The 48,547-nt window shown below is 63.8% G+C and carries 38 protein-coding genes and 3 pseudogenes; 22 read left to right on the top strand and 19 right to left on the bottom strand.

Annotation, left to right across the window (positions count from 1 at the left end):
- Positions 1-348: hypothetical protein (locus F0Q45_RS04790; protein ID WP_306439421.1), on the top strand; the 348-nt coding region annotated here is incomplete at its 5' end.
- Between the two features lie 23 nt (positions 349-371).
- Here the strand turns inward: F0Q45_RS04790 and F0Q45_RS04785 are convergent.
- The gene (locus tag F0Q45_RS04785; protein ID WP_149652841.1) at positions 372-1,538 is read right to left on the bottom strand and encodes an FAD-binding domain; all 1,167 of its coding nucleotides are present in this window, start codon (positions 1,536-1,538) and stop codon (positions 372-374) included.
- Between the two features lie 59 nt (positions 1,539-1,597).
- Here F0Q45_RS04785 and galT point away from each other — a divergent pair, with 59 nt between their 5' ends.
- The 8 genes from galT (at position 1,598) to F0Q45_RS04745 (ending at position 9,586) form a co-directional block, all read left to right on the top strand.
- Positions 1,598-2,668, top strand: coding sequence for a galactose-1-phosphate uridylyltransferase (galT, locus tag F0Q45_RS04780; protein WP_188112789.1), 1,071 nt, complete (start codon positions 1,598-1,600; stop codon positions 2,666-2,668).
- On the top strand, positions 2,665-3,747 hold the full coding sequence (locus tag F0Q45_RS04775) for a galactokinase (protein WP_149652839.1): 1,083 nt from the start codon (positions 2,665-2,667) through the stop codon (positions 3,745-3,747). The genes galT and F0Q45_RS04775 overlap by 4 nt, the downstream gene beginning before the upstream one ends.
- 58 nt (positions 3,748-3,805) lie before the next feature.
- The gene (locus tag F0Q45_RS04770) at positions 3,806-5,110 is read left to right on the top strand and encodes a TIGR03086 family metal-binding protein (protein WP_149652847.1); all 1,305 of its coding nucleotides are present in this window, start codon (positions 3,806-3,808) and stop codon (positions 5,108-5,110) included.
- 14 nt (positions 5,111-5,124) lie between these two features.
- Complete coding sequence (locus F0Q45_RS04765) at positions 5,125-5,910, top strand: VOC family protein (protein ID WP_149652838.1); 786 nt, start codon at positions 5,125-5,127, stop codon at positions 5,908-5,910.
- A 71-nt stretch (positions 5,911-5,981) separates the two neighbouring features.
- On the top strand, positions 5,982-6,203 hold the full coding sequence (locus F0Q45_RS04760) for a hypothetical protein (RefSeq protein WP_149652837.1): 222 nt from the start codon (positions 5,982-5,984) through the stop codon (positions 6,201-6,203).
- Positions 6,204-6,329: 126 nt separating this feature from the next.
- Positions 6,330-6,596 carry a DUF1918 domain-containing protein gene (locus F0Q45_RS04755; protein WP_149652836.1) on the top strand — a complete coding sequence of 89 codons (267 nt, stop codon included), beginning with the start codon at positions 6,330-6,332 and terminating at the stop codon, positions 6,594-6,596.
- A gap of 18 nt (positions 6,597-6,614) precedes the next feature.
- Positions 6,615-8,705 (top strand): adenosylcobalamin-dependent ribonucleoside-diphosphate reductase, encoded by a 2,091-nt coding sequence (locus tag F0Q45_RS04750; RefSeq protein WP_149652835.1) that lies wholly within the window; start codon positions 6,615-6,617, stop codon positions 8,703-8,705.
- A gap of 77 nt (positions 8,706-8,782) precedes the next feature.
- On the top strand, positions 8,783-9,586 hold the full coding sequence (locus F0Q45_RS04745; RefSeq protein WP_149652834.1) for a ribosome hibernation promotion factor: 804 nt from the start codon (positions 8,783-8,785) through the stop codon (positions 9,584-9,586).
- A gap of 175 nt (positions 9,587-9,761) precedes the next feature.
- Here the strand turns inward: F0Q45_RS04745 and F0Q45_RS04740 are convergent, their stop codons facing one another.
- From F0Q45_RS04740 to F0Q45_RS04730, 3 genes are read right to left on the bottom strand one after another with little or no spacing between them, the layout of a single operon-like run.
- Positions 9,762-11,183: an RtcB family protein gene (locus F0Q45_RS04740; protein ID WP_188112788.1), complete on the bottom strand. Its 1,422-nt coding sequence runs from the start codon at positions 11,181-11,183 to the stop codon at positions 9,762-9,764.
- Between the two features lie 12 nt (positions 11,184-11,195).
- Positions 11,196-11,627 carry an archease gene (locus tag F0Q45_RS04735; protein WP_149652833.1) on the bottom strand — a complete coding sequence of 144 codons (432 nt, stop codon included), beginning with the start codon at positions 11,625-11,627 and terminating at the stop codon, positions 11,196-11,198.
- 6 nt (positions 11,628-11,633) lie between these two features.
- On the bottom strand, positions 11,634-12,974 hold the full coding sequence (locus tag F0Q45_RS04730; protein ID WP_149652832.1) for a phosphoribosyltransferase family protein: 1,341 nt from the start codon (positions 12,972-12,974) through the stop codon (positions 11,634-11,636).
- A 211-nt stretch (positions 12,975-13,185) separates the two neighbouring features.
- On the opposite strand from F0Q45_RS04730, the gene F0Q45_RS04725 reads away from it, so the two are divergent.
- Both F0Q45_RS04725 and F0Q45_RS04720 read left to right on the top strand, forming a co-directional pair.
- Entirely contained in the window at positions 13,186-14,106 is a 921-nt protein-coding gene (locus F0Q45_RS04725) for a ribose-phosphate diphosphokinase (protein ID WP_149652831.1), read from the top strand.
- 178 nt (positions 14,107-14,284) lie between these two features.
- Positions 14,285-14,716, top strand: coding sequence for a DUF2267 domain-containing protein (locus F0Q45_RS04720; protein ID WP_149652830.1), 432 nt, complete (start codon positions 14,285-14,287; stop codon positions 14,714-14,716).
- Between the two features lie 68 nt (positions 14,717-14,784).
- Here the strand turns inward: F0Q45_RS04720 and F0Q45_RS04715 are convergent, their stop codons facing one another.
- The 3 genes from F0Q45_RS04715 to F0Q45_RS04705 all read right to left on the bottom strand — a co-directional run bounded on the left by F0Q45_RS04715 (position 14,785) and on the right by F0Q45_RS04705 (position 17,486).
- Positions 14,785-15,153, bottom strand: a complete 369-nt coding sequence (locus tag F0Q45_RS04715; RefSeq protein WP_373424920.1) for a hypothetical protein — start codon at positions 15,151-15,153, stop codon at positions 14,785-14,787.
- 273 nt (positions 15,154-15,426) lie between these two features.
- Entirely contained in the window at positions 15,427-15,879 is a 453-nt protein-coding gene (locus F0Q45_RS04710) for a DUF5709 domain-containing protein (RefSeq protein ID WP_149652829.1), read from the bottom strand.
- Positions 15,880-16,148: 269 nt separating this feature from the next.
- On the bottom strand, positions 16,149-17,486 hold the full coding sequence (locus F0Q45_RS04705; RefSeq protein WP_149652828.1) for a nicotinate phosphoribosyltransferase: 1,338 nt from the start codon (positions 17,484-17,486) through the stop codon (positions 16,149-16,151).
- A 101-nt stretch (positions 17,487-17,587) separates the two neighbouring features.
- Here F0Q45_RS04705 and F0Q45_RS04700 point away from each other — a divergent pair, with 101 nt between their 5' ends.
- The 3 genes from F0Q45_RS04700 (at position 17,588) to F0Q45_RS04690 (ending at position 21,881) form a co-directional block, all read left to right on the top strand.
- Positions 17,588-18,346 (top strand): Mut7-C RNAse domain-containing protein, encoded by a 759-nt coding sequence (locus F0Q45_RS04700; RefSeq protein WP_149652827.1) that lies wholly within the window; start codon positions 17,588-17,590, stop codon positions 18,344-18,346.
- A gap of 423 nt (positions 18,347-18,769) precedes the next feature.
- The gene (locus F0Q45_RS04695) at positions 18,770-19,702 is read left to right on the top strand and encodes a LysR family transcriptional regulator (protein ID WP_149652826.1); all 933 of its coding nucleotides are present in this window, start codon (positions 18,770-18,772) and stop codon (positions 19,700-19,702) included.
- Between the two features lie 196 nt (positions 19,703-19,898).
- Complete coding sequence (locus F0Q45_RS04690) at positions 19,899-21,881, top strand: DUF4387 family protein (RefSeq protein ID WP_223163871.1); 1,983 nt, start codon at positions 19,899-19,901, stop codon at positions 21,879-21,881.
- Positions 21,882-21,996: 115 nt separating this feature from the next.
- Here the strand turns inward: F0Q45_RS04690 and F0Q45_RS04685 are convergent, their stop codons facing one another.
- Positions 21,997-23,562 (bottom strand): alpha/beta hydrolase, encoded by a 1,566-nt coding sequence (locus tag F0Q45_RS04685; protein WP_262490869.1) that lies wholly within the window; start codon positions 23,560-23,562, stop codon positions 21,997-21,999.
- A gap of 11 nt (positions 23,563-23,573) precedes the next feature.
- A complete protein-coding gene (locus tag F0Q45_RS04680; protein ID WP_149652824.1) occupies positions 23,574-24,059 on the bottom strand; it encodes a hypothetical protein in 486 nt (161 codons plus the stop codon).
- A gap of 98 nt (positions 24,060-24,157) precedes the next feature.
- Between F0Q45_RS04680 and F0Q45_RS04675 the strand changes: the two genes are divergently transcribed.
- The gene (locus tag F0Q45_RS04675; RefSeq protein WP_149652823.1) at positions 24,158-25,102 is read left to right on the top strand and encodes an SAM-dependent methyltransferase; all 945 of its coding nucleotides are present in this window, start codon (positions 24,158-24,160) and stop codon (positions 25,100-25,102) included.
- A 3-nt stretch (positions 25,103-25,105) separates the two neighbouring features.
- On the opposite strand, the gene F0Q45_RS04670 is transcribed toward F0Q45_RS04675, so the two are convergent.
- Positions 25,106-25,786, bottom strand: a complete 681-nt coding sequence (locus F0Q45_RS04670; protein WP_149652843.1) for an LpqN/LpqT family lipoprotein — start codon at positions 25,784-25,786, stop codon at positions 25,106-25,108.
- Between the two features lie 178 nt (positions 25,787-25,964).
- Here F0Q45_RS04670 and F0Q45_RS04665 point away from each other — a divergent pair, with 178 nt between their 5' ends.
- Positions 25,965-28,601, top strand: a complete 2,637-nt coding sequence (locus tag F0Q45_RS04665) for a GH92 family glycosyl hydrolase (protein ID WP_149652822.1) — start codon at positions 25,965-25,967, stop codon at positions 28,599-28,601.
- A gap of 13 nt (positions 28,602-28,614) precedes the next feature.
- On the opposite strand, the gene F0Q45_RS04660 is transcribed toward F0Q45_RS04665, so the two are convergent.
- From F0Q45_RS04660 to F0Q45_RS04650, 4 genes and pseudogenes are all read right to left on the bottom strand, one after another.
- Positions 28,615-30,990, bottom strand: a complete 2,376-nt coding sequence (locus F0Q45_RS04660; RefSeq protein WP_149652821.1) for a lysylphosphatidylglycerol synthase transmembrane domain-containing protein — start codon at positions 30,988-30,990, stop codon at positions 28,615-28,617.
- A 390-nt stretch (positions 30,991-31,380) separates the two neighbouring features.
- A pseudogene (locus F0Q45_RS27515) lies at positions 31,381-31,551 on the bottom strand (hypothetical protein); the annotation flags it as partial.
- Positions 31,552-31,608: 57 nt separating this feature from the next.
- Positions 31,609-32,541 carry a hypothetical protein gene (locus tag F0Q45_RS04655; protein WP_149652820.1) on the bottom strand — a complete coding sequence of 311 codons (933 nt, stop codon included), beginning with the start codon at positions 32,539-32,541 and terminating at the stop codon, positions 31,609-31,611.
- Positions 32,542-32,543: 2 nt separating this feature from the next.
- A complete protein-coding gene (locus tag F0Q45_RS04650; RefSeq protein ID WP_149652819.1) occupies positions 32,544-33,056 on the bottom strand; it encodes a hypothetical protein in 513 nt (170 codons plus the stop codon).
- A 117-nt stretch (positions 33,057-33,173) separates the two neighbouring features.
- Between F0Q45_RS04650 and drmD the strand changes: the two genes are divergently transcribed.
- On the top strand, positions 33,174-36,308 hold the full coding sequence (gene drmD / locus F0Q45_RS04645; RefSeq protein WP_149652818.1) for a DISARM system SNF2-like helicase DrmD: 3,135 nt from the start codon (positions 33,174-33,176) through the stop codon (positions 36,306-36,308).
- Positions 36,308-40,378, top strand: a complete 4,071-nt coding sequence (locus F0Q45_RS04640; RefSeq protein WP_149652817.1) for a DNA methyltransferase — start codon at positions 36,308-36,310, stop codon at positions 40,376-40,378. The genes drmD and F0Q45_RS04640 overlap by 1 nt, the downstream gene beginning before the upstream one ends.
- A gap of 285 nt (positions 40,379-40,663) precedes the next feature.
- On the opposite strand, the gene F0Q45_RS04630 is transcribed toward F0Q45_RS04640, so the two are convergent.
- The 5 genes and pseudogenes from F0Q45_RS04630 to F0Q45_RS29020 all read right to left on the bottom strand — a co-directional run.
- The gene (locus F0Q45_RS04630) at positions 40,664-41,674 is read right to left on the bottom strand and encodes a hypothetical protein (protein ID WP_149652815.1); all 1,011 of its coding nucleotides are present in this window, start codon (positions 41,672-41,674) and stop codon (positions 40,664-40,666) included.
- Positions 41,593-43,584, bottom strand: coding sequence for a hypothetical protein (locus tag F0Q45_RS04625; RefSeq protein WP_149652814.1), 1,992 nt, complete (start codon positions 43,582-43,584; stop codon positions 41,593-41,595). Before F0Q45_RS04625 ends, F0Q45_RS04630 begins: the two co-directional genes overlap by 82 nt.
- A 319-nt stretch (positions 43,585-43,903) precedes the next feature.
- On the bottom strand, positions 43,904-44,533 hold the full coding sequence (locus F0Q45_RS04620; RefSeq protein ID WP_149652813.1) for an RES family NAD+ phosphorylase: 630 nt from the start codon (positions 44,531-44,533) through the stop codon (positions 43,904-43,906).
- Positions 44,530-44,877, bottom strand: a complete 348-nt coding sequence (locus tag F0Q45_RS04615; RefSeq protein ID WP_149652812.1) for an antitoxin Xre/MbcA/ParS toxin-binding domain-containing protein — start codon at positions 44,875-44,877, stop codon at positions 44,530-44,532. The genes F0Q45_RS04620 and F0Q45_RS04615 overlap by 4 nt, the downstream gene beginning before the upstream one ends.
- Before the next feature lie 263 nt (positions 44,878-45,140).
- Positions 45,141-45,430: pseudogene (locus tag F0Q45_RS29020) on the bottom strand (hypothetical protein); the annotation flags it as partial.
- A 70-nt stretch (positions 45,431-45,500) separates the two neighbouring features.
- Between F0Q45_RS29020 and F0Q45_RS04610 the strand changes: the two are divergent.
- The 4 genes and pseudogenes from F0Q45_RS04610 to F0Q45_RS04595 all read left to right on the top strand — a co-directional run.
- A complete protein-coding gene (locus F0Q45_RS04610) occupies positions 45,501-47,744 on the top strand; it encodes an AAA family ATPase (protein WP_306439422.1) in 2,244 nt (747 codons plus the stop codon).
- A complete protein-coding gene (locus F0Q45_RS04605) occupies positions 47,710-47,961 on the top strand; it encodes a hypothetical protein (RefSeq protein WP_262490868.1) in 252 nt (83 codons plus the stop codon). The genes F0Q45_RS04610 and F0Q45_RS04605 overlap by 35 nt, the downstream gene beginning before the upstream one ends.
- A complete protein-coding gene (locus tag F0Q45_RS04600; RefSeq protein WP_149652810.1) occupies positions 47,958-48,260 on the top strand; it encodes a type II toxin-antitoxin system PemK/MazF family toxin in 303 nt (100 codons plus the stop codon). Before F0Q45_RS04605 ends, F0Q45_RS04600 begins: the two co-directional genes overlap by 4 nt.
- A 65-nt stretch (positions 48,261-48,325) precedes the next feature.
- A pseudogene (locus F0Q45_RS04595) lies at positions 48,326-48,547 on the top strand (hypothetical protein); the annotation flags it as partial.

Here is a 48,547-nt window from a genome sequence, read left to right as displayed (position 1 = left end):
GCGATACAGACGTCGACCTACCCCCGCGGTGGAGGTAAGGTAAGCCGACTTGCGACCTGGGTGAGGGGAGATTGCGGCTTGGCGACCTTGCGGCGCTACGTCGTCATTCAGCTGATGATGCTCGTGTTCGGCATTGTCGGCCCCATTTTTCTGGTCATGTTCTTTGTTTCGCAACCGGATCCGACCCTGAAGTGGGCGTACTGGATTGGGCTCTTGGTGACCTACGCCGACGTGATGATTGCGCTCGCGCTCACGGCCGCAGGTGATGACAAGTCCCGCAACCACATCCACGCCGCATCGGCGGCAGGCCAGCGCCCGCGAGCCAAGCGCAGGAGTGGGCGCGACTGAACGCGGCGTTGCACCCACGCATGCTAAATGCCGTAGTCAGGCAGCTCGAAGTCGTCGCGGATGCTACCGGCGAACAGGGTTGCGAGCGGCCGGAAATTCATCCTGCGCATAGCTAGGTTGCGAAACCACAGGCCGAATCGGGTCCGGGTGGCGAAGAATCCGATAAGCCTCGCGGCGTTGGCTTGCCGGCTCGCAATCAAGGGCCGCAGCAGTGCCTCGTAGGCTTGAAAGGCGCGCTGGTGCTCGCCGCCGGCGCTCGCGAGTTCCCCGGCCAGTACGTACGCCTCGGTCATCGCCAGGCCGGTGCCCTCGCCGCCAAGTAGGGAGATGCACCCGGCAGCGTCACCGATGAGCAGCACCCGATCGTGAGACCAGTGGTCCATCCGGATCTGGCTGACCACATCGAAGTAGAGATCGTCGACATCGTCGAGCGTCGCCAGGATGTCATGACATTCCCAGCCGGCGTCGCTGAACTGATTGTGCAACTGATCTATTGGTGAGGCAGCAGGGCTGTCGTGCTCGGCGCGAAAGACGAACAAGAACATGGTGCGGTCACCGCGCAGCGCGACACGTCCCACCTGTTTGCCCGGCGTGTTGTAGAGGACATAGCTCAACTCGTCGCGTGGCCGGTATCCGTGGACCACGCACGCCGCGACCTTGCAGCCTAAGTAATGCTCGCAGTCGTCCTCCTGGCCGAAGACCAGTCGACGCACGTTGGAGTGCAATCCGTCGGCGCCGATGACCAGATCGAAATCGCTTGGCGCATTGTTGTGGAAGGTCAGGCGGACACCGTCGCTGTGCTGGTCGATGGTGTTGATGCTGTCACCGAAAACCGTTTCGACCTTGTCGGCGATCGTGTCGTAGATCGCGGCGGCCAGGTCGCCGCGGGGCAGGCTGGTGAAATCGTCGCCGATCATGCGGCGAAAGACATCGACGTTGAGGTCGGCTTTCACTTCGCCGCACTGACCGACAGAGCGCACACGTTCAATCTGGTACCCGGCGGCGCGAACCGGGCCCTCGATGCCCATCAGTTTGGCAACGTGGTAGCCGACACCCCAAAAATCGATCATGTACCCGCCGGTGCGGAATTGCGGCGCCTGTTCGATCAGGGTCGGTGTATGACCGGTGCGGTGCAGCCAGTAGGCGAGTGCCGCTCCCGCGACTCCGGCGCCGCTGATCGCTATTCGCATGCTTCGATTCTGCCTGCTCGCACGATTCGGGAGACTGGGGTCGGTTACTGTTCGAGATCGTGACGGCGCCGACGCGGGCACAGCTGGCCGATGGACGCGATGTGCTGTTTTTCGCGTTGCCCGGTCACCTTCCGGCACCGGTTCCCGATCGCCGGCCACTGCCGCCGCAGGACCCGCACCAGTCGGAGTTGCGCTTCGACCGGTCCACCGGGCAGTGGGTGATCATCGCCGCGTTGCGGCAAGATCGCACCTACAAGCCGCCGCCCGATCAGTGCCCGCTGTGTCCGGGCCCGACCGGGCTGATCAGCGAGGTGCCCGCGCCCGACTACGACGTCGTCGTCTTCGAGAATCGGTTCCCGAGCCTGGCGGGGGCCGGTGGGCTGCGGCCCACCGGCGACGGCTTCTTGGCCGCGCCCGGCCATGGCCGGTGTGAGGTGATCTGCTTCTCCAGCAACCACACCGGCTCGTTCGCGGATCTACCAGCGCCGCATGCCCGCCTGGTGGTCGAGGCGTGGCGGCATCGCACGGCCGAGCTGTTGAGTCAGCCGGGCATCGAGCAGGTCTTCTGTTTCGAGAATCGCGGCGAGGAGATCGGTGTCACGCTAACCCACCCGCACGGTCAGATATACGGTTACCCGTATTTGACCCCGCGGACGGCCGTCATGCTGCATCAGGCAGGTGAGCACCGAATAAACCACGGCAGCAACCTTTTTGATGATCTGCTTGCACGCGAGGTCGCCGACGGCAATCGTGTCGTCACCCGCACTGACCTGTTCACCGCTTTCGTGCCGTTTGCCGCGCGCTGGCCGGTGGAGGTGCATATCTATCCAAACCGGTTCGTGCACAACCTCATCGACCTTGACGCCACCGAGCTGGACGAGTTCGCGCAGCTCTACCTCGACGTGTTGCGGCGCTTCGACCGTATGTATTCTCGCCCACTGCCGTATATTTCAGCGCTGCACCAGTACACCGACGCCCAACCCGAGGGCTACTTGCACGTCGAGCTGATGTCGATCCGCCGCAGCGCCACCGCGCTGAAATACCTGGCCGCCTCCGAGTCGGCGATGGACGCGTTCATCAGCGACGTGACACCGGAAAGCGTGGCCAAGCGGTTGCGAGAACTGCAATGACGATCCGCTACGCCGCGCCGGGACGGATCAACCTGATCGGAGAGCACACCGATTACAACCTTGGCTGGGCGCTGCCGATCGCGCTACCGCAGCGCACGGTGGCGGCATTCATGCCCGAGCGCAGCGATGCGATCACGGTGGCCAGCGACCGCATGGACGGCTCGGTGCGCATACCGCTGGACACCGTGCCCGGTGGGGTGAGCGGCTGGGCCGGCTATGTGGCCGGAGTGATCTGGGCGCTGCGCGGCGCAGGTTATTCCGTGCCCGGCGGCGCGATGTCGATCACTAGCGACGTGGAGATGGGTTCCGGGCTCTCGTCCTCGGCGGCGTTGGAGTGCGCCGTCCTAGGCGCGATCACATCCGCTACCGGCATGCGCATCGAGCGCGTCGAGCAGGCCCGCCTCGCCCAGCGGGCGGAAAACGAATACGTCGGTGCCCCAACGGGTTTGCTAGATCAGTTGGCAGCACTGTTCGGGGCGCCGGTGACGGCGCTGCTGATTGACTTTCAGGATCTCACGGTGCGGCCGGTGCCGTTCGATCCTGACGCTCATGGGATCGCGCTGGTGCTGATAAACTCGCGGGCCCGGCATCGTCACGCCGGTGGTGAATACGCAGCACGCCGCTCATCGTGTGAGCGGGCAGCAGCCGACCTGCGTGTTTCGTCGTTGCGCGCCATCGACGATCTGGCGTCGCTGGCTGCGGTCGGCGACCTGGTTGCTGCCCGTCGCGCCCGTCACGTGCTCACCGAGAACCGCAGGGTGCTGGACTTCGTTGCCGTGCTGGGTGAATCGGACTATGCCGAAGCCGGTCGTATCCTCACCGCTTCGCACGCATCCATGCGCGACGATTTCGACATCACCACCGCACACATTGACCTCATCGCCGACACCGCGGTGCGCGCCGGCGCGCTGGGGGCCCGGATGACCGGCGGCGGATTCGGCGGCTGTGTCATCGCCTTGGTGCCGGGCAGCAAGGTGGCGGCGGTCGGACAGGCGGTGCAAAGCGCGGTGCACGCCGCAGGCTACCCGGCCCCGGTGCTGACGCGGACCCATGCCGCTGCGGGTGCTGGTCCGGGCTGAGGCCTGGAAGCATTGATCAATAGGTTAGCAGCGGCTAACGTATTGGCGTGTGCTCGACTTGCTGGAAGTCGCGGCAGAGCCAACTCGGCGTCGGTTGCTCCAATTGTTGGCGCCCGGCGAGCGCACCGTCACACAACTCGCGTCGCAGTTTCCGGTCACCCGATCGGCGATATCACAACATCTGGCGATCCTCGCTCAGGTGGGTTTGGTTGCTTCCCGAAAGCAGGGCCGGGAACGCTACTACCGGCTCGATGAGCGGGGGTTGCGGCGGCTTCGCTCGTTATTCGAGTCGTTTTGGAGCGCCGAGCTTGACCGTCTGGTCTTCGATGCCAACGACTACGCGTCAGGACAAGGAGAGTTCGCCATGCCGTACGAAAAATCGGTGATTGTGCCGTTGGATCCAAACGAGACCTTCGCGTTGATCACTCGGCCAGACCGGCTGCGGCGGTGGATGACGGTGGCCGCGCGCGTCGAGCTGCGTTCCGGTGGCGCCTACCGATGGACGGTGACCCCCGGCCATACGGCGGCTGGTGCGGTCATCGAGGTAGACCCGGGCCGGCGGGTGGTCTTCTCCTGGGGGTGGGAGGGCCATGGTGATCCCGCGCCAGGCGAATCGACGGTGACCGTTACGCTGACCCAGATCGAAGGCGGCACCGAAGTGCGGCTGGTGCACGACGTGCTTACCGAAGAGCAGGCTGCCCGGCATGCCGAAGGCTGGAATCATTACCTGGCCCGGCTGGTGGCCGCGGGCCGAGACGGTGACGCCGGTCCGGACGATTGGGCGGCAACGCCCGACCCTTTCGACGAATTGTCCTGCGCTGAGGCCACATTGGCGATAGCTCAGCATGTGCTGCGCGGGATGGACCCCGCCGACCTGGCTAGGCGCACACCGTGCCAGGAATTTGACGTAGCGCAATTGGCGGATCATCTGATGCGGTCGCTCGCGATTGTTGGCAGCGCTGCCGGGGCGCAGCTGCCACCCCGGGATTCGACTGCGCCGCTGGAGACTCAAGTAGCCGACGCTGCGTTGGCCGTGTTGGAGGCCTGGCGGCAACGGGGCGTGGACGGCATGGTCGAGCTACACACCAACCAGGTGCCGGCGACCGTGCCCCTCGCCATCTTATGCCTCGAATTCCTGGTTCATGCTTGGGATTTCGCGATTGCCACCGGTCGTGACGTTAACGTTTCCCAGGCGTTGGCAGAGTATGTGCTGGGAATGGCGGCCAAGGTGATCACCCCAGATTCTCGTCACTACGGCCGCTTCGCCCAACCGGTGGCGATCGACGCCTTTGCCCCGGTACTTGATCGACTGATTGCGTTCACCGGCCGTGACCCGGCCCGCGCCCACGTATCCGCCAAGTAACGAAAGGTCACATCATGCCCAAGAAAACCGAATACGCGCAGGGCACCCCGAACTGGGTCGACCTGCAGACTACCGACCAGTCGGCGGCTAAGCAGTTTTACTCGTCTCTGTTCGGGTGGGGCTACGACGACAATCCGATGCCCGGCGGCGGCGGGGTCTACTCCATGGCCACGTTGAACGGCGAAACGGTGGCCGCCATCGCGCCGATGCCGCCAGGTGCGCCCGAGGGCAGGCCATCGATGTGGAACACCTATATCGCGGTGGACGATGTTGACGCGGCGGTTGACAGGGTATCCCCGGCGGGCGGACAGGTGCTGATGCCGGCCTTTGACGTCGGCGACGCCGGGCGGATGGCCTTCGTTGCTGATCCGACCGGTGCCGTGGTCGGGTTCTGGCAGGCCAATCGGCATATCGGCGCGACGCTCGTCAACGAGGCGGGTGCGGTGATGTGGAACGAATTGATCACGGACAAGCCGGATTTGGCGCTGGCATTTTACCAAGCCGTGTTGGGCCTGGATCACATCACGATGGAGATGGCTGCCGGCCAGAACTACCGCGTGCTCAAGGCCGGCGGAGCAGATGTCGGCGGCTGTATGGAACCGCCGATGCCCGGGGTGCCGAACCACTGGCTGGTGTACTTCGACGTCGACGATGTCGACGCTGTCGCCAAGAAGGTTGCGGCCGAAGGCGGTCAGGTGATCGCAGCGCCGTTTGACATTCCGTCGGTGGGACGGTCTGCCGTCTTGTCCGACCCGCAGGGTGCCGTATTCAGTGTGTTGAGGCCCGCGGAGCAACTCTAGAGCGGGGCGTTTGGCTGCTACCGCTATGGCATGGCCGCTTAAACTTTCGCCATGCAGGAACTGCTCCGACTATGAAAATCTGGATACAGATTCGAGACCGCGACGAGGATGCCGAGTTCCCCGACGGCGTCACGTATGAAGTGCTCGACGGCGGTGTGCTAAAGGTCGTCAGCGGCAAAGATATTCATCTCTACAGCCCGTCGTATTGGCAGGAGGTCACGATTGACACCCGCGCGGCGGCTGAGCGCGACGACCATGTCGAACCAGTCGACGATGATCTGAAATGGCAATGATGCCGCAGCCCCATCGCAACTGTGCGTCCCAGGGACCTTTGGCCACCGGAGCTGATGGCCTACTGCCCTGGCGCCAACGCGACGGAAGTGGTCAGGATTGAGTCGCCCAGGAGGAAGGGGATGCAAATGAAGGCAAAGGTCGGAGATTGGCTGGTGGTCAAAGGGGGTGCCGTAGACCGGCCGGATCATCGGGGGCTGATCATTGAGGTGCATTCAACCGACGGCTCGCCGCCGTATGTCGTGCGCTGGCTGGACAGCGACCACGAGGCCACGGTGGTTCCAGGTCCAGACGCGATGGTCGTCACCGCAGCAGAGCAGAAGGCAGCCGACGAGCGCGCACAACACCGGTTCGGCGCGGTGCAGTCGGCGATTCTTCATGGCAACAGCACCTAGGCGGTTTCAGCTCGGGCAATGAAGCCGGCGGCAAAAACCGGGTGGCCGGCCCAAGTCCGGCGGCGCGATGGAACGGTGGCGCCTTTCGACATCACGCGCATCGAGAACGCGGTGGCCCGGGCCGCCCGTGAGGTTGCAAACGACGATCCCGATGTGCCGAGTACGGTGGCCAGGGCCGTCGCCGACGCACTGGGCACCTCAATTGCGCCAGTTGAGCGCATTCAGGATTTCGTCGAGGCGCGGCTGGGGGAAGCCGGTCTCGACGACGTTGCTCGGGCATACATCATCTACCGGCAGCGGCATGCCGAACTGCGCACGGCCAAGGCGTTGCTGGGTGTGCGTGACGAATTGAAGCTGAACCTGGCGGCGGTGACGGTACTACGGGAACGCTATCTGCTGCGCGACGAGCAGGGCCGGCCCACCGAGTCGACCGGCGAGATGATGGACCGGGCGGCGCGGCATGTTGCGGCAGCTGAGGACCAGTACCGGTCCGGGTCGTCGGCGCAGTGGGTTGAACGGTTCGGGACATTGCTGCGCAAGCTCGAATTCCTGCCGAATTCCCCCACCCTAATGAACTCCGGCACCGACCTCGGCCTGCTCGCCGGGTGTTTTGTGCTGCCGGTTGAGGATTCGCTGCGGTCGATCTTCACCACGCTTGGCCAGGCCGCCGAGATCCAACGGGCCGGCGGCGGCACCGGATATGCGTTCAGCCACCTGCGACCCGCCGGGGACCGGGTGGCCACCACGAGCGGCACAGCCAGCGGACCGGTGTCGTTTCTGCGGCTGTACGACACCGCCGCCGGCGTCGTCTCAATGGGCGGTCGGCGACGCGGCGCCTGCATGGCCGTGCTGGACGCCTCCCACCCGGATATCTACGACTTCATCACTGCGAAACCAGAATCACCAAGCGCCTTAACACAATTCAACCTATCAGTAGGAGTCAACGACACGTTCCTGCGCGCCGTCGAACACAACGGAACACATCGCCTGGTCAATCCGCGCACCGGCCGGGCGGTCGCGCGGATGCCGGCCGTCGAACTGTTCGACGCCATCTGCGAAGCCGCGCATGGCTGCGGCGATCCCGGACTGGTGTTTCTCGACACCATCAATCGAGCCAATCCGGTGCCGGGACGAGGCCGAATCGAGGCGACCAACCCGTGCGGTGAGGTTCCGCTGCGGCCGTACGAGTCATGCAACCTCGGCTCCATCAATCTCGCCCGGATGATCACCGATCGTCGGGTCGACTGGGACCGGCTCAGTGAAGTCACCGAAGTGGCCGTGCGCTTCCTCGACGACGTCATCGATGTCAGCCGCTATCCCTTTGCCGAGCTGGCCGACGCCGCCCGCGCCACCCGCAAGATCGGGCTGGGAGTGATGGGTTTGGCGGAGCTGCTTGCCGCACTGAGTATTCCGTACGACAGCGACGAAGCCGTGCAGTTGGCCGGCCGCATCGTGCGCCGCATCCAGCAGCAGGCGCGCAAGGCGTCCACCCGGCTCGCCGAAGAACGCGGCTCATTCCCGGCGTTCCCCGATAGCCGATTGGCGCAGTCGGGGCCCCAGCGCAACGCACAGCTCATCTCCGTCGCCCCGACCGGCACCATCTCGCTGATCGCCGGTACCACCGCCGGGATCGAGCCGATGTTCGCCATCGCCTTTACCCGCGCCATCGTCGGCAGGCACCTGCTGGAGGTCAACCCCTGCTTCGACCGGCTGGCCCGCGATCGGGGCTTCTACAGCGACGAGCTGATCGCCGAGATCGCACAGCGTGGGGGAGTGCGCGGCTATCTGCAGCTGCCCGCGGAGGTGCGTGCGGCTTTCCCGACCGCAGCGGAGATCGCGCCGCAGTGGCACTTGCGCATGCAGGCCGCGGTGCAGCGCCACGTCGACGCCGCGGTGTCCAAGACAGTGAACCTGCCCGCAGCCGCCACGGTGGACGACGTCCGCGCCATCTATCTGGCTGCCTGGAAGGCCAAAGTCAAGGGCATCACTGTCTACCGCTACGGCAGCCGGCAAGGACAGGTCTTGTCCTACGCCGCGCCGGAACCGGTACTGGCCCAGGCCGACACGGAGTTCAGCGGCGGCTGCGTGGGGCGAACCTGCGAGTTCTGAGGCGGGGGACTTTCCGTCTGGTCCGCGATGACTTTTGGCCCTGCCCGCATCCAGAAGCGCGGCGTAGTAAGGAGTCCATGCGCCACGAAACAGATTTGCCATCAATCGTCGATGTCGACGTCACCACCCGCGGTGAGTTTCCCGGCGCAGCCGATTATGCGCGCACCAAGATCGGCCAGCTCGGGCGCCTTACCCACCGTCCAGTGCTGCATGCCCGGATCAGGCTCACCCAGCATCGCGATCCGGCGGTGCAGCGCCCCGTGGTCGCTCAGGCCAATCTCGACGTCGATGGTCGGCTAGTCCGTGCCCAAGTGGAGGGTGAGACCGCACACGAAGCGATCGATCGGCTCGAGGCGCGGTTGCGGCACCGGCTGGAACGAGTGGCCCAACACTGGGAATCGCGACGAGGCGGTCAACCCGAGGCGGTTTCGCATGAGTGGCGCCACGAATCCGAGCCCACCCACCGACCCGGATACTTTCCGCGTCCGGCGGATGAACGCAGCATTATCCGGCGCAAGTCGTTCACCATGGCGCCCTGCACGGTAGACGAGGCCGCCCTGGAGATGAATCTGCTCGACTACGACTTTCACCTGTTCACCGAGCAAGGCACCGGCAGCGCAGGTGTGCTCTACCGGGGTGGTCCGAGCGAATATCGCCTGGCTCTAGTCGCGCCTGCGCCAGCCGATCAGCTGAGCCCGTTCGAGCTGCCCGTGACCATCAGCCCACAACCAGCGCCCTGTCTGACCGTCGAGGAAGCCACCGACCGGCTGGGCTTGCTGGGCCTGCCGTTCCTGTTCTTCATCGATGCCGCCGAGGGCCGCGCCGGCGTGCTCTACCACCGCTACGACGGGAATTATGGGTTGCTGACGCCCGCGGGCTAGCTGGTCTCGCCCGCAAGTTCGTCGGGGGTGGGATCACGGTCCTAGCGCCGAGATCGACGTTAGCGTCACACCTTCTCGCACTTTCCCGCGCTGGCGTCGATCTCGATGGGTGTTGGGTAAACGCTGGCCTCATGACAGACCGACTCCCGACGAACCTACGAGTGCGACCACTAAGTCAGCCCTTGACGACTCCGAGCGGTATGAGGCGCGCGACCTTGCGCGCCAGCCCGGCGCGGTGGCTGGTCTCGATGACGGCGTCAATGTCCTTGTATGCTTCGGGTTTTTCTTCGGCCAGTCCGCGCCGAGAGCTGCCGCGAACGAGGATGCCGGCCTGTTCCAGACCTTTGCGTAGCATGTCCGCGTTGGTGTGACGGGCGGCCTGGTGGCGACTTTGCACTCGTCCGGCGCCGTGCGCCGTCGAGAAGAACGCCGGGTTGTCCGGCACTCCCGCCAGCACGTAGGAGGCAGTCCCCATCGTGCCAGGTATCAGCACCGGCTGGCCGACCTCCGACAAGTCGGCGGGTAGTTCGGGGTGGTGCGGCGGCAGCGAGCGGGTCGCGCCCTTGCGGTGCACGCAGACGGTGCGCAGCTGGCCGTCGATCAGGTGCTTTTCGAGCTTGGCCAGGTTGTGTGACACGTCGTACAGGACGTCCAACGCCGTCGAGGCTTGCCGTTGGAACACGCGGCGGGTTGCCTCGGTAAGCAGTTGACGATTGGCGCGTCCGTAGTTGGCCGCGGCGGCCATCGCTGCCAGGTATGCCTGTCCCTCGGTGGACTGGACTGGTACACATGCCAGCTGGCGATCGGGCACCTCGATGCCGAAGCGGCGCATGGCATGTTCCATCTGGTGCACATGATCGGTACAAATCTGATGCCCCAGGCCCCGGGATCCGGTATGGATCATCACGCACACGGTGCCCTCATTTAGTCCCATCCGTTCGGCGGCAGCGCGGTCGTAGATGCGATCGACGGCCTGTACCTCGAGGAAGTGGTTGCCAGAGCCGAGGCTGCCGATTTGCCCAAGCCCGCGTTCGATCGCCCGGTCACTGACCGTCGCCGCATCGGCCCCGGCGAGTACGCCGCCGTCTTCGCAGCGTTGCAAGTCCGGTGCGACGCCGTGCCCCTGCTCCACCGCGAACCGGGCGCCGCCGGTGAGGACCTGTTGTAGCACAGCGCGATTGGGCAACTGCCACACACCCTTGGTGCCGACTCCGCGCGGTATTTCCCGATCGAGGTCATCCATCAGGGCGCGCAGGCGTGGCTGCAGGTGGTCGCGGTGCAGTTCCCGGCTTGCCAGCAGCCGGACGCCGCACGATATGTCAAATCCCACGCCACCAGGCGAGACCACCCCGCCGTTGTCGACATCCGTTGCCGCGACACCGCCGATCGGAAAACCGTATCCCCAGTGCACGTCGGGCATCGCAAACGCGGCCCGGACGATGCCCGGCAGTGTCGCCACGTTGGCCACCTGGGTCAGAGCCATGTCTTCGGGGACGTCGGGGAGCAGTGCGCGGGATGCGAACACGATCCCAGGCACCCGCATCGCGCCCTCCTTTTCGATGCGGAACCGGTATGGTGTCTCCTCGATGAGTTTCATGCGGTCGCTCCGTCAGACGTCCAGAGTTACCGAGCACCGCCAGCCAGGATCGCCATGTGCTAGCTGAAGATCGTTGAGTGACACCGCCTTTGGCACCGCACCTAGCTGAGCGACGGTGCTGGCATCCACCATCGCCAATGTCATTTCGACACTGCCGTCAGCCGCGCTCAGCCTGACGTCGGCCGGAGCCTCACCCGTCGTGTCCAACAGGTAGATGACTTCCTCCAAGGCGGCGACCAGCAGGTCGGCGTCGGTGTCTGCGGTGATCCGGCGTCGGCGAGTCTGAGGTGCCTCGGTCGACTTAGCCGATCCGGTATCCAGGAAGCTTTCCACCGCGCCCAGCACCGCTTGGCGAATGCACCCTTCGCGGGTGGGCGCCCATGCTTCGATCCGCAGATCTGCGGTGTGCGGGACGCTTCGATGTCCCGCTGCGTTGTCCGCCATGGCCTGCTAGCGCGATCTGTCGCTTGAGACGGTGCGGCTCAAGTGATCGATGAACCAATCGCGGGCCAACGTCGCGACCTGTTCCAGCGTGCCCGGTTCTTCGAACAGGTGCGTGGCGCCGGGGACCACCGTGAGCTCGCACCGCCCCGGGATCATCGCCTGCGCCCGCCGGTTCAGCTCGAGGACCAGCTCGTCGCGCCCACCCACGATCAGCAGCGTCGGCGCCTTGACGTTCACCAGCGAACGGCCGGCGAGATCAGGCCGACCGCCGCGGGACACCACCGCCCGCACCGTCACTCGTGGATCGGCGGCCGCGACCAGCGCTGCGCCCGCCCCGGTGCTTGCGCCGAAGTATCCGACCGGCAGCGATACGGTGTCGGGTTGGGCGCCCAGCCAGGCGGTGACGTCGACGAGTCGGGACGCGAGCAGCTCGATGTCGAAGACGTTGGCTCGGTTGCGTTCTTCCTCGGGCGTGAGCAAGTCGAACAGCAGCGTGGCAAGCCCGGCCCCGTTCAAGACCTGTGCGACGTAGCGATTGCGCGGACTGTGCCGGCTGCTTCCGCTGCCGTGCGCGAAAACTACGATTCCCCTGGGGTTTTCGGGGATAGTGAGATGCCCGGCCACCGACACGGGACCGGCCCGCACCCGCACTTCCTCGTCGCGCAGGGCAGGATCAGCGGCCGCGTCGATTGCCGCGTCCTGGGCAAAGTCGGTCCCGGCTTGATCGAGCAGCGCGACCACCTCGTCGTCGGAGGTCTGGGTGAAGTTGCGGTAACCCTGTCCGACGGCGAAGAAAAACGCCGGCGTGTGTAGGCACACGACATCGTCAGCATAACCGGCGAAGCGCGCGACGATGTCGTCGGGGCCAATCGGAACGGCCAGGATCACGGTGTTTGCCCCGTGCGCGCGGGCGACCTGGCAACCTGCCTTGGCCGTCGCGCCGGTCGCGATGCCATCATCGACGATCACGGCAATCCGCCCCGCCGGCGAGATCCGGTCACGCCCGCCGCGGAAGCGTTCCGCGCGGCGTCGCAGTTCCGTCCGCTGCTCGCGTTCGACCACCTCCATGTCGTCGCCGTCGAGGTGTGCCTCGCGCACCACACCCTCGTTGAGCACCCGCACGCCGTCCTCGCCGATGGCGCCAAAGGCCAATTCCGGCTGAAAAGGTACGCCGAGCTTGCGCACGACGAGTACGTCGAGTGGTGCCTGCAGCGCTTGTGCGACCTCGTAGGCCACCGGCATACCGCCGCGCGGCAGGCCGAGGACGACAACGTCCTGGCCGCGTAGATACGATAAACGCTGAGCCAACTGGCGACCCGCGTCGCGACGATCGTCAAAGAGCCTCATCTGCCGAGTGTGTCGCGATATGGTGCTCACCGGAATGGGATTAGGTCCCTTGGCGAATTGACTACGGTCCCTCGTTACGGCGGTTCAGGGCCGTGCGCCGGCTGCCGGCTTGGTCCCCTTGGGACCAATGACTCTCAGATCGGTGACTTGTTGACCTAATGCCGGTGGGCCGGCGGTGGTGACTCTGGATCCATCTGGTGAGGAGGTTGTGATGAACGCTGTGCTGCGCATCATCGGCGGTAGCGCGAATCCCGGGTTTGCTTCTGCGGTGGCAAACCAACTTGGCGTCGAATCCGACGGTTGCGATTTAGCACGTTATCCCGACGGGGAATTGCACCCGACGGTCGAAAATGCCTGTGGCAAAGATGTTTACGTCATACAACCAACAGCACCTCCAGTCAACGAACACGTCGTCGAGTTACTCCTGCTGCTCGACGCCTGCCGCCGCTCGCGTGCCGCACGGGTAACCGCGGTCGTACCGTACTTCGGTTATGCGCGCCAGGACCGTCGCGCCGCGACCGGGCAGTCCATCGGCTCTGCGGTTGTCGCCGATGCGATCGCCGCTGCCGGAGCTGATCGACTCGTCGTCGTCGATCCACACACTGCGGCCCTGGAGGCGCAGTGCCGGATCCCCGTCGAAATTCTTACCGCCGTTCCCGCCCTCTCCGGTGAGCTGGCTCCGGCGCTGCCGGACGGCGCGGTGGTCGTCGCCCCGGATTTGGGAGCGGTGAAGCTGGCCGAACGGTACGCGGGAATCTTGGGCGGCCCAGTTGCGGTTGTGCGCAAGCACCGCGAAAGCGGTGCAACAGTCGCTGCGTTGGATGTGGCAGGCGACGTTTGCGGACGGTCGGCGGTGATCATCGATGACATGATCACCACGGGCGCCACTATCGAGGCCGCAGTCGGGCTGCTGCGGTCGCGTGGCGCGGTGCCAGACATCGCGGTCGCTGCGACGCACGGGCTGCTGGTACATGCCGCCGTCACCCGACTACGTGATCTCGACCTGAGGCGGGTGCTGGTCACCGACACGGTGGCGCCCAAAGATACGGGCACTGTGATCGAGGTATGTTCGGTTGCGCCGACACTGGCTATGGCCATCGCGCATCTGCATGCCGACCAGCCTGTAGACTAATCAGGTTCGGCCGCAGGGTGATTGGCCAACTACCGGCAACGGCGAGCAAACGGGTATGGGTGCCGGCGGCGACTTCGCAACGCAGCGCAGATCGCTGGCACGGTTAATGGTGACTTTCGGCCCCTGGTGAGTGTAACGGTAGCCGGTGTGTGCTGGAGGCGGACTCAAGGAGGTAGTCATGTCCGCCAATACAAAGGTTTCGGCGCTAGACCACGCGATACATGTTGCCCATACGTGGGTTAACGAGGTAGCCAAAGAATTCGACACCGACGATCGCGAGTTCGCCTACGGAGTGCTGCGGGCATGGCTGCATACACTTCGGGATCGGCTCCCAGTGGAGGCAGCCGCGCATTTTTCGGCCCAGCTGCCGGACCTGATCAGGGGTGTCTACTACGCAGGCTGGGATCCGAGCGCCGTCCCGGTGAAGTACCACGCCGAGGCCTACACCGCCCGGTTTGCCCATGAGGCGAACATCTCCCTGCGCGACGTCGACAAGGCCGCTGCGGCCGTCACCACCGCCCTGCTGCACTTCCTGCCACCGGCCCAGCTGGCCAAGGCCCTGGATCAGCTCCCCAACGAGATCCGGGCGCTGCTACAACCCCAGGCGTAGCCCTGGCCTAGCCCGGGACTGAACACGTCCGATGCGAGTTCAACCAGTGCCCATGGGCCTGGGTCGGTTCAGTCGGAAGATAAGTCAGCCGTGTGCTTTCCGTCGGTGAGCTGCACAACGTAGGTGCGATCGGCGGGGTGATACTCAACCGTGCCGCCCTCGACAATCATCCCGACCAACGCATTGCCGTCCTGGAAGAAGTACGTATTGTCTTCTTGGTGCAGGGTATCGAGGTGGCAGCCGGGCACGATGACGACGCGTCTACGGGGATCGCCGGTCAGGACCAGAATCCGCGCACCGCGTTCGTCGAATGGGTGCGCCACCACGTTGTCCAGCGCCTTCTTGGCCGCCGGGTGCCTTACGGTCTTTTTCGCTGCGGTCTTTTTCGCCGCGGCCTTGTGCTGCGGCTTCTGTCCATCAGCGGCGTGCTCAGCCATGGGTGTTGCCCTCTCTACGGATCGCCGCCTGCGCTGCAGTGACACTGGTCTCAGCTAGCTTCGCGGAACGTGCTCCCCGGGCCGCGGGCATTCACCGGGCACGTGCATAACTACTGCGCCGTCGTCGGATGTTTCGGCTTGGCCGCGGCGATAGGCAGTGAGGTAGAGCCAACCTGCTTCGATCGGCTGTTTGCAGCGAGCGCAGTGCGGGTGGGCGACCATATGCTCCTCACTTCCCTGGCCTGCTGTCTGGGCGATCGGGCGACGGGCGGGTTACTCTCCGTCTTCGATGATGTGAACGGCTGCTTCCTCGGCGGACGCTGCGCCTCCGCTGATACCGACGTCCTCAGCGACTAGTTCTGCCTCTGCATCTTCGCCAAAGCCCCCGTCCGGCGCGACAAGTCGGCCCGCGCGCGACCGCCCGACTTCCCGTCGCTGGGGGAATTCGGCTTCGCGCTCGGCTTCATCGGAGCGTTGCTGCTCCTCTTGGTCCAGCAATACATCGATGCGTGCTGCCGGATCTGGCTCTTCCTCTGCAAGCAGCTGGTCCATGCTTTCGGCGGGTCCGAAGGCGCCGCGCCCATACGGTCGTTCGGGCGGCGAATACCCTTCATCGAGGATGTCATCGACGCCGCGCTCGACGAGGGTGTCCGCAGGCTGAAGCTGGTTGTCGTCATCGGTGCTGTATTCGCCTGCGGCCGGTCCGGTCCCGTAGGGAGAATTCATGGCTTATTGTCCATCTGCTGGTGATAGTTTCGGTTAGTCCGGAATCTAGGGGTGACGGTCGCATTGTTCTAGGGCCATTGGGCCTTCGCGGCGACGACGTTGGGCCCGGTCGGAAGACTTCGCTGTCAGTGTTCGTGCATGTCCGGCAGACTCGTTAGGCCTCGCTCGTGTTCAGGTCCTGCGGCCGGGCCCGGAGTCGGAAGTCCCGAAGAAGTGATCAACAGTTGGCCGCTGGACCGGCTCTAAGGATTTCTTGCGAAGGGGCGCCACTAGCCAGCCTGCTGTATTCGCTTGAGTTCGTTAGCTATCCGGTCGCTGAAAGCCACCGGATACGCGAAGTTAGCGTCCTCGAGCGCGCGAAGCTCGGTCGGGAGCGCATCGATCTGCTGGCGCGCCCGTACCCGGGCGGCCTCCAGGGCGGGCACGTGCTGCGAGATGCGCCGGCCGTTGGTCATGACCGGCACCAGCAACGGCTCGCCGGGCAGCGTTTCGTCGTGCTGGCCGATCGCGTCGCCGCTGAAGACTCCGTGTTCGAGGCTGCGGAACACTTGTTTGCGACCCGGATAGATCACCTTGCCGCTGGACAACTTGGTGCGCCCAACGCCGTCGTATTCCACCAGCTTGTAGGCCATGTCGAGGGCCGGCGCGTCGGCAGCGACGACCAGCTTGGTGCCCACGCCGAAGCCGTCGATCGGGCAGTCAGCATCCAAGAGGGCGGCGATCCGGTGTTCGTCGAGGCCTGACGAGGCGAAGATCTGGACCTGGTCAAGACCCGCGGCATCGAGCCGGGCGCGCGCCTCCTTCGACAGCGCACCCAGATCACCGGAATCCAGCCGGACAGCGCGCACGTCGAAGCGATCGCCGAGCCGCTTGGCCAGCTCGATGACGCGATCGACGCCGCGCAGCGTGTCGTAGGTGTCGACGAGCAGGGTGGTGCCCGGGTACAGCCGGGCGAATGCGTCGAATGCAACGATCTCCCTGTCGAAGGCTTGAACATAGCTGTGCGCCATGGTGCCGAACGCGGGCATGCCGTACTGGCGGGCGGCGAGAAGATTCGACGTGCCTGCAGCACCTGCCAGGTAGCTGGTGCGCGCCACCTTCAGGGCCGCGTCGGTGCCGTGCGCGCGCCGTGCGCCGAAGTCCACCACCAGCCGTCCGCGCGCGGCGCCGACCACCCGCGCGGCCTTACTCGCGAGCACGCTCTGCAGATGAACCTGGTTCAGGACAAAAGTCTCCATCAGTTGGGCTTCGATGATCGGCGCGATCACCTGGATCACGGGTTCGTTAGGAAAGACCACCGTTCCTTCCGGCACTGCCCAGACATCTCCGGTGAAGCGCACGCCGGCAAGCCACTGCAGGAACTCGTCGGAGAACCGGCCCAGGCCACGCAGGTACTCCAGATCTCGATTTTCGAAGTGAAACGATTCGAGAAACTCGACCACATCTGCCAAGCCGGCAGCCATGATGTATGACCGGCTCGGTGGAAGCTTGCGGAAGAACGTCTCGAAAACCGCCGTGCCCGACATGCCGTCAGCCCAGTAGGCCTGCGCCATCGTGACCTCGTACAGGTCGGTGAACAGCGCTCCGATGTCCTGACGGATCGCCATGGCTGCCCGGTCACTCCTTGCTCGTCAACAACTGACTCAAGCGTTTCATACCAAGGGGGCCTCGAGACGATGACGTCGTTGGACGCGGTAGAACGTGAGCAGTGGTTGGTTACGTGGATGTCCGGGCCTACGCCGAGCTCAACGACTTCGTCGAGCCGCAGGCGCGCGGCCTGACCGTGCGCCGTCCGTTCCGCAGCCATCAGACGGTCAAGGATGTCCTCGAGGCGATGGGCATTCCACATACCGAGATCGACTTGATCCTGGTGAACGGGGAACCCGCGGCGTTCGGCGACAGGCCGGCTGTCGGCGACCGCATCGCCGCTTACCCGATGTTCGAGGCGGTGGACATCGGGCCGACGGCCAGGCTGCGCCCAGGGGCGTTGCGTGATCCGCGGTTTGTCGTCGACGTCAATCTCGGCCGGCTCGCGCGGCTGCTTCGCATGCTTGGCCTCGACGTCTGGTGGTCGAGCGAAGCCGATGACCCGACGCTGGTTGACGTCAGTCTGGGTCAGCAGCGAATCCTGCTGACCCGCGATCGCGGCCTGTTGAAACGCCGCGCGATCACGCACGGTCTGTTCGTCCACTCACAACACCCCAAAGACCAGACGCTGGAAGTGATTCGTCGGCTGGACTTGCGGCAACGGCTGGCGCCATTCACTCGCTGCTTGCGGTGCAATGGCAGGTTGGTGACGGTGAGCAAAGCCGAGGTGATCGGACAGCTGCAACCGTTGACTAGCCGGTACTACCAGGAGTTCAGCCGCTGCGAAGAATGCGGGCAGATCTACTGGCCCGGCTCGCATCACGCCAAGATGGTCCGTCGCGTCCAAAGACTATGCGAACAACTTTCTCGACCGATCTAAGGGAGGCTGAAGGTCGGAAAGCTGGTGTGGGCGATGCAGGACTGATCGACGTCGAGACGTGGGTTGTCCAGAAACGCGGCCATGATCGACTGCGCGCAGCCAAAATTCCGCAATGCACCGGGGGCCGACTCCGGGAAAGCGCAGAGCCAGCGAGTTGCTAGCCCTCGGGTGAGCTCCGCAGTCGCCGTCTCCTAGCGTGTGATGTGTCAACGCCCTCCGCGTTGTGTACCGGTGTCGGGGATGCCCACGGACCTCCAGCTGCCCAATCGTGTTGCCTTTGAGCCGTTACCCGGTACTACGCCTTGGCGATGCCCCTATACAGCGCGCCAATATGGCCAGGGCTGCTCTTTGAAGGGGCCTTGACGATCTGCGACACTCTTAGCCATGACGGCGTTCGAACCGCCTGGTGTGCACAGCTGATCGATGCTGAACCTACGTCATCTGAGTTACTTCGTCGCCGTAGTCGAGGCGGGAAGCTTCTCGAGGGCCGCGCAACTGATTTATGTAGCTCAACCCTCGCTTAGCCAGCGGATCGCCTCGCTGGAGGCTGAACTGGGCACGGTTTTACTGCTACGAAGCGCCCGCGGTGTGCGGCCGACCGCCCAGGGAGAGGTGCTCTACCGAGAAGCCCTGGCCATTCTGCGGCGGGTCGAGGCGCTCCCCACGCTGATGCGAGATTCTTCGGCCGAGCCTGCCGGTATCGTCGTTTTGGGCATGTCGAGCACGATGGCGTCAATCTTTGCCACAAACATCCTTAAGGAGTGCGCAGCGGCGCTTCCGAAAGTGCGGATAGTGCTCAAAAGCTCAGACAGCGAAACGATTGCCACAGTGATCGCCGACCGTGACGTCGATCTGGGCCTCGTGTTTGAAACCGATCCACTGCCTCGGCTCGCTAGACGGCCGCTATATCGGCAGCGGCTCTACCTATTTGCTGCTCGTAGCGAAATGTTAGAGAGCCGAATCGACGTAATCCTGACCAAGAACGCTATCGTGCTCCCTCCGTCATCCAATGTCCTACGTCTAGCCCTAGACCGGGCTCTGGCTGCCCAGGGTCTGGCGATCCAGCCTCGGACTGAGGCGATGACCTATTCTGACATCCTTTCTGCGGTGCGAACCGGTACTCGCATCGCTTTGCTGCCTAAGGGTGAAATCGTCTGTGGTACAACCGATCTAGCAACGCCCGTACCGATGGAACCCCCCGTTTACCTAACTGGCTCGATGGTCTCATCCGACGAGTACCCCTTGTCGCGACCCGCTGACGCCGTTGCGGCAATAGTCGAGCGCGTCATCGTCGGCGGAGTCACCAGCGGCGCCTTGCGTGGAGCCGAGCTGATCGCACGTCCTGTGCAGTCATAGCTTTCCCCAATACTCCTACCCGAAATCGGTATTTCCGGTCGACGCGGTGGGCATGTTCTCTTGGGGTGTTGCACTAGACTCCGACCGCTCACAGGGGATGCGCATGGCTAGTTTGCTTTATCGCGTTGTATCCGCATGCGGCGCACTCGGGTACGGGTATCCGGCGGAGTCGCTTCGCCAGGCTACCGATGGTCGCGTGGACGCGATTGTCTGTGATGCCGGATCGATGGACGCTGGCCCGTTCTATCTAGGGACCGGTCAGCAATACTTTGAACGTGAGGCGGTGAAGGCGGACTATCGACACATGGTGCAGGCGGGAGTAGCCACCCAAGCCCCAGTCATCGTTGGGAGCTGCGGCATGGCAGGCGGCGCGCGCAACCTCGAGTGGATGCTCGATGTCGCAAAGGAGGTGTTCGCCGAGCTGGCTGTAGCCGCCGCGAAAGTTGCCGTCATTAGCTCCGACGTCGACCCGCAAGCCATTATCTCGGAGTATCGCGCCGGTACCTTGATTGAAGTTGGACCGGGGCTGGTGCCGGACGAGGCGGCGTTGGCTGAAAGCACACTTGTCGGGCAGATGGGAATTCACCCCATCATCACGGCTTTGGACGCGGGTGCGCAGTTCATTTTCGCGGGCCGGTCTTGCGACGTCGCATTGTTCGCGGCCGATATGATTCGCAAGGACATCGACGCAGGTCTTGCATATCACATCGGCCACGTCCTCGAATGCGGGGCGCTGGCATGCGACCCCGGTTCGCCTTCGGACTGCCTGGTGGCCGAGGTATTCGACGATGGGACAGCCTATTTCGTGGCCCCTAATCCCGAACGGTCGTGCACCCCATACTCGATCGCCGCGCATTCCCTCTATGAAGAAGAACATCCCCAACTGCAGTTCTACCCCGAGGGTGTGTTGGTGATGGAGCACACCGAGTTCCTCGCGCGCGACGCCACGGTGGCTGGGATTCGTGGTAGCCGCTTCGTACGCGCGACCAAATACTGGCCGCTGAGCATCAAACTCGAAGGTTCCCACCGGGTTGGGGCCCGCCGGGTGTCGCTGGTGCATCTTCAACCCGCCGACCTGCCAGCTGTACCCGACGACATCTTGGTGTACGGACGCAACGGCGTAGAGGCAGAACCGATCGCCGAGGGCGAGCGCGAACTGGGCCTGATCGTCGAGACAACGTCGCCGACTCGTGACAAGGCGGTGCTGCTGGCCAGCCTGGTGACTCACTACCTGATCCACTACGGCTACCCCAAACGGCGGTCGACAGCAGGCAACATTGCATACCCTCTCTCGCCCAACATCGTTGACTTCGACCGTGGGAATGGCACTTTTGGAGCCATCGCGCCCAGCGGCACCCGCGACCCGGTGTTTTTCGAGAACTACGAGATGATCAAAGCAGCGTTGCATGACCTTATCGAACGGCAATTTCCGGACGCGCTGGTCGGCGCGAGCTATCGCATCATCGAAGCCGACGCCAGTTCCCCGGTAGCGTTGTTGCGCACGGTCGACCAAGATCCGCGGCGCCTTGCCGAACGTCACGACGTCGAAATCGCCCGGCTACAAGCGTTGGCCCCTGCCCAACGCGGATCACTGCTGCGGCTCGACGCCCCTGATGCGTACCAATGGTCGCTGTTTCACCTGCTCCAGAATGCAACGCTGATCACCGAATCACTCTTCAAAATAACCTATTTCAAAGCAGACGGCGACAGCTGGGAAATCACCGGCGCCGAGAAGCCGCGCTACTGGGAGATCGGCGAGACGGATCATGCAGACCGTGCCGAATCACGCTCCCTGTCGGTAATTGCCGAAGCCCCACCATCAGGAGAGGTGATCGATACTAAGCCATTACTGGACATGGCCGTCGTAATTCGGAGCAAAGACGCGGGGATCAACGTGCAGACCTACGACATTCTCTTCGCCACCGACGAGGACTACGACGCTGCGTTGCGCTCTAACCTGTTCAATCGGTCCAATGTCGCCTCGATTCTCAACCGTCCCGTCGAGCACGTGATCGGCACCTACTTCGTCGGCTCCTGTAGGGCCATCAAGATCTCGGCACGACGCAACGTTATCTCCGGGTCCATTGATGACCGCGACGTTTTCGGAGCACAGCAGCAGCGTCGTCTTGAAGCCCTCTGGGTCCCGATCTACGCAGCGGGAAACGTGGACAGCAGTTAGTGCTTGAAAGCCCGCCCGACCCCACCACCGAGTTCGACACCATCGTTGAACGGGGAACCTGCAGCTTGCAGCGACCGGCCGGCTGTCGGCGACCGCATCGCCGCTTCCCGCTAGGCTAGGGGAGGCTAAAGGTCGGAAGGCTGGTGTGGGCGATGCAGGACTGATCGACGTCCAGACGTGGGTTGTCGAGAAACGCGGTCATGATCGACTGCGCGCAGCCGGAGTTCGGCAATACACCGTGGCCCACTCCGGGAAAGCGCAGAGCCAGCGAGTTGCTAAGCCCTCGGGTGACCTCCTGCACCCATTTCGGTGCTGTGCTGGAGTCGAACGTGCCGGACAAGATGAGTGAGGGAACCTTGCTGCGTACCGGAAGACGATCGGCAGTGTCCGACCTGCTGAGCCCCCAAGCACCGCACTCGCGAAAGATCCAGCTGCCGGTCGGAGTAATCCGCAGCACCGAATCGGTCAGCCCGGGCATCGCTGCCCGGGCCTGGGTCAGGGCCTGCTCGGGGGTGGTCCAGTTTGCCATCTCCTGGCAGTAGGCGCCCAGCCCCAGTCCAGCGCCCAGCAGCCCGCGTTGTTCCGGCGGTGGGGCGGTCGCGCTAATTCCGGCAGCGGCCAGACTGCCGTCGCCGTTGGCAAGGGCGAAGATCATCCGTGGAATGTCGGTCACTTTGCTGGGATCGGCGCTCCACTCGAGCACCAGCGGCACCACTTTGAACCCGTCGATGGTTACCTGTACCGGACTACCGTTCGGATCGGTGGTGGGGACCTTGAGCGGCGCCTGACTCAACTTGTTGACTGTATTGAGGAAAACCGTTGCCAGGTCGGGATAGGCTGCGGCGCACTTGGGTTGGTCGTTGCAGGCCTGAATGATCGCGGCGAGGCCGCTGGCGGGGGCCTCCCACCAGCGATCGACAATGTTGATCGCTGGCGGCACCACGGAATCCAAGACCACCGACCGGATGCCCTCGGGGTGGGCCCGCAGGAGTTGTTGGGCCAAATCGGTGCCGTAGGAGACGCCGTAGACGTTCCACTGGTCGATGCCCAACTTCATCCGCAGGTCGGCGAGGTCGGTCGCATTCTCCCGGGTGTTGTAGGACGCTAGATGAAAACCGAACGGCTCCAACCTCTTTCGGCAGGCCGCGACAGCGGCCGCGTCCAGGTCTGCCGTCGACTGATCCTGGAAGGCCAGATCGACGGCTCGGGCCGTGAAATTGTCCAGCTCTGGGCAGGCCAAGTGTGGATCACTATGTACGGTGCCGCGCTGGTTGACGAAAATGACGTCGCGGTCGGCGTTCATTCCGCCGGCGACCACCCCGGGCGCGCTCAATGTGCCGGCACCGCCGGGCCCGCCGGCCAAGAAAACGATGGGGTCGGGCTTGGGTTTGTCGCTGGCCGCCTTCACCCGGGCAACGAGGATCCGGATGGTGCGACTCCTTGGATCGTCGCGGTTCTCCGGCACGCTGAGATATCCGCAGCTGTAGTTTGCCCCCAAATCGGCTTGCGGCACGCCCGGAAAGTTCGGCGCCGGACACGGTGCTGACTCGTAGGAGTGCTGCCGGCCGGGTGACGCTCCGGCGCACGCAACGACCAGGCTCGCGGTCATCACAGCGGTCAGCATCCATGACACCGCCGCCGTGGGGCCGTTGCACATATTCGGGTACACCTTGTTCGGCACGACGATGGACACTACCCGGCAGTAGTCAACCTCACAGCGGCCAAGTTCATGCGGTCGATGGCCTCGGCGAACTCCGCACGCGTCGGAATGCGTTGGTCGCGGAACTTCAAACCCATCATTCGTTGTGCGCGCTTAGGGCCATAGGACTGGGCGCAGCGCAGGTAAAGATCCGGCAATGTTTTGCGGTCCTGGATGAGTTCGCCGCGCATCGCAGTCGTCTTGCCGTCGTAGCGCACGTGAGCGACGGCCCCGCCGCGGAAGTTCTGCTTCCATGGCGCACCGGTCAACGCGTAAAGATCGTTGTCGATGACGTGGGCGCTCAACGGAAGTGAAAATGACCGGCCGGTCTTTCGCCCGGTGAAGTTGAGCACCATCAACTGTTTACGTAGCGGGCCCGCGAGCGGAGTGCCCAGTAGCGCGCTAAGGAGCGGGTTGATCACGCGGAGTAGCGCCGACGGCGGGTGTCCGACATCCACCGCATACGACTGTTCTGTCATGACAACACCGTAGGGCAACTGGGCCGCTAGCGGGAGTGGTCGCTGAGGTGGTTAAGTTTTCAGCTGCGGCGCGTCAATCGGTGGAGAGGACTGTGGTCATGCCGAGAACAGACGACGATTCCTGGGATATCACCGAAAGTGTCGGGGCGACGGCGCTGGGGGTCGCGGCCGCGCGTGCCGCTGAAACCGAAAGCGAGCATCCGCTGATCAGCGACCCGTTCGCGCGGGTTTTCCTGGATGCGGCCGGCGATGGAATGTGGACGATGCTGGGGGGTTCCCAGCTGCCGCCGGAGCTCAGTTCGGCCGACCCGCAGCTGCAGCTGCGGATGCGGGGGATGGGCAATTACATGGCCTCGCGGACAGCGTTTTTCGACGATTTCTTCTTTGACGCGGCCAGCTCCGGTATCCGGCAGGTGGTGATTTTGGCCTCCGGCTTGGACTCTCGGGCCTGGCGGTTGCCCTGGCCGGCTGGCACCATCGTGTACGAGATTGACCAGCCCATGGTGCTGGAGTTCAAGTCGTCGACGCTGCGCGAGCGTGGCGCCGAGCCGATGTGCAATCAGGTTGCGGTCGCGGTAGACCTGCGCCAAGACTGGCCAGCAGCGTTGCGTCAGAATGGGTTTGACGATTCGGCCCCGAGCGTCTGGTCGGCTGAGGGGCTGTTGCCGTTTCTGCCGGCGGCGGCCCAGGATCTGTTGTTCGAGCGTGTCCAGTCGCTGAGCGTGGCCGGCAGTCGGATCGCCGTCGAGGCACCACGCCCGGATTTCAACGATCCGGAATTCGTGCAACGTCTGCGATCCCGCATGCAGCGCTACCGCGCGGCGGCGGGGGGAGCCGGCAAACGCGAGATCCCGAACTTCGAGGACCTGTGGTACTTCGAGGACCGTGCCGACGTCGCCGACTGGTTGCGGGGGCACGGCTGGGACGTTGCGGCAGCGCCGGCCGAGGAGCTGATGGCTCGCTACGGCCGCCCCGCCCCAGCGGGAATTGACGACGGAGCGCCGCGGACCGTGCTCATCTCCGCGGCACGATCCGGTTCCTAGTCTTTACGTGGTGATCGTGGTCTGATCATCGATGACGCTGGTGGCCTCCATCAGCGGGCCTTGTTCGCTCTCGAGCGCGTCGGCGTTGAGTTGAAGCACGTATACGGCGTCACCGCTGGGGATCACCACCGTCTTCTGCGCGACGGCTCGTTTCTTGCCATCGCGCATGTAGGTGCCGCCTAGCTGCCAGGCATTGAAGCCGCTGAGCGTGGATGAGCTCCCATCGCCCGAACCCTCGTATCCGGGCAGGTTCTGCAGCTCGCCGGGCGCGTACTGGATGATCTTTGCTGGATCCACGTTGCCGGTGAGCTTGGACACCAATGCGGAGATGGTGGGCGGGTCCTTGGGGTCTGCGGGCTGACTGAAGGCGATGGCGCCATATGACGTGCTGCTGTCGCTGGTCGTCTGCCAGCCTGCTGGCGTCGGGAGATTGATCGTCGGAGAGCCGGGATCGCCAAGGTGTACCGGAGTCTCGGTGATGTGAGCTTCGACCACGTAGTCCGCGATGGTCTTCTTGGCCTGCGCTCCCGGTGTCGCGCTGGTTGCAGACGTTGTTGACGTCGAGGTCGAAGTCGACGTAGACGCCGACGTGGAGGTCTTGGTTTCGGACTTGTTGTCAGAGCCGCAACCAGCCAGCGCCACGCTCAGCGCCATGGTCGCGATTACCACGGTGAGGTCCTTCATGTATTGCATCTCCCGAAATTTGGGTCCCGGCACCAGCACCGGCGACGTCGGCACTGAGATTAGCCGAACGCAGGCGACACGTAGCCGGTATCAGCGCGGTACTTTGATTTGCCGGCTATCCCTGCCGACTCGCCCCGAAATAGCCACGGATGCTCACCGCATGCAGTAAGAGACAGCTATGCGATCACGGAGGTTGCTCAGCGGGATTGCCGCCCTCGTAGCGGTGCTGGCCCTCTTTATCCCGTTGATCGCGGCCACGCCCACGGCCTATGACGGACCACCCCAGCTCGTCGCCAATCCGGTTGAACACGTTGACACCCTTATTGGCACCGGGTCGGGCGGCGACATTGTCGGGGAGATCAACGCCTTTCCCGGCGCTACCGTGCCCTTCGGCATGGTGCAGTATTCGCCGGACACCACCCACAACTACGCCGGCTACGACCACTACAACCCGCATGCCACCGGTTTCAGCATGACCCACGCCTCGGTGGGTTGCGCCGCCTTCGGCGACATCTCGATGCTGCCTACCACGTCCACCGCGTCCTGGCCCTGGAGCGCGTCGGAATTGATCGCCCACGACAACACCGAGCTGGGCGTGCCCGGGTACTACGCGGTGCGGTTTCCGCGCACCGGGGTGAAAGCGGAACTCACCGCTACCACCCGCACCGGCTTCGGCCGGTTCAGCTACCCGCACGACAATCGGCCAGCTCGATTCCTGGTGCATTCCGGCGGGTCGCTGGCGGGAAACTCGGCCGCGACCATCCAGATCGAAGACAACAACACCACCATCACGGGATCGGCGACCAGCGGCCGATTCTGCGGCAAGAACAACATCTACACGGTGTACTTCGCGATGACATTCAGCCAGCCATTCACCTCCTTCGGCACCTGGGACGGCTACACCGTGTATGCCGGTGGGCGCAGCGCCAATTCCCGCTACAGCGGCGGCTACGCGGAGTTCGCGGCCGGCTCGGTGCTCGAAGTGCGAACCGCGATCTCCTATGTGAGCGTCGACGGAGCACGAGCCAATCTGGCCGCCGAGGGTGGCGCGCGCTTCGACGACGTGCGGGTCGCCGCGTCGAAGGAGTGGAACACCGCGTTGGCGCGGATAGCGGTGGCTGGCCGGGATCCCGGCGACGTGAAGACGTTCTACACCTGCCTGTACCGGTCGCTGCTGCACCCCAACACCTTCAACGACGCGGACGGCCGCTACCTCGGGTTCGATGGCGCCATTCAGCGGGTGGCCGATGGACGGACCCAGTACGCCAACTTCTCGGACTGGGACACCTACCGAAGTTTGGCGGCCCTGCAGGGCCTGCTCTTCCCGGACCGGGCCAGCGACATGGCCCAATCGCTGGTCAACGATGCCGAGCAGAGCGGATCACTGCCACGTTGGGCCCTCGCCAATTCCGCCACCGGCATGATGACCGGGGACAACGTGGTGCCCCTCATCGTGAACCTATATATGTTCGGAGGCAAGAACTTCGACGTCAATTCGGCGCTGCGCTACATGGTGAATGCGGCGACTCAGGGCGGTGTCGGGCGCAACGGATACGTGGAGCGGCCGGGCATCTTCACCTACCTGCAGCTGGGCTACGGGCCGCAGACGTCGGAGTTCCGCGCCGACGGCCGGATCGCCGGCGCCTCGATCACGTTGGAGTGGTCCGTCGACGATTTCACCATCGCCAGATTCGCCGACTCGCTCGGCGATAGCAACATCGCTGCGGAGTTCCAGAACCGGGCCCAGTATTGGCAGAACTTGTTCAACCCCACGACTGGCTATGTTTCGCCGCGCAGCCCGACCGGATTCTTCCGATACGGCCCCGGGTTCGTGGGGACCCGGGATGGGTTCGGGCAGGACGGATTTGACGAGGGCAACGCCGAGCAATATGTCTGGTGGGTGCCGCACAACGTCGCCGGTTTGGTGACGGCGCTCGGCGGCCGCAAGGCCGTCGCTGACCGGCTCGACCGCTTTACCAAGCAGCTCAACGTCGGGCCCAACGAGCCCTATCTCTGGGCTGGCAACGAGCCCGGCTTCGGGGTGCCATGGCTGTACAACTACATCGGACAACCGTGGAAGACCCAACTTACCGTGGATCGGGTGCGCGGGCTGTTCGCTCCCACGCCCGACGGCGCGCCGGGCAACGACGACCTCGGTGCGATGTCAAGCTGGTACGTCTGGGCCGCCCTTGGCATGTATCCGGCAACTCCCGGTACCCCGATCCTCACCGTCAACACACCATTGTTCGATCGCGCGGTAATCGCGCTTCCCGCAGCAAAATCCATCCGAATATCCGCGCCAGGCGCGTCTGCGCCCGGCCGGCTGAAATACCTCAACGGCCTCAGCATTGATGGTCGGCCAAGCGACCAAACGTATCTGCCGGAGTCGATCATCCGTACCGGCGGTGACGTTGCGTTTTCGCTTGCGGCCAAACCCAACAAGGGCTGGGGCACCGCCCCGTCCGCTGCGCCACCATCCTTCAGCGCGGGAAGTTCGGCGGTGACCGTCAACGTCTCGCGCCCCATCGTCACCATTGCGCCCGGGACCACCGGAACGGTCACAGTCGACGTGCAACGGATGATCGACAGCGCCGGCGACTACACCATCACCGGTGCGTCTTCGGTGGGCGGGATCACTGTGAGGCCTACGTCTGGACGATTCGCCGACGACGGATCGGCCAGCGTGGGCGTGGCGATCACGGTGTCGCAGTCAGTGCCCGAGGAGTATTACTTGGTCTCCCTCACCACCACGGTCGGTGACACTAGCAGGAATTCGATGGTGCTGGTCGTCGTCATGGAGGAGCTGGCTGAATAGTCCACCGGCTCGCTTAGATCATGTCGTTGTTGGTGAGCCAGCGCATGATCGGCCAGCCGAGAAACACTGGTAGCCAACAGGTGAGCACTCGATACAGCAGCACCGAAGGAACCCCGATCGCCGCCGGCACGCCGAAAGCGGCAAGTCCACCGATGAGCGCCGCCTCCACGGCGCCGACGCCGCCGGGGGTGGGGGCGGCCGAGGCGAGCGTCCCGCCGACCATCGTCACCACGGTGACGGTGATGAACGTGGTACCGCCGCCGAAGGCTTCCACGCTGGCCCACAGCGCCAATGCCGCGCCGAGAGTTGTTCCGGCGCATCCGAGTAGGATCACTGACAATCGCTTCGGTTCGCGGGCGAGAGCTACCAGGTCGCCCGATACCTCGTTAAGCTTGGGGCGCAGTTCCGTCGAAAGCCACCGCCGCAGGTTGGGCACGAACACAAAGGTGCCGATAATGCCCAATGCCACACCCGCGATCAGGTACAGCACGGTAGCGGTCGGGACGAAATGTGACAGGTCGGTCGAGGTGCCCGCGACAGTACTGAACAGGATTAGCAACGCCAGGTGAACGATCACCTGGACCGATTGCTGCAGCGCCACCGCCGCGGTGGCGCGCAATGCGGTCAGGCCGCTCTTCTGCAGGAAGCGAGTGCTGAGCGCAAGTCCGCCGACACCGGCTGGGGTAGTGGTTGCCGCAAAGGTGTTGGCAACCTGGACAATTGATAGCTTCAGAAAGCTCACCTGCCCGTCGGCGCAGGTCCACAATGCCGCCGCGGCACCCAGGTAGGTCAGCGCCGACACGGCCAGGCCCAGCAGCGCCCATGACCAGTTGGCGTGTTTGAGCTGAGAGAAGAATGTCGGGACGGTGCTGATGAACGGGTACGCGACATAGACCAATGCGCCGATCAGCACCAGTTGGATGAATTGGCTGCGGCTGAACCGGGTAATCGTCTGGGTTTGGATCTGATCGGCGCCGGTTTGGCCCATCACCTCCGAGCGGGCACGGGAGATGACGGTCTTCGCATTGGCTACTGAGTCCTGAATCCGTTTGGGCACTGCGGATTTAGTGAGCCGGCGGGAGGCGGTCAGGATGGTGTCCGCGCCGAATGCGTGGATCGCTGCCGTCACCGTTGACTCCGCGTCATACAGCGCTGCCGTCGTCACCAGGAGCTGGGCGATGTCGGATTGGAGTTGGGCGTCGGTGGCCCCGTATTCGGCGGCCCCGAAGCGGCCGAAGAGCACGGTGCCGTCGTCGACCGTTAGCGCGTTGCAGCGCAGGTCGCCGTGGGAGATCTGGTGGTCGTGCAGGATGCGCAGCGATTTCCACACCTGGGCAACCGGCGTTTGGCTCGCGCATTCGTCGAGCGGAATCCCGCGAACAGGCCGGTGCGCGTACAACGTCCACCCACGCTCGAGTGCAGCCACAGCGATTGTCGACGTATTGGCGACGCCCGCTTGCCCGATGGCGATGGCCATCAGCGCGCGATGTTCGACGGCGCGGCGCATCGAAGGCTGCAACGGTGCGGTCTCAGATCTGCGCAGCCGCAGCTTCCACCACAGTTGGCGCAGCGCGCCGCCGCTGCGTTGATGCGGGCCGTACAGCTCCACGGCGGCCCTGGACTCGGGATCCGTTGCGGTGGCCGACAGCATCAGTGGCCCCGGCCCGCCAGGCCGCACGACCGTGAGCATGGATACTACGAATCCGCGTTTGGCCAGCGCGCGAACCGCACCGTCTAGTGGCACCTCGAGAGCCGGAGTGCCGACGATCAGGACCACCAACGCGCCGACGAACCATCCCACCGCCAATCCCAGCAACGACCGGGCCGGCACGATGGCGCTGATGACAAGGTGGATCGGCACGAAGGCCAAGAGCAATGCCCACCACCAATGTCGCCAACGGGCCGGCAGCCACGGGCCCGAGACGGTGAGCACCGCCGCGAGCATGGCGATCCACCGCGGGTCGTCGAGAAACTGGGCTGGCAGGGTGGTGAGCTTGTCGGACAAGTCGAAATGCCAACGTGGTGCCGCGATGCGGTTGCTGCTGATCGACAACGGCAGAAACGCCATGAACGCGGCGGCCGCATAAGCACCGAGCAGCTTCCATTGGCGGGACACGATCAGGCCGATCAGGATCATGAACGGCAACGCCAGAATCGCGACGCCGTAGGCCAGGTACACCAGATCGGACTGGGCGGGGGTCAGGACGCCGACGATCTCGGAAATGGATTTCTCCAGCGCGATCCACTGGGGGCGGGTGAATAGTGAGCTCGCGATCACCGAGGGCAGGAAGATCGCCGCCAGGGTGAGCCGGATGATGTCGTTGGTGCGCCGGATTACCGCCGGCAGCAAGCTGCCGGAAACGGTGATGTCGCGCCCGTCAACTCGCATAATGTAAGGGCTCTCTGCCGCGCCGTGTGTGCCGTGTCGCCGCCAACTTAACCGTTACCGGGGTGATTGGCCGTATATCGGGGGTAGCAATGGGCGGCCTGTGGCCGACGTCGCTGAGCAACGGGCGCGGCAAGGCCGAGACGAAGCGATGGCGTTTGCTAATGGCGAACAGCCGTTAACTCGCACGATGCTGCTTTCGACCCTCCTGATCGCGCCATGGCTGCGTTCAAGAGCATGGTGGCGGCGGCGCGCTATTGGTCGCCTTTGGTCCCTTATATCCCACGCCGCCCTCGTCTTAGCATCTGTGCACGCGTTACTCGATTTCATCCGGGCAATGGTTGCGTATCATGGTGAGTTTTCCGATGTTGCCGCGCAAAACAACTGCCCGCATTATTGCGAGCGGACCGCGTGGGTCCAGAGCGTGCTGACCGGTAGCGCCGCAAGTTTTGGGCCGAACGGCGTGGCTTCCGGTGCGGCGGTGAGCAGGACGCCGAACTGAAAACGATCGCCGAGCCTGTCGGCCAGGTAGCGCAAACCGCGAAGATCCTCCGCTCGTGGGGTGTAGATCTGCGGAGACCTCGTGATCGCTGTGGACCGCGCCGGCTGACCCGAGGCGGCCTATCCATCGCCGAACATGGCTTCCTGTTCACCGGCAGGTTCGAGGTCGAGCAAGCCGTAGTGTTTTGGGCCGAGGCGGCCGCTCTGCGCTCGCCACCGAGTTGTGGATACACGCGCGCGCACTCTCTTTCCGACCAAGTTGCGCACGGTGGAAAGAAGATCGCCTTCGATTGACCCGGCGATCTCGGAATCGTCGTTCTTGATCAGGTAGAAAACGCGGCGAGTACCGCGAAACCCATCAAGTTTGCCGACCACAGTTTCGGTGTCTTCGACGGTGTCCCGGTTACCCAGGAATGTCAGGAGTTCCCTGGCACGCTCGCGGGTGAGCACTGACTTGATTTCTTCGGTGCTGATCGTCAAGTCGAGTTCAAGGCCTTCTGGCACCAAGGTCGCAGCGCTACTGATATCTTGCACCGCCAACCTCAATAGCCTTGGTGCACCCAGGATTCCCTTCGCTGACTCCTCGTCGTCGGCGCTAGCCGGCAAGGTCTCGACCAACTCACGAATCGCTACACCCGCCCGTCCCGACTGGGTACCAATGTCGTAGCCGCCGGAGGAGAGCGGCACCGCTGGCACGCGGAAGTACACGGTATTGCCGACTTGGGCCTGTTGGACGAGTTCGGCGCGTTCGCGGTCGCGACGGCTCAGCGAGAGGGCTGTGGAAGTGGGCCGCCGTGTTGCTTTGTCGACTCGCGCGACAGCGTTCTGGAAAGCCCGGGATAAGGTACCGACGGTGTAGGAGTCGATGTTGTCGACGCCGAGTAACGTCACCCGCAATGTGTCGGTGAGGGTTGGCCCCTGCCCGACCACCTGTGTCCAAGCCATCATGATCGCGCCCTGCTCGTAGGCGTCGACGAGTTCGTCGCCTGTCTCGGCCGCTAATGCGGCGTCGCGTGCACGACGCAACGGGTCGAACTCGTCTACTGGGTTCACACTCACAGTGTTACCTCCACGAAGCCCTTCCGAGTACCCGGGATTGTGCTTCCGTCCGGCCGGGTGATCATCGACAGTCGGGTCGCCCAAAACACCTGTCGAGCGGGGGACGCCAGATAAGCATCTACCAGCCCACCGACAGGCCGTAGCCCGGCGATGCTCACCATCATTGGCTTCTCCGCGAAGACGGTCTGCAGAGTAAGCAGCTGGTAGACGCCATCGGTGCTAAGCAGACGCCGCAGATGCTCGCGGTCTTCGCAGAGATAGACGAGCTGAATTCCGGGGACCGTCTCTGCGTTGTGCGAGACGAAGCCGCCGCCCAGCCACACGGGGGATGGCCCGCCCATCTCGTAAAGCAGGCTCAGATGAAGGGAGAGCGCGTCGAATCGCCTAATCCGGGATTCTTGGTTCGGCGCGCGAACCACAAAGCAATCGTGAACCTCGTCCAGGGAAGCCGTGTACGGCGTGGAGCTGAAGTCGAGCCAACCGTCGTCATTCGGTTTGGGTATCGCCACTTGCTAACCGCCAGCAACGACGGCGACACCGATCGGGCACCAGGAAGTGATGCCGAGGCTCCAGACGCGCCGGTAGCTGGTGCGATAGTGTCCGCAGAGACCAAAGCGCAAGGTGGGATGGCTGTGTCCGTGCTGAGTTCTCTGCCCGACCCGGGCCAGGTCGTCGAGGTTCGCGGGTCCACGTGGGCGGTGGCGAATGTGCACGCGCAGGGCCTGCCGCGCAGTCCGGCCGACGAAGCCACCGCGGAGCGCAATCACGTGGTCGACTTGCAGTCCCTTGATGAGGATCGGCTTGGCGAACAGCTGTCGGTGATCTGGGAACTCGAAGTCGGCCATACGGTCACCCCGCCACAGGGACTGCCCGAGCAGATCAACCCGGAGGCCTTCGACGACCCGGTCACTTTGGCGGGATTCATCGACGCCATGCGCTGGGGCGCGGTCACTTCGGCGGACCCGAATCGCTACCAGGCGCCGTTTTGGTCCGGCGTCGTGGTCGAGGCCTATCAGCTGGAACCGCTGCGCCGGGCCCTTGCCGGCCCCCGCGCGAACCTGCTGCTGGCCGACGACGTCGGCTTGGGCAAGACCATCGAGGCGGGACTGGTCCTACAAGAGCTACTCCTACGGCACCGGGCCCGCACCGCGATCATCGTGTGCCCGCCCAGCCTGGCGCTGAAGTGGCAAGACGAGATGCGTGACAAGTTCGGGCTGGCATTCACCATCGTCAACAGCGAGCTGATGGCCCAGGTGCGCCGCAGCCACGGCCTGCACGCCAACCCATTCCAGCTGTACCCACGGGTGATCGTCAGCATGGCGTGGCTGCCGCAGGTGCGGGCACAGCGGCTGCTGCGCGATGTCTACGCACAGGCATCGAACCCTAAGTCCGGCAATCGGTTTGCGTTCGACGCGCTGATCGTCGATGAGGCTCATCACGTGGCGCCATCCAGCCCGTCGGCGGTGGCCAGTGGCCGCGGCTACGCGGTGGACACCCAACGCACGGTCGCGGTGCGCCAGCTCGCCGACAAGTGTGAGCACCGGTTGTTCCTGAGCGCAACCCCACACAACGGGCATCCGGAATCGTTCACCGCGCTGATGGAGATGATCGACCCGCGCCGGTTCTCCCGCGGCGCGATCCTGGATTCCGCCGCGCTCAAGGACATCACGGTCCGCCGGCTCAAAAAGAACCTGACGGGCAAGGGATTCAAGGACCGCCAAGTCAAGATCCTGCCGTTCACGCCGAACGACAGCGAGCAGGAGATGTTCTCCCTGCTCGACGAGATCGTCACGAAAAGCGCCAAACGCAACGGCACCAAGCCCGGCGGTGACATCGTGACGATGCTGCTCAAGAAGCGGTTTCTGTCTGGCCCGTTCGCGTTCGGGATGACGCTGAGCCACTACCTGACGGCCAAGGCGGGACGCGGCCTGTTCGACGACGACTATGACGACATCTTCGGCGAGGGCCAGGCCGACGAGGAAGAGGGCCTGTGGGAGCAGGACGAGGCGCAGCGGCTGCGCGAGTCCAAAGGCTCCGACCCGCTCAGCGCCGCCGAACCCGGTCAGTTGACCAAGCTCGCCGAGTGGGGACTGGGCTATGAGAGTCGCCCGGACTCCCGGCTGGAGACGCTGATCGGGTTTCTTGACGCGGTGTGCCGTCCCGACGGCAAGCACTGGACCAACGAGCGAGTGGTGGTGTTCACCGAGTACGCGCACACCGTCGACTGGTTGCAACGCGTGCTGGCGCAACGTGGTTACGCCGACCGGCTGGCGGTCATCCAGGGCTCGACGCCGACCGAGGAGCGGGAGTACATCCGCTCGCAGTTCACCGAAGACCCGAGCAAGGAGCAGGTGCGGGTGCTGCTGGCCACCGATGCCGCCGGCGAAGGCATCGACCTGCAGACCCACTGCCACCGGCTGGTGAACTTCGACATCCCGTTCAACCCGTCGCGGCTGGAACAGCGGATCGGCCGCATCGATCGCTACGGGCAAACCGAGGCGCCAGAGGTGTTCCACTTCGTGCCCGACGAGAAAGCGTCGATCTACGGGGCCGATGCCGATTTCATGGCCCGGATCGCTAAGAAGGTGGCGCAGGTCGAGCATGATCTGGGCTCGGTGAACCAGGTGGTCGGCGACGAGATCCAGCAGCACTTCGCTCGCCGTAAACCGGCCAAGCGCAAGGCAAAAGGGGTCGACGCCAACGAGGTGATCAACTCCGCGCTGGCCGGCGGCGTGGAGCTCAACGCTCGGCTTACCCAGCTGGAGCAGGGTTACGACGCCTCGCGCGCCGAGCTACATCTGGAGCCGGGGAACCTGCGGCGGGTTGTCGACACCGCGCTGCGGATCAACCACCAGTCACCGTTGATCCCGGTCGGCGACGAGGACACCGACGCGGAGGTGTTTGAGGTGCCCACACTGACGTCCGGTTGGCACGACACGCTCAAGGGCCTGGACACTCGTCTGAATCCCGGTGTGCTGCGCCCGATTACGTTTGACCCCGCCGCGGTCGAGGGCCGCAATGATCTGGTCTACGTCCATCTGGGCCACCCGATGGTGCAGAAGGCGCAACGGCTGCTGCGCCGGTCATTGTGGAGCGTCGACTCGCCGCTGAACCGGGTGACGGCGGTGGTGGTCGACGGCCTGGCGGAGTCGTTCGTCGCGGCGGTGACGCGCATGGTGCTGGTCGGGCGCGGCGGGTTGCGTCTGCACGAAGACGTGTTCCTGGTGGGGGTGCGGTTGAAGGGTCGCCGCGCGATGGCAGAGCAGAAGGCCGAATCCGCGTTGGATCAGGCACTCGACGGCGAGCGGCTCACGCTGGCCGGCAAGCCGTTGCGTGACGAGCTGTGCGAGATGTGGAATCTGCCGGACGCACCGCTGCGTACCCGGCTGGAACAGTCAATGCAGGCACGCGCCGACGCGCGGCACGCACAAGTGATGGAGCAGCTCACCACCCGCCAGGAGTCCGACAGTCGGCGAGCCCATGAGATTTTCGCGGCGTTTCGGGCGAATCTGACTGACTCTCTTGCTCAGTTGCGCACCAAGCAAGCCGAGTCCGAGGCGATGTTGTGGGCCGACGAGCAGCAGAAGCAGTGGCGACGCGACATCGAGGCCATGGCGCGCCGGCTGGACGAGCTCGACGACGAGGAGGCCCGCGAGATCGCGGCGATTACCGATCGCTACGCGGACGTGAAGCCGCATACCACCGCCGCGGCCGTGGTTTTCGCCCTGACCCGGGCGGACGCGGAAGCGGGGTTGCGCTGATGGTCCGCTCGCCACGACGCCCACCTGTCGCGAATTCCGCTGAGCTGCATCGACAATGGCTGGAGCTAGTCGACACCGAGGGACCGTTCCTGGCGATTCCGCCGCTCAAACGGGTTTGGCCGCAGGGCATGCCGAGCCTGCCCGACGATCGCAAAGAGTCATTGGTCTATGCGCGCAAGGATTTTGAGAGCGCATGGGAAGCTGTCGACCGCTTACCCGGCGATCAGGCAACGCTGGATGGCTACCGGATCGCCCGGGACAAATGGGTGGAGACGGTGTTGCGGGAGGTGGCCGGCTGGTCCGAGTCGCTGTCGTGGGGCGAGGTTCCCGGGGTGCGTGCGCAGTCCCCGAACCGGGCGGTGACAGTCACCGCGCAGGCCGCACTGACCGGGCCGGACGGCGTCGGCGCGCTGGTGTCTGTGGTCGACCCGGTTGATTCGTTGCGTCAGACCCCGAACGATCTGTGGGCAGCGACCCCGGTCGACCGGATGGAAGCGTTGCTGCGCGGCGGGATTGAGACTGGAATTGAGATCGGCATTGTCACCGACGGCCGCTGGTGGGGGCTGGTATGCGCTCGGGATGGCGTCACCGCCGCCTCGGGCATTGTCGACGCGCTGACCTGGATCGAGGAGCCGCGCACCCGAGACGCCTTTCTGACCGTCATCGGCCGCCAATACATCGTCGGCGGCGACGCGGGTGAGCGCCTGCCGGTGCTGTTCGCCGAATCCGTCGCCGCCGCAGAGGAAATCACCGAAGCCCTGGGCGCCCAGGTGCGCCGAGCGGTCGAGTTGCTCATCCAGTCTTTCGTCGAATCGGCCGCCGACGCACGACGCCGCGGCCTGCCCGATCCGCTCCCGGACGACACCCACGAAACCTACGAGGCCGCAGTCACGATCATGATGCGGATCGTGTTCCTGCTCTTCGCCGAGGAGCGCGGGCTGCTGCCGTCCGGGGAACTGTTCGAGCAGGGCTATGGCATCTCCGGATCTCTGGATCGCCTGCAGGCACGCGAGACCGCCGAGAGTGAGGAAGCACTCGATGCCACCTCGCTGACGTGGCATCGGCTGCTGGCCACCAGCCAGGCGCTGTATCGCGGCGCGTCGTTCGAAAGCATGCGGATGCCCGCCTACGGGGGTTCGCTGTTCGACCCTGGGCGGTTCGGCTTCCTGACGGCCACCACCGAGCAGGGCACCCTGGCGCTGACGGTCTCCGACCGGGTGATGCTGCACGTGCTGCGCTCGGTGCAGCAGGCCGTGCTCAAAGGCGGGGAAGCGCGCCGAATCTCGTTCCGAGATATTGATGTTGAACAGATTGGCTATATCTACGAGGGTCTGCTCGGCTACACCGCCGTCACCGTCGACCAGATCCACCTCGGCTTACAGGGCAAGAAAGGTGAAGAACCCGAGATCCCGCTAGCGGTGCTCGAAGACCTGGGTGCGTCAAACCGTGACCGGACGAAGCTCGCCGCCGCGATCCGCGCCTGGATCGTAGACGACCAGCCCGGCGCCACGCCGCAGTCGGCGTCCGCGATCGCTAAAGCCATTGCCGCCAAGGTGGAACCGAATGTCGTCAGCGCCCTCACCCAGGCCGTCGGCGACGACACCGACTTACGCGAGCGGGTGCTGAGGTGGCTGGGTCTGGTTCGCCTCGACCTGCGCGGCCGGCCGTTCGTGGTCCGCGCCGGCGGCTTGATGGTCAAGGAGACCCCGTCCCGTAAGAATGCCGGCGCCCACTACACCCCGAGGTCGCTGGCCGAAGAGGTGGTGCTGCACGCGCTGCAACCGCTGTGCTACTCGCCCGGCCCGCACCAAACCGCCGACGAAGCCCAGTGGAAGCTGAAGTCTTCGTTCGACATCCTCAGCCTGAAGGTCGCCGATATCGCTTGCGGCTCCGGAGCATTCCTGGTCGCCGCGGCGCGTTACCTTGCTGAGCGCGTAGTTGAGGCGTGGACCGCCGAGGATGCGTCCAACCGCCAGCGCCACGACCTGTACCTGCGGGCCGTCCGTGAGGTCGTCGCCAATTGCCTCTACGGGGCCGATATCAACGACATGGCTGTCGAGATGTGCAAGCTTTCTTTGTGGCTGGTCTCCCTGGACCGCGACCTGCCGTTCTCTTTCGTTGATGACAAGATCTTTCTGGGTAACTCGTTGCTCGGGCTTACCAGCCTCGATCAACTACGGAAGTTGCATATCGACCCGTCGCGTGTTGGTTCCGGCGATATGTTCGACGTCTTCGATGTGGACATCGACGCGATCATTCGCAAGGCCGTCGAGCTGCGTCGCACGCTTGCATCCGAGATCGAGGAAAGCAGCCCAGTCCGCAACAGCGCCGCCAAACGTCGCCAGCTTGCCCAATTACATGATGTGACAGCTGAATTGCGCAAGATTGCCGACGGGGTGATCGCTGCGGGGCTAGCGCTCGGCGGCAAACCCGGTAAGGCTGTTGACGAGGCGTACGAGAACCTGCGGCTCGCAGTGAAATCCGCACACCCCGCGTCTGGCGAGCCTGATTCGGGCATGCTCGATTCGATCATCAACACCGGTCTCAAACCGACTGTCCCGACCGACTACCAGCGGTGGCGGCCGAACCATTGGGTCATCGAAGCACCCGATGTGATCGTGGAGCGTGGTGGTTTCGACGCGATTATCGGGAATCCACCGTTCCTTGGTGGTCAGAAGCTGACCGGCGCCATGGGGAACGGTGTTCGCGACTGGTTCGTCAACGTGCTCGCAGGCGGTACCAAAGGAAGCGCCGATCAGGTGGCGTACTTTTTCCTGCGGGCGCAGTCATTGCTTGCCCCGCGGGGGACCGTGGGGTTGATAGCCACCAACACCATCGCACAGGGTGACACCCGCGAAGTTGGGCTAGACCGGATGGTCGATTCGGGGTTCACCATCACCCGGGCAATCCAGAGCCGATCCTGGCCCGCGACCGGTGCCAACCTGGAATATTCCGCGGTGTGGGGCACGGTCGGATCGGTGGCCGACGCAGTGCCGCGTGTCAGCGATGACGCGCCGGTCAATCGAATCTCGACGCTGCTCGAACCTGCCGGCCGGGTTGGGAGTACCCCCTTGCGGCTCAACCAGAACGCGGGTATCGCCTTTCAAGGGTGCAACATCCTCGGGATGGGGTTTGTCCTCGAACCCGCCGAAGCGCAGGTTTGGATCACCGAGGATTCGCGCAATGCCGAGGTGCTTTTTCCGTACCTCAACGGCGATGATCTCAACTCACGATCTGATTGCTCGGGATCCCGTTGGGTCATCGACTTCAACAACCGGAACGGGGATGACGCGGCGTCGTATCAGCTTCCGTTCGCCCGGGTGCGACATGCGGTAAAGCCCGACCGGGACAAAAGCAAGGATGCTGGCACGCGCGAGTATTGGTGGCGGTTCACGCGACCACGGCCGGAGATGCGAAAGGCAATTGCTGACCTCGATGAGGTTTTGGTTGTTACGATAACAAGCAAGACCTTAATGCTGGCACGGGTTGAGAATGACTCGGTATTCAGCCATATGCTTGTCGTATTCGCGACGAACAGTCATGCGTTCCAAGCAATCCTGTCCTCATCGATTCATACAATTTGGGTCGTGACCTATGGATCGGCTATGCGTGGGGACTCTCGCTACACACCATCCGATGTCTTCGAGACCTTCCCCCGCCCAACAGAATCCGACCAGCTGGCACAAATCGGCCACACCCTCGACACCGAACGCCGCGAGATCATGCTGCGCCGCGACCTCGGCCTGACCAAGCTGTACAACCTGATCAACGACCCACAGATCACCGACACCTCCGATCCGGACGTCGCTCGGATGCGGGCCATCCACGTCGAACTCGATGAAGCGGTAATGGATGCCTACGACTGGACCGACGTCCCCCTCGTACACGGCTTCCACACCTACCGCCAGATGCAGCGCTGGACGGTCAGCCCAGCGGCACGGGTCGAGATCCTGGACCGGTTGCTGGAGGAGAACCAGAGACGTGCGGCCGAAGAGGCCAAGGCGAAACCCAAAGGCAAGGGCCGCCGGGGCCGGAAATTGTCAGAGGCGCAAACAACACTGTTTCCGTAACCAAGAGTGAAACAAATCAACCAAGATGTGCTCGACCATAGTCGCTGGCGCCTTCGCGCCCACCGGATGTGGGCGTCTACGTACCGGCTGCCTGCTCCGGATGCCACCGAATGTTCTTCGGCGAATAGGCGCAATCAGCAAATGTGCCGCAACCTGGGCCATGACACGATTGTGGGACGAATCCGGCTGGTTGAGCGTTTCGTCGAGTACATGTTTCGCGTCACGACGGCGGCAGCCTCGCCGCCAAGGCTGGCAGCCAGCTGAGGCTGATTGGCCACGAGTTGTTCACGGCTGGCCACGACGTGGTTGGCCAGTATCACTGACACACACCTGCTCTCCGGTTGTGTGCAGTCGTGGCCCGACGGGGGAGCGCGCCACCACGGGCCAGTAAGCTCGCGCGAGCATAGAGCGTGCCGCCCAGTCGCCGGGCCGCAACTTTTCCAGGGCAAGTTCGAGCACGACGGCGGCGTCGCGATCATTCAATGCCTCATGCAGTCCCGCGCAGTCTAACCCTTGCCCCGAGGACACCGACCACAGGTCATCAGAAGCCGTGCGTCGCAGCATGAGCCGGTCGCACTCAAGCAGCGCCCTTTCGATGAGGGCACGTGCTGGATAGTCTTCGCCGGCGCCAGCCTCAGACAGCGCCTCGCGCAGCAGCTGACCAACTCGGACTTTGGTTCCGGTGGGGTGTTGGTAACGCCACATGTCCACGAAGCGGTGCATGTCTTCGGGCAGCCCTGGGATTGTTGAGCCGAACGATTGTCCATAGGTCAGCAGGTTGGCTGCAACGGACTGGCCAACACCGCTTGTGTTGACAGCGTTTCGCAGAGTGTTGCGAATCATGAACCGATGATCGGCGTTATTGTTCGCCGCCGCTCTCAAGCCGCGCACGATCGCCTTTAAACCTTCGTCCTCGGGTACCGGTCCATCGACGCTACGAAGCACAAACTCGATGAGCCGGCGTTCATCGTTAGGGCGGGTGGCGGCCATACCGTCATCAAGCATGTCGGCGGCTAGTTCGGGGGCTGTCTTATACAGGCAGCCTGGCCAGTGTCCGAGCTCGTCGCACCGGTCAATGATGTCAAGCACCAGTCCGCGGTGGTGATCGCCGCCGGTATAGAGCCTGCCTGCAGCAAAGAGCCATGTGTTGCGCCAGTGCGGGCCGGCCGCGGTGGTAATCAAGTTGTGGCGGATGAGGTCGTCGTCACCGTCAATCAGTGCGCATCCCGCCATGAGTTCTTGCAGGCTGCGCACATCGAAGGAAACGGTGTCGCCCTCGTCAGGGGCCAGTAACACGAGTCGTTTGGTGGCGACTTCGATGAGTTCGTTGGCTTTTTCATTGGCAATTTCGATGGGATGACCGACGGCGAGCAGACGCTCTTTGGCGAGATCACGCAGTTTTGAGCGGGGCATCCGGCCGCGGATCTCGGAGGTGCCCTCGCATTGGATCTGCAGAAGTAAGCCGACCTTTTGGTGCAGTTCGGTGATGTCGAGACGGTGGTTGGTGAAGAAGCGTTGGTGGGTGGTGGGTTAGCCGCTTCGCGGCGAAGGACGGTCTCGTAGTAGGTCCAAAAGAGTAGGTAGCGGTTTGTCGGGAGAGTTCCTGAGCTGGCGACGATCACGGTTAGGATCAGCACCTGCAGTGGCGTTTTCAAGAGCCGTTCAGCGCCCGGGTTGGTCAGCGCGGCTTTGAATGCCCGGAGGACGACCTCTTGGCGCTCCGGGTCGCTGCGATAGCGCTGTTGGGTAACATGATCCGCGTAGGCTTCAGCTTCTTTGGCTGTGAAGTAGTCAAGGTCGATCTGTTCGAAATGTCGGGGTAGTAACCGCTCGGTGTAGCCGGTGGGACGCGTGGTCACGATGATCAACAGGTCTGCGTCGCTGGCGTCAGCTTTTTCGACTAGGGCGGTGATCTCGTCGATGACGCGTTGGCGCTGCGTGATGTGAGTGACCTCGTCCAGGCCGTCGAAGATCACCAGGCAGGGCCAGGCGCGGAGCCAGTCATCGAGGGTGGCCGCATTGACATCGACTTTGGCTGCCCTGTTGATGAGGCGGCACAACCAGCGCCGCAGGGTGGGGCCGCTGTCGTCGCCACGGCCACCCATCGCTTTTGCCATCGGTGCAAGATCCACTCGGAGGGGCCAGCGAGTTGTAGCGAGCGGCGGCAGCTTCAGCCGTTGCAGAGAGGCGGCGGTGGTGTGGATGAGGTCGGCGATGGTGGGCTCGTTGATGTCTTGTTGGACGAATCGGGCGCGGTAGACCTGGGTGATGTATTTGGCCAAGGTGCTCTTGCCGTTACCGGGTGCGCCGGTGATGACGAGGTGACGTGGAAGGGCTGCTTTATTCGGGGCGTCCGATAGCCACACCGATAGTCTGAGGACTTCGTCACCGCGAGCCAGGATCCGCTTCAGTGCGTTGACGCGTTCGCCGCGTCGGTCGCGTGCGGGCAGATTGACGATGACCCGTTCTACGGATTGCTTATCGTCGTCATTGCCCGCTTCATTGAAGTAGACCCACCGGTGGTGCCCCAGAGTGGTTTGTGCGTGGTCGGCAAGAACTTTGGCGAACTGTTCGGGGTCGATGACACCAGGCAGCCGCTGTTGCGTGGTCAATTGCTCGATACGAGCCAGGATGTCCCCTGCAGTAAGCAGCGCGGGGAAAGCATGGCGGATGCTGTCGCTTTGAGTGATTGCGGCATTGAGGTAGTCGCGGTGCCAGACCTTGATGTCGCGCAGTCCGCGCCCGCGTGGGGTCTGCGGCTTGTCCGGAGGTCCGTACTTCCGGTCGAGGCACTCGCCGCGGAAGCGGTCAAGCTGGTCGATCCCGCCGTAGGGATCGCCCGAGGACAGACGGGCATTGGTGACGATCAGTAGGTTGTTTGGGAATCGGCTTCTGGTGCTTTCGGCCGTCATCCAACCGTCGATCTCGGCTTTCAGCTGCGACTTGAGCCAGGCGAGGTTACGCTGCGGGTCGATAGGATCGGGATGTTCGCAGTGTTTGGCCTGCACGACGGTGTAGCCGCCCCATGCCGGGCCGTCATCGCCGCTGGCCGCCCAGTCGATCCTGCCGTCGAAGGTCGCTTCACGGCCTCCATCCGGGCCCGAACCATACACTTGTAGCCCTGGGCCGGTGACTTTCCGTGCTAGCGCAACAGCGAGCTGTTCGAAGCTACGGGGACTGAGTTCTTCTAGCTGGTAATCGTGCACGGCGATTCGGGATTAGGAGCGGACATGTGGACGTGGATCATTCTGTCTCAGAGCTGTGACTGCGCGGCGAGGATCGCTTAGGAATCGGCTGAGAGTTCGCGACAGGTCGCGCTGATCCGGCCAACAAAGCAGGGATGTCCGCGTTGCGGCCCGCGGTCATGTTCATTGCGCGACTGGGTTGGTTTGGAGACGTGGTACTGATGGGGGCGGGCGGGAGGTGGTTGTGGTGCTGACGACCCGAGTCACGCGATACCTTGCATTGCATGGGAGCGGGGCCCGGCGCGTACCCTCCACTTCCCTCGATGTCTCGCGGCGGCGGTCACCGGTGGCGTCGGCGTCGAATCACCTGCGCCCCAAGCTGTTCCAGAGTTTTCAGCATCCGACGCACGGAGTCTGGCACGTCTTCGCGTGGCTGAATTAGCGGAAGCAGGTCAGCCAGTCGTGGTGGGGGCTGGCGAACCTCTGACCGCTCTGCTGTGACCTTGTCTGAGAGCGCATGAGCGAACACGGCGAGCGTTTTGCACCCAGGCATTGCCGCGGCCGGAGAGAGTACTGCGTCAAAACCTGCATTGCGAGCGGCGGTGGCGATGTCTTGAGTAAGGGTGCAATCGTCTGACACGAGGTCTGCCTCGCTGACGCCGAGATGCGACCGTGTCGCTTCGTCGGTGAGGTCGAGGACCTCGAGGTCGACTGATACCCGACCTACGCGGCGGCGGATCTCGAAGGGATCGACGCCTTCGTCAAGGAAGTGGCGGAACAGCTCCGCCCATGCGCCTTGCTCTTGGCTGGACGCGTACCACACTCCCGGCTCCCCGGTTCGGTGGTAGCGGCCCGGGCCTCTAGCAGGGTCTGCACAGGACACGAGTTGGTATGTTGTGCCGCCTTGGTGCCAGTATTTGCCGGTCAGCCCTCGTCGCGGCGCACTGGCGACCGCGGCGCTGGGATTCACACGTACGAGCCGTCGACAAAGGCTGCGGCCGCGCTGCGGACCTCCTCGTAGCGGTTCTCGGCGAGCAGGTCGACTGGGCGCTGGCCACCGAGGAGGCGGTTCTTGGCGTGCAGCCACTGGCCGACGCCTCGCTCGGTGAGCGAGTCTGAAAGCAGAAGTACGAGATCGCGAAGCTGCGTGAGCCGGTCGTACCGATCAGGGCGGATGTTGCCGGTCTGCCACAGGCGCACTGCGCGATCGGTGACTTGCGCTACAGCCGCAACGTCGCCTTGAGTGATGCCGAAGGATTTCAAGGCGTCAACAATTTCACGGGCCTCGACGGCCCGTTGCAACGTCTGCGTCATATCAGTTCCTCTTGTACTTCCGGTTTTACTACCTAAAAGGCTACCGGTTGTTAATGATGGCGGCAAGGAGTCGGCGGGCCATTCCATCTGTCAGCGATCGGAATGCCCTCACCCATCGACTGCGAGCAGACGCTGCAGGCCTCCCTGGCAGCAAGCAAACTGCGTCCACTCTATCGGCGGAAGCCATACCTCAGGGGTTCGGTCACCAGACGTGCCCGCCTGCCGCGCCGATTCCAGCGAACCGCAGATGCTGACATGGGTCAACGGTAGAGTTCGACATCGTGGCTGACGATGACGTCACCGGTCGGGACGGCGCCAGCGACGGCACCGATCCGCGCACCATGCTGGGCCGGTTTGCCAACGAGCACGACGAATGGGTGCGCCTGATCGTGCGCCACGTGCTCGATACGGGCGAAGCATTGGATGCCGGACAGATTGATGAGGTCTACCGCCACTTTCGGCAGGAAAAGGCACTGGACACACGAACCGAGCCGGCCGTACCGCCGTTGACACTCGGCGTCAGCAACCTGGAAACGGCCGAACCCCTGATCATCGACAAACTGTGTGATGTGACCGGCGTCAACGCGCTCGTTACAGGGGCGGTCATTGAACCGCATGAAGCCATGACCATCCTGTTCGGCGAGAACGGTACCGGCAAGACTGGCTACTCACGAATCTTCAAGGCCCTCGCCGCGAGCCGCACAGCCGACGAGGTGATACTTGGAAACATCGACGCCCCATCGGCTCAATCGCAATCAGCGACCGTGAACTACCGCCTCGGCGATCACGCCAACACCTTGACTTGGGCTGGTGAACGAGGCGTCGCCCCGTTCACCCGTATGTCGATCTTCGACAGCCCATGTGTGAACTTCCACGTCGACGATGATCTCGAATACACCTATGTCCCTGCAGCGCTGGCACTGTTCAACCACGTGATCGCGGGCCTGAAAGATGTCCAAGCGCGGATTGACGAGGCGACCACACAGCTCAGGTCGGGTGCGCAGTCACTGCTTGACCGCTTCCCTAGAGAGTCCAGCATCTACCCTCTCATCGAAACCTTGGGCGCGGCAACCGATCTCAATGCACTCCGGGACATAGCCAATTCTGAGCCCGACGTTGCGCAGCGAATCGACTTGCTTCGCCAAGGGGTCGCCGCACTCGAGGCCAACACCATAGGTGCCCAGATAACTGCGACCGCGCACCTGGTACGCGTCCTCGCCGAAGCCAAAAGCGAGGCCACCACGCTCACCGCCTTCGACGTCGCCAACTACAACGAGCTATTGCGGCAACGCACCGAACTGCGCAGTGACTACCAACAGTTCCGGGACGAACTCTTCAGCGCCGCAGGCCTGCCCGCGCCTCCAGAGGAAACATGGCAGGGTTTCATCGCTGCTGGCGAAACCTACCGCGCGCACCTCATCGAGGTCGGCGCCCACGACGGCGACCATTGCTTGTACTGTCGCCAGTCGCTCACCGACGCAGCACGCAGCCTTATCACCAAGTACGGCGACTACCTCGCAGACAAGATCAGTGCCGACATCAACGTAACCGATCAAGCGATCGCCGTCGCGACCCTGGGTCTGCGGGAAGCAGCGACATCGGATGTCGGGTCATTCCTTGCCGAACACGCCGACAGCGAAGCCAGCAGACCGTCCTTCCACGACGCGGTCGCCGAGACACATGCCCTCCTCACGGGGCTTCAGCAGTCCATAAACGCGGCCGAGCCGGCTGTGACTGACGCAGAGAGTCTCGCCGGTCTCGCCACCACTATCCACGAAGCCGACAACGACGCCCAGCGCCGGCTCGCCGCGCTCAAGGCGCAAGCCGAGGACCGTGTGACGGCCTTAGCGCAGAAGAAGAAGGAACGCGACGAGCTCATTGCTGCAGCGGAACTTACGCAGTCGTGGCCGATCATCGAGCAACAAGTCAACGATGCCAAGGAAGCCGAGCGGCTCGCGATCCTCGCCAAGGCAATACCCACATTGAGTCGCGGTGTGACCTCACTCGCCAAGACGGCCAGCGACCAGTTGATCAACCAGAACTTCGGGACACTCTTCCAAGAGGAATGCGAGGCGCTTCGTGCCCCCCGACTGAAGTTAGATTTTATTGGTCGTCAGGGTAAAGCTCAGCGCCGCAAGATGATCGGCGGCAAGGTCAAGCCTTCTAGGGTGCTCTCTGAGGGCGAGCAGAAGGTCTTGGCGATGGCCGATTTCCTCGCGGAGGCCAGGCTGGCGGGTATCACCGCTCCAATCATCTTCGACGACCCCGTCTCCAGCCTGGACCACCGGCGGATACGCGAGGTCGCTCAGCGCATCGCGAGCCTAGCCGAAGACCATCAGGTCATCGTGTTCACCCACGACATCTTGCTGGCCACCAACCTGCTCGCGCTGTTCGAGAAGTCGAAGCGATGCGCCTACTTCCAAGTCACCGACGAAGCCGGCAAGGGCGAGGTCGCCCATGCCTCCGGGCCGCGCTGGGATACCGTGAAGAGCCTGGCCAAGCGAATCAACGAGACGATTGCGGCTGCTCAGAAAGAGTCCGGCGAGACGCGTGCCGCGCTGGTTTGGACCGGCTACGACTGGATCCGCTCTTGGTGCGAGGTGTTTACTGAACAGGAGTTACTGCAGGGTGTCACCCAGCGCTACCAGCCCAACGTGCGCATGACAACGCTGCCACAGATCAAAGCCCACGCGCTGCCGGCCGCGATCGCGACTGTAACGCGAATTTTTGATGATGCCTGCCGGTTCATCGACGGCCATTCCCAGCCTCTCGCTGCCCAGTACGTCAGCCCGACGCTGAGTGGTCTTGAGCAACACTGGCAGGAATTGCAGGATGCGAGACGGGCCTACCAAGATGCGCCGTCCTGACCTGCCGCGGTGCACAGCTGATAGCGAAGTCAGGCGCTACGCAGAGGCCGACCGCAAGTCGATGAACTCCTGGATTGAGGGCTTGCTCGACATCAAGGACATGCGGCGGCGTTGCCAAGCGCACGACCAGTGGATGCAGGAGCACCCCGAGGCCGCGGAATTCAGCGAGACCTGGGCAGACGGGAACCTTGACGAGCTGACAAAGCCGCAGCGTTGAAACCACCACGCCGGGGCGGCATCTGGACGACGGGCGCAGGTGTCGAGGTGTTGGTCATCTCCTCGACGATGTACAACGAGATCCCTAGCGAACCGACCGTTATCGTCGTGCCGATCTTTGACCACGACACTGACACGGGCTTCGGCGTGGAGCTGGGCGAAACCAAGTGGGCCGCCCCCGGTTTGGTTACCAGCCTGCGCAAGTCCGCCCTGAGCGAGTACCGCCTTCAACTAGACGTCCAGGCCCTCACCGACGTCAACAACATGCTGGTCAAGATCCTCGCCACGCCGGACAGATAGCGACAAGGCCCACCGAGCCTGAGGGGGGCAGAATCTCAACGGTATGCACAACGGCCTCAACGGTCGCCCAGACATGTCAGAGGGTGAGGCGACACTGTTGGGATGACCGACACCACCGATGCGACCTACGAGTTGACGTATCAGCCGGACGGCACGTCGATCACCGTCCGGGAGAACCTGGGCGACATCCTGGAGCGTGAGCTGCTCGGCCCGATCCACGGCCCGCAGGAGGTGCTGCCGTTCAGCCCGCGCTCGCAATACCTGGTCGGGCATATCGCCCCGGTGAA

Source organism: Mycobacterium simiae, from assembly GCF_008370645.1.
Lineage (GTDB): Bacteria > Actinomycetota > Actinomycetes > Mycobacteriales > Mycobacteriaceae > Mycobacterium > Mycobacterium simiae_A.
Note: the sequence above shows the minus strand (reverse complement) of the source record. Positions and strands in the feature narration are given on the sequence as shown.

Excerpts from the sequence above, each read along its gene's own strand:
- F0Q45_RS04760 (WP_149652837.1), top strand. The coding sequence starts at position 5,982 with ATGAAAATCTGGATACAGATTCGAGACCGCGACGAGGATGCCGAGTTC.
- F0Q45_RS04765 (WP_149652838.1), top strand. The coding sequence starts at position 5,125 with ATGCCCAAGAAAACCGAATACGCGCAGGGCACCCCGAACTGGGTCGAC.
- F0Q45_RS04605 (WP_262490868.1), top strand. The coding sequence starts at position 47,710 with ATGCGAGACGGGCCTACCAAGATGCGCCGTCCTGACCTGCCGCGGTGC.
- F0Q45_RS04750 (WP_149652835.1), top strand. The coding sequence starts at position 6,615 with ATGAAGCCGGCGGCAAAAACCGGGTGGCCGGCCCAAGTCCGGCGGCGC.
- F0Q45_RS04670 (WP_149652843.1), bottom strand. The coding sequence starts at position 25,786 with ATGAAGGACCTCACCGTGGTAATCGCGACCATGGCGCTGAGCGTGGCG.
- F0Q45_RS04660 (WP_149652821.1), bottom strand. The coding sequence starts at position 30,990 with ATGCGAGTTGACGGGCGCGACATCACCGTTTCCGGCAGCTTGCTGCCG.
- F0Q45_RS04640 (WP_149652817.1), top strand. The coding sequence starts at position 36,308 with ATGGTCCGCTCGCCACGACGCCCACCTGTCGCGAATTCCGCTGAGCTG.
- F0Q45_RS04665 (WP_149652822.1), top strand. The coding sequence starts at position 25,965 with ATGCGATCACGGAGGTTGCTCAGCGGGATTGCCGCCCTCGTAGCGGTG.
- F0Q45_RS04680 (WP_149652824.1), bottom strand. The coding sequence starts at position 24,059 with ATGACAGAACAGTCGTATGCGGTGGATGTCGGACACCCGCCGTCGGCG.
- F0Q45_RS04785 (WP_149652841.1), bottom strand. The coding sequence starts at position 1,538 with ATGCGAATAGCGATCAGCGGCGCCGGAGTCGCGGGAGCGGCACTCGCC.
- F0Q45_RS04735 (WP_149652833.1), bottom strand. The coding sequence starts at position 11,627 with ATGGCGGACAACGCAGCGGGACATCGAAGCGTCCCGCACACCGCAGAT.
- F0Q45_RS04775 (WP_149652839.1), top strand. The coding sequence starts at position 2,665 with ATGACGATCCGCTACGCCGCGCCGGGACGGATCAACCTGATCGGAGAG.
- F0Q45_RS04745 (WP_149652834.1), top strand. The coding sequence starts at position 8,783 with ATGCGCCACGAAACAGATTTGCCATCAATCGTCGATGTCGACGTCACC.
- F0Q45_RS04710 (WP_149652829.1), bottom strand. The coding sequence starts at position 15,879 with ATGAATTCTCCCTACGGGACCGGACCGGCCGCAGGCGAATACAGCACC.
- F0Q45_RS04715 (WP_373424920.1), bottom strand. The coding sequence starts at position 15,153 with ATGGCTGAGCACGCCGCTGATGGACAGAAGCCGCAGCACAAGGCCGCG.
- F0Q45_RS04725 (WP_149652831.1), top strand. The coding sequence starts at position 13,186 with ATGAACGCTGTGCTGCGCATCATCGGCGGTAGCGCGAATCCCGGGTTT.
- F0Q45_RS04705 (WP_149652828.1), bottom strand. The coding sequence starts at position 17,486 with ATGGCGATCCGTCAGGACATCGGAGCGCTGTTCACCGACCTGTACGAG.
- F0Q45_RS04720 (WP_149652830.1), top strand. The coding sequence starts at position 14,285 with ATGTCCGCCAATACAAAGGTTTCGGCGCTAGACCACGCGATACATGTT.
- F0Q45_RS04695 (WP_149652826.1), top strand. The coding sequence starts at position 18,770 with ATGCTGAACCTACGTCATCTGAGTTACTTCGTCGCCGTAGTCGAGGCG.
- F0Q45_RS04755 (WP_149652836.1), top strand. The coding sequence starts at position 6,330 with ATGAAGGCAAAGGTCGGAGATTGGCTGGTGGTCAAAGGGGGTGCCGTA.
- F0Q45_RS04610 (WP_306439422.1), top strand. The coding sequence starts at position 45,501 with ATGACCATCCTGTTCGGCGAGAACGGTACCGGCAAGACTGGCTACTCA.
- F0Q45_RS04730 (WP_149652832.1), bottom strand. The coding sequence starts at position 12,974 with ATGAGGCTCTTTGACGATCGTCGCGACGCGGGTCGCCAGTTGGCTCAG.
- F0Q45_RS04615 (WP_149652812.1), bottom strand. The coding sequence starts at position 44,877 with ATGACGCAGACGTTGCAACGGGCCGTCGAGGCCCGTGAAATTGTTGAC.
- F0Q45_RS04675 (WP_149652823.1), top strand. The coding sequence starts at position 24,158 with ATGCCGAGAACAGACGACGATTCCTGGGATATCACCGAAAGTGTCGGG.
- F0Q45_RS04740 (WP_188112788.1), bottom strand. The coding sequence starts at position 11,183 with ATGAAACTCATCGAGGAGACACCATACCGGTTCCGCATCGAAAAGGAG.
- drmD (WP_149652818.1), top strand. The coding sequence starts at position 33,174 with ATGGCTGTGTCCGTGCTGAGTTCTCTGCCCGACCCGGGCCAGGTCGTC.